The sequence below is a fragment of the Streptomyces apocyni genome, assembly GCF_009739465.1.
Taxonomy (GTDB): Bacteria; Actinomycetota; Actinomycetes; order Streptomycetales; family Streptomycetaceae; genus Streptomyces; species Streptomyces apocyni.
Map to the genome: position 1 here is coordinate 1 of NZ_WHOM01000041.1, position 41021 is coordinate 41021.

Sequence of the window (41021 nt, forward strand, 5' to 3'; positions counted from 1 at the left end):
GGCGCAGGCACCGGCCGCTCCCGCGCCCCAGGCTCCCGCCGCCGGTGGCCTCGACCCGCGCAACCTCTGGCCGAACATCCTGGAGGCGGTCAAGAACCGTCGCCGTTTCACCTGGATTCTGCTCAGCCAGAACGCCCAGGTGGCAGGCTTCGACGGACAGACCCTGCAGCTCGGCTTCATCAACGCCGGGGCCCGGGACAACTTCGCGAGCAGCGGCAGCGAGGACGTACTGCGCCAGGCGCTGTCCGAGCAGTTCAACGTGCAGTGGCGGATCGAGGCGATCGTCGACCCCTCGGGCGGCTCCGCTCCGCCGCCCGCCGCGGCCAACTTCGGCGGCGCCGCGGTCGCCTCGCGCCCCGCAGCCCCGACGCCGACACCGACACCGACACCAGCTCCCACCTCCGCCTCCGCGCCCGAGCCAACCCCGCAGCCGCCCGGGCAGCCCTCGGCGGCCCCGGCGGCAAGCCGGGTCCCCGCCCCAGCTCCGGTTCCGGCTCCCGAGCCGCAGTACCGCGCTCCCGAGCCGCCGCCGCCCGTCGCGCCCGAGGACGACAACCCCGAAGACGACGACCCGGACCTGGACGAGTCCGCCTTGTCCGGCCACGACCTGATCGTCCGCGAACTGGGCGCGACGGTGATCGAGGAGTACACCAACGAATAGACGAACGAGAACGAGTTCCCCGGTTAGGGCGATCGCACAAGTCCCCTCCGCCCCTACCCGTACAAACGCACAGCCGCACGCCAGCTAGGCTGCACCGCGTGAAGGTCCTCGTCATCGGCGGCGGCGCCCGCGAACACGCCCTGTGCCGCTCTCTGTCCCTCGACCCCGACGTCACCGCCCTGCACTGCGCGCCCGGCAACGCCGGTATCGCCCAGGTCGCTGAGCTGCACGCGGTCGACGCCCTCGACGGCTCGGCCGTCGCCGAGCTCGCGACGCGCCTCGGCGTCGGGCTGGTGGTCGTGGGCCCGGAGGCGCCGCTGGTCGCCGGGGTCGCCGACGCCGTACGCGCCGCGGGCATCCCGTGCTTCGGCCCGTCCAAGGAGGCCGCGCAGCTTGAGGGCTCCAAGGCCTTCGCCAAGGACGTGATGGCGGCCGCCGGTGTCCCGACCGCCCGCTCCTACGTCTGCACCACACCGGACGAGGCCGCGGCCGCCCTGGACGCCTTCGGCCCCCCGTACGTGGTCAAGGACGACGGCCTCGCCGCGGGCAAGGGCGTCGTGGTGACCGGAGACCTGGAGGCCGCGAAGGCGCACGCGCTCGCCTGCGAACGCGTCGTCATCGAGGAGTTCCTGGACGGCCCCGAGGTCTCCCTCTTCGCGATCACCGACGGCGAGACCGTACTGCCGCTCACCCCCGCCCAGGACTTCAAGCGCGCCCTGGACGGCGACGAGGGCCCCAACACCGGCGGGATGGGCGCGTACTCGCCGCTCCCGTGGGCCGACCCGAAGCTGGTCGACGAGGTCATGGCGACCGTCCTGCAGCCCACGGTCGACGAGCTGCGCCGCCGCGGGACGCCGTTCTCGGGCCTGCTGTACGCCGGTCTGGCGATCACCAGCCGTGGTGTTCGGGTCATCGAGTTCAACGCCCGCTTCGGCGACCCCGAGACCCAGGTCGTACTGGCCCGGCTGCGCACCCCGCTCGCCAGCGTCCTGCTGAACGCCGCGCAGGGCACGCTCGCCGCCGAGCCCCCGTTGACCTGGCGCGATGAGGCGGCCGTGACGGTGGTCATCGCCTCGCACAACTACCCCGAGACCCCGCGTACCGGTGACCCGATCGAAGGACTGGACGAGGTCGAGGCGCGGGACGCGCCGGACGCGTACGTGCTCCACGCCGGAACCAAGCGGGACGGCGACGCGGTAGTGAGCGCGGGCGGCCGCGTGCTGTCCGTGACGGCCACCGGGCAGGACCTGGCCCAGGCCCGCGAGCGGGCGTACGCGGCTGTCGCCCGGGTCCGCCTCGACGGCTCGCAGCACCGGACCGACATTGCCGCCGCGGCGGCGGAGGCCGCGGCTCAGTAGCCAACGACACCTGACGCGTGGGGCCCGGATCTGACAGCTGATCCGGGCCCCACGCGTCATCAGCTTTACCCAAAGCCATTCCATCGAGTGAGCAGTCCCCCATATGACTGACGGGCCCTGACGCCCCAACTAGGGTGCGGCGCAAGCATTCCGGCACTTGGCCCACCGACATTGCGATGTCAGTGGTGGGTGTCACAGTGGGGGAGTGAGCAAAGCCGTCGCAGGGCAGAGGGGGTGACGTCCGGTCGTGTCCGGAACCAGTCTGGGGGGCGAGGCGGGTGCGCGGGCAGCGCGCTCCCAGGCACTGGCCGTGCTGCGGGTCCGCAGCAGGGCGCTGGCGGTCGCACTGCTGCCCGCCGCGGTCGCCGTGGTGCTGCTGGCCGCCGTCGCGACCGACCGGATCGGTCGCGGGGGAGGCATGGACGTCGCGCTCTGGTCGCTGAGCGTCGGGGCCCTGTTGGTGCTGCTCGCCGCGGCGGGGGTGGCACTCGTGGTCGCCCGCGCGCGCCCCGCCCTCAGCCCCACCGTCCCGATCGTCGAGGCGTCGGCCCCCGATCTGTACCGCCTGGTGCGGGACCTCGCCGACCGCCTGGACGTGCCCGCGCCCTCGGCGATAGCGCTCACCCCGGACTGTGACAGCTGGCTGGAGGACCGTACCCACCCGGCCCAGGGCCCGCCGCGATCCCGCGCGTCACGGTCCCGCCGGGCCCGAACCGGCGACGACGGGCCGCGTACGGCGGCGCCCGTGCTCGTCATTGGCTCGCCCTTCATGTGGTGGATGCGGGTCGGTGAGCTGCGGGCCGTCCTCGCCCCCGTCGTCGCCGGTACGGGCCCGTCGGCGCACCCGGACATAGCCGCGGCCCGGCGCTTCGTGCGGGGGCTGGACGCCGCGGTGGCCGTCGCGTCCCGGCCCGAAAGAGGGCCGTTGTCCCGCGCCGTCCTGTCCGGTGTCGGCTGGATCTCGCGGCTGCTGCTGCGGGCTTGCCGCGGTCATGCGGCGGAGATGGAGCGGGGGGTCGCGGCGTCCGCCGCCGAGCGTGCACAGGCTGTGGACTACGGTCCGCGGATCGTCGCCCAGGAGCAGGTCGGCCTGGCGTACGCGGGCTGGGACCGGCTGTTGACCCGGGTCGCGCTGCCCGCCTGGCGGATGGGCCGCTGGCCCTCGCGGCTGGACGCGGGCGTGGTCTCCGCGCTCACCGAACTCTCCCGGCGCGACCGGCTGGCCGACGGCTTCGCCTCCCGGCTGGGCCAGCGCCCCGCCTGCGACCTCCTGGAGGAGCCAGGCACCGTGGACGAGGCCGCTTCACTGCTGGCCGCCCGGCTGTTCCACGGCGGGCCAGCGGAGCAGACTCCGGACTGGTCCCCGGTGGGCTGGCAGGAGTACCCGGACGAGGTGGTCGACCGCAAGTGGCGGATGGACGCCGCTCGGCTGCACCGGGTCCTGGACACCCTGGGCGTACACGGCGGCCGCACGGGCACCCCGTCGACCGCGCCCGGCCGAGGAACCGACTCCGGAATCGGCCCCGGTACGGAATCCGGCACCGGCCACGGCGGTGACCTCGTAGCCGTAGCCGTAGCCGACCCCGAGGTCCCGACCCTGAACCGGGTCATGGACCACCTGACCGCCACAGAAACGCCGACGCGGGCGTCCGCCCCAGACTCGACGCCCGTACCCGCCCCAGACCCGACGCCCGTACCCACCCCAGACTCGACGCCCGTACCCGCCCCAGACCCGACGGCCGCATTCACGCCAAAGGCCACCGCGGAGTCCGCGCCACATCCGCCCCACCACGCCCCAGCAGACACGGCGGCGGACCACGCGCCCCACGCCCCGACCGGCACGGAGAGTGACCGCAGCGAGATCCTCGCGGCGCGGCTCACCGCCGAGGTGGCCCGCGAAGAGGCGGCCGCGCCCCCGCCGGTCCCGCCCGGCCTGGGCCCTGACGACGGGTTGTGGGACGACGGACAGCTGCCGCTCTTCCCGCTCCAGCCACCCCGTACGGGGCGCGAGCTGCTCGTTGACCATGTCACCGCGATGGTCTGCTGTGCCGCCATCGACACCGCGGGCGCCGCCCCCGGCCTGGACTGGCTGGACGGCCCCGCCCTGCTGATAGCGGGTGAGCGGGCGACGGACCTGGCCCCGCCGGTGCTGAGTCTGGTCGAGGACGGCGACCCCGACCCACTGCGGGACTGGCTCGCCCATCGGGGCGTGCGCCCCGAGAAGCCGGTACGCCTGGTCTGAGCGGAGAGGCCGCCACAGTCGGTCGAGTCTGCCCGGAACCCGGCACCCGGCACCCGGGCCCCGGAACGAGAGGCGAGCAGACGGAGCGGGCAGAGCAGGCGGACCAGGCAGAGCATGCGGAGCAGCGGCTTCCGTTCTCGCCAATTCGCGACGAACGGTGACGGAGTGCGTGCGTAATGTGATGTGCTGGGATCGGTCGCTGATTCAGCCAGTCGGCGTGTGGACCTCGGGGGAGCGAGGGAGGGGAGCGACATGGGAGTGGAGCAGATCCGCCGATGGGAGTCGGGAGCGCTGGCGCATGCCGTCTCGGACCCCTTCGGCCAAGGCCCGCTGCCCTGGCTGCGCGGCAGCGAGCACTACTTCGACGACACGGGCAAGGTCGTCCCCTGGTACGTCGACCACGCCCCCGCCCCCGGCGCGAACATCCCGACGCCCCGCACCAGCGGCCTCTGCGGCGCGGATGACGTACACCGGCAGATCAAGGGCTTCACCGCCACCGGCGCGGCGGCCCCCGGCGAGGCGATCGACTTCCACGTCACGGTGGACCCGCCCCAGCAGTTCGGCGTCGACATCTACCGCATCGGGCACTACGGCGGTGACGGCGCCTCGAAGATCACTACCAGCCCCCGGCTCTCCGGCATCGTCCAGCCGCCCCCGCTCACCGCCGACCGCACGGTCTCGTGCCACCACTGGTGGCTGTCCTGGCGGTTGCAGATCCCCAGCTACTGGAGCAACGGCGCCTACGTCGCGGTCCTCACCACCGCCGACGGCTACCGCTCGCACATCCCGTTCACGGTCCGCGACAGTCATCCGGCCGACCTGCTGCTCCTCATGCCGGACATCACCTGGCAGGCGTACAACCTCTACCCCGAGGACGGCCGCACCGGCGCCAGCCTCTACCACGCCTGGGACGAGCAGGGCCGTCTGCTCGGCGAGCGCGACGCTGCCATCACGGTCTCCTTCGACCGCCCGTACGCGGGCGCGGGCCTGCCGCTGCACGTCGGCCACGCCTACGATTTCATCCGCTGGGCCGAGCGGTACGGCTACGACCTCGCCTACGCCGACACCCGCGACCTGCACGCGGGCCGCATCGACCCGACGCGCTACCGAGGCCTGGTCTTCCCCGGCCACGACGAGTACTGGTCCGTGCCCATGCGCCGCAGCGCCGAACTCGCCAGGGACCACGGCACCTCGCTCGTCTTCCTCTCCGCCAACACCATGTACTGGCAGGTCGAGCTGGGCCCTTCCGCCTCCGGCGTCGCCGACCGCCTGCTCACCTGCCGTAAGCGCCACGGCCCCGGCAAGCCCGCCCTCTGGCGCGAGATCGACCGGCCCGAACAGCAGCTCCTGGGCATCCAGTACGCGGGCCGGGTCCCCGAGCCCAGCCCCATGGTCGTGCGGAACGCCGAGCACTGGCTCTGGGAGGCGACCGGCGCGTACGAGGGCGACGAGCTCGCCGGACTGGTCGCGGGCGAGGCCGACCGGTACTTCCCGCGCACACCCCTCCCCGAGCACCAGGGCCGCATTCTGCTCGCCCACTCCCCGTACGAGGACAGCGAAGGCACCCGCCGCCACCAGGAGACCTCCCTCTACCGCGCCCCGTCCGGCGCCCTGGTCTTCGCGTCCGGGACGTTCGCGTGGTCCCCGGCGCTCGACCGCCCCGGCCATGTGGACGCCCGCATCCAACGGGCGACCGCCAACCTCCTGGACCGCATCTGCAAGCGCGACTGACCGCCACCAGCGCCTGTATCAGCGCCTGCCGACCCACCCCTGGCCATGGTTCCGTCCGACATGCGGGAGAATCGGGACCATGGACGAAACGACGGGGAGGAACCGTGTCCGGATTCGTTGAAAAGCCCGAGCCTGTAGAGGTGCCGGGCCTGGTGCATCTGCACACCGGCAAGGTGCGCGACCTGTACCAGAACGACGCGGGCGACCTCGTCATGGTCGCGAGCGACCGTATCTCCGCCTACGACTGGGTGCTGCCCAGCGAGATCCCCGACAAGGGCCGGGTGCTCACCCAGCTGTCGCTGTGGTGGTTCGAGCGCCTGGCCGACCTGGTCCCGAACCACGTCATCTCCACCGAACTGCCGCCGGGCGCCCCCGACGACTGGGCGGGCCGGACGCTGATCTGCCAGTCCCTGCGGATGATCCCCGTCGAGTGTGTCGCGCGCGGCTATCTCACCGGCTCGGGGCTGGCCGAGTACGAACAGACCCGCACCGTCTGCGGACTCGCCCTGCCCGAGGGCCTGGCCGACGGCTCCGAGCTGCCCGCACCGATCTTCACGCCCGCCACCAAGGCCGAGGTCGGCGAGCACGACGAGAACGTGTCGTACGAGGAGGTCGCCCGCCAGGTCGGCGCCGAGACCGCCGCCCAGCTGCGCCAGGCCACCCTCGCCGTGTACGGCAGGGCCCGGGACATGGCGCGGGACCGCGGGATCATCCTGGCGGACACGAAGTTCGAGTTCGGCTTCGCCAGCGACGGCGCGGGTGACGGCGAAGGCAAGGGCGACGGCAAGGGCGCAGCACCCCGGCTCACCCTCGCCGACGAGGTCCTCACCCCGGACTCCTCGCGTTTCTGGCCCGCGAAGAGCTGGCAGCCGGGCCGCGCTCAGCCGTCGTACGACAAGCAGTTCGTCCGGGACTGGCTGACCTCTCCGGCCTCCGGCTGGGACCGCCGCAGCGAGCAGCCGCCGCCCGCGCTGCCGCAGGAGGTCGTGGACCGTACGCGCGCCAAGTACCTGGAGGCGTACGAGCTGCTGACGGGTACGGCCTGGTCGTAGCGTGCCGAGGCAGGCACGAAGAAGCCCCCGATGTCACTGACATCGGGGGCTTCTTCCTATGGAGCGAACGACGAGGTTCGAACTCGCGACCTCAACCTTGGCAAGGTTGCGCTCTACCAACTGAGCTACGTTCGCCTGCCGCGCCGCTTGGCGCTGCGTGCGACATCCACTATAGCCAACGTCGCTGGCGGGTGAGACACACCGCTGTGTGACGGTTCCTCCTGCCGATCTTCGGCCCGGCCGACCTGGCTGTCCTGGGCGCGCGATCGGCCGCGTATGGCGAGGTGTTGGTGTCCGGACGGCCTGACCGCCAGACAGCCGCGCGCCCCACGGATGTGGCCACCCTCACACGAAGAAGCCCCGATACCTGAGACAGGTATCGGGGCTTCTTTCCCGAGCGGACGACCAGGTTCGAACTGGCGACCTCAACCTTGGCAAGGTTGCGCTCTACCAACTGAGCTACGTCCGCATCGCATCCGATCGGCTCTCACCGGTCGGCGCAGGCACCAGCTTACCTGATCGACTTGCGTGATTGGTAAGCGATGCAGAGCGGGTGACAGGAATTGCACACTGCGCCTCCCCCCTGGAAGGGGGGTGTTCTGCTACTGAACTACACCCGCATGTACTCCGCGTGGCCCGGCCTTTCGGCCCGTGCCCTGCGGCGTGTTCCAGACTCTAGCTGATCAACAGGGGTGCAGCGCAAGTCGGCTGCGTACGGCGGTGCCAGCTGGGTTGGTGCCGAGGCTGGCGCTGAGGCTGGCGCCGAGGTTGGGGCCGGGTCGGTCCGGGTCGGTGCGGACCCACCCGGCCACCCGGCCGCCCGGCCGCCCGCCCAGGCTCAGTTGGCCGCCTCGAACGCCTCGTAGACCCTCTTCGGAATCCGGCCACGCGCCGGTACGTCCATCTTGTGCGACCGCGCCCAGGCGCGAACCGCCGACGGGTCGGCCGTCACCGCGGTGTGCTTGAAGATGACCTTGCCCGGCTTACCCGCTTTACCCGGCTTCCCGGTCTTCTTGCGGCCCGCGTGCAGGTACGGAGCCAGCGCCTTGCGTAGTTTCTTGGCATTGGCTGGATTGAGGTCGATCTCGTACGACTTGCCGTCCAGGCCGAAGGCGATCGTTTCCGACGCTTCTCCGCCGTCGATGTCGTCAGAGAGAGTGACCACGACACGTTGCGCCACGAATATCGGTCCCTTCATGTGGCATCGCCACGATGACCTGCGGTGATGCTCAGCTTTCCAGCTGTTTCGAGTATGCGGTGGTGCCTTTGTGCTTTTCCTTCTGTTTCCTTTGTACAGTGCTCAGCATTGCATTGTGAAGCCCGGTTTAATCTCTCAGCGTGTCTCCGGTGCAATGTCGATCCGGTGGCAGTGTGTGGGCCAGGGGTCAGATTTTCCGCGAGTTTTCCCCGAGGGGCGGGTTTCGATACCCGAACGTGATGGCCGTCACGTAGGTAACTACGAATCTACTCGCGTAGAAATTTTGTCCGGGTAGTCTGAACTGACCAGCTCACGCACCACACACCGGGAGTGCCAGTGGCACGCGTCGTCGTCGACGTCATGCTCAAGCCGGAGATCCTCGACCCCCAGGGGCAGGCGGTGCAGCGTGCACTGCCGCGCCTCGGTTTCGAGGGAATCGCGGACGTCCGCCAAGGGAAGCGCTTCGAGCTCGAGGTGGAGGGACCGGTCGATGACGCCGCCCTCGCCCGCATCCACGAGATGGCCGAAACCTTCCTCGCCAACACCGTTATCGAGGACTTCGAAGTGAAGGTCGAGACGTCCGAGGGGCCGAAGTGACAGCCCGCCCGTCGCCCACCGCCACCCTCAACGGAGGCCCTACGGGCCGCTGGAATGTTCGCATCGGAGTCGTCACCTTCCCCGGCACCCTCGACGACCGCGACACCCAGCGCGCCGTCCGTATCGCCGGTGCCGAAGCAGTGCCGCTGTGGCATCGCGACAAGGACCTCAAGCAGGTCGACGCCGTGGTGCTGCCCGGCGGTTTCTCCTACGGCGACTATCTGCGGGCCGGCGCCATCTCCCGGTTCTCGCCGCTGATGGAGACGATCATCGACCAGGCCAAGGCCGGAATGCCGGTGCTCGGTATCTGCAACGGTTTCCAGGTGCTCACCGAGAGCCACCTGCTGCCCGGCGCGATGCTGCGCAACAACCACCTGCATTTCATCTGCCGCGACCAGAAGCTCCGGGTGGAGTCGACGAGCACCGCCTGGACCGCCGACTACACGGCGGGCCAGGAAATCTCGATCCCGCTCAAGAACATCGATGGCCGGTACGTCGCCGACGAGCGCACCCTGGACCTCCTGGAGGCCGAGGGCCGGGTCGCCTTCCGCTACCTGGACGGCAACCCGAACGGCTCGCTGCGTGACATCGCCGGGATCACCAACGAGGCGGGCAACGTCGTCGGCCTCATGCCACACCCCGAGCACGCGGTCGAGCCGCTGGTCGGCACGGGCCGTACCGACGGCCTCGGTTTCTTCACCTCGATCCTGAAGAAGTTGGTCAACGCATGACGCTCGACACGGTCAAGCACGCGGCCGAGACCCCGGACACCAAGCTGCCCTGGGCCGAACTCGGCCTCAAGGAGGACGAGTACGCGCGCGTACGCGAGATCCTCGGCCGCCGCCCGACCGGCGCCGAACTTGCCATGTACTCGGTGATGTGGTCCGAGCACTGCTCGTACAAGAGCAGCAAGGTCCATCTGCGGCAGTTCGGCGAGAAGGCCCCGCAGTCCGACGCGATGCTCGTCGGCATCGGTGAGAACGCGGGCGTCGTCGACGTCGGCCACGGCTACGCGGTCACCTTCAAGGTCGAGTCGCACAACCACCCCTCGTACGTCGAGCCCTACCAGGGCGCGGCGACCGGCGTCGGCGGCATCGTCCGCGACATCATCGCGATGGGCGCGCGCCCGGTCGCGGTCGTCGACCCGCTGCGGATGGGCGCGGCCGACCACCCCGACACCAAGCGCGTCCTGCCGGGCGTGGTCGCGGGCATCGGCGGCTACGGCAACTGCCTGGGCCTGCCGAACATCGGCGGCGAGCTGGTCTTCGACGCTTGCTACCAGGGCAACCCGCTGGTCAACGCGGGCGCCATCGGCGTCATGCGGCACGAGGACATCCACCTCGCGAAGGCCTCAGGACCCGGCAACAAGGTCATCCTGTACGGCGCCCGCACCGGCGGCGACGGCATCGGCGGCGCCTCGATCCTCGCCTCCGAGACGTTCGACGACGCGAAGCCGTCGAAGCGTCCGGCCGTCCAGGTCGGTGACCCCTTCCAGGAGAAGCTGCTCATCGAGTGCACCCTGGAGGCCTTCGCCGAGAAGCTGGTTGTCGGCATCCAGGACCTCGGCGCGGCCGGACTGTCCTGCGCGACCTCCGAGCTGGCGTCCAACGGCACCGGTGGAATGCGCGTCGAGCTGGACGACGTACCGCTGCGCGACTCCACGCTCACTCCCGAGGAAATCCTCATGAGTGAGTCCCAGGAACGCATGTGCGCGGTCGTCGAGCCGGAGAAGGTCGAGCGCTTCCTCGCGATCTGCGAGAAGTGGGACGTCACCGCGACCGTCGTGGGTGAAGTGACGGACGGCGACCGGCTGGAGATCTTCTGGCACGGCGAGAAGATCGTCGACCTGGACCCGCGCACGGTCGCCCACGACGGCCCGGTCTACGAGCGCCCGTACGCCCGCCCGTCCTGGCAGGACGCCCTCCAGGCGGACGACGCGAACAAGCTCCCGCGCCCGGCCACATCGGCTGAGCTGCGCGAGCAGGTCATCCAGCTGGTCGCCTCGCCGAACCAGGCGTCCAAGTCCTGGGTCACCGACCAGTACGACCGCTTCGTCCAGGGCAATACGGTGCTGGCGCAGCCCGAGGACTCCGGCATGGTCCGGATCGACGAGCAGACCGGCCTCGGCGTCGCCCTCGCCAACGACGGCAACGGCCGGTACAGCAAGCTGGACCCGTATGCGGGCGCGCAGCTGGCGCTGGCCGAGGCGTACCGCAACGTCGCCGCGACCGGCGCGCGGCCGCTCGCGGTCTCCGACTGCCTGAACTTCGGTTCGCCCGAGGACACGGACGTGATGTGGCAGTTCGCTGAGACCACCCGTGGTCTGGCCGACGCCTGTCTGACCCTGGGCACCCCGGTCACCGGCGGCAACGTCTCGCTCTACAATCAGACCGGCGAGGCGGCGATCCACCCCACACCGGTGGTCTCCGTACTCGGCGTGATCGACGACGTGTCCCGCCGCACGCCGATCGCCTTCGCGGAAGAGGGCCAGCTCCTCTACCTGCTGGGCGAGACGCGCGAGGAGTTCGGCGGCTCGGCCTGGTCCCAGGTCGTCCACGACCACCTCGGTGGTCTGCCGCCGCGGGTCGATCTGGAGCGTGAGCGGCTGCTCGCCGAGATCCTGATCTCGGCCTCCCGCGACGGCATGATCGACGCCGCGCACGACCTGTCGGACGGCGGCCTGGTGCAGGCGGTCGCCGAGTCCTGCCTGCGCGGCGGTAAGGGCGCGCGGCTGGTCGTCCCGGATGGCCTGGACGGCTTCACCTTCCTGTTCAGCGAGTCGGCGGGCCGCGCGGTCGTCGCCGTACCGCGCAGCGAGGAGCTCCGCTTCACCGACATGTGCGGCGCGCGCGGGCTGCCGGTGACGCGGATCGGCGTCGTGGACGGCGACGCGGTCGAGCTCCAGGGCGAGTTCAGCATCGAGCTGACCGAGCTCCGGGCGGCATACGAGCAGACCCTGCCGGGCTTGTTCGGCTGATCACCTGCCACTTCGGCCCCGCTCGGATTCACTTCGGGCGGGGCCGCAGTGCGTTCTGGGCCCCTGCGCCTTGCGCCCCCCTGTTGCCAGGAATTACGTAATTACGTATCTTCGACGTGTGGAGTTCGACGATGGAGCTTGAAGAGCGCGTAGCGGAACTGGAACGGCGGCTCGCGGCCCTGGAGGCTGCCGAAGATCGCCCGAGTGGGCGGTTCAGCCCGCTCGGCGAGGAGTTCTGGGCGCTCGAACGCCTCAAGGAGGACCTTCAGGAAGAGCCGGACGGCGGGGTGCTGTTCACCGGGTCCGTACGGCTTCCGACCGAGGAGCAGTACGGGTGGCAGCGGGCCTTCACCACCGACGACCTGATCGAGGGCGAGTGGGCCGAGGCCGCCGAGGCGTTCGCCGCGCTCGGCCATCCCGTACGGATGCGGCTGCTGCGAGAGATCGTCGGCGGCCGCCGCACGGTCGCCGAGCTGACCGACCTCGAAGGGGTCGGCACCAGCGGCCAGATCTACCACCACCTGCGCCAACTGACCAGCGCGGGCTGGCTGCACAGCACCGGCCGCGGCAAGTACGAGGTGCCTGTCACCCGGGTCGTGCCGCTGCTGGTGGCCATCGCCACAACGCGGCCCTGACCAGCGGCCGCCCACGCCAGGAGAAATGGGGGAATCATGTCCCTGCACAAGGTGCTCGGGAGTCTGTACCGGCTGTTCACGCTCGCCTTCGCGGTGTTGGTCGTGGCGAGTATCGCCTTCGATCTCCGCATCGGCTGGTGGGTGTTCCTGCCGCTGGTGCTCGGCGTCGGCTGCGTGATCGCGAACGGTCGACTGGCCGCTCACCATCACAAGGCCGCACCGCGCCAGCCCATCGAGGTGGACCCGCCGGTCACCGGCCGCTGGTCCGCGCTGAACAGTCCGGCCGACCGCACCCCGAGCCATGGCACCCACCAGCTCGGCCAGACCTACGCCATCGACATCGTGAGCGAGCCGGAAGGCGCCCCCCGCCCCGGCTTCGCCTGGCTGTGGCCGCTTGCCCGGAGCCCGCGCGCCTTCCCGGCGTTCGGTGCCCCGCTGTACGCGGCCGCCGATGCCACCGTCGTGGCCGCCACTGACCGGCAGCGCGACCACCTCAGCCGTAACTCCCTGCTCCTGGTGCTGTGGCTGCTGCTCGCCGAGGGCGAGCTGCGCGGTCTCGTCGGCTCGCACCGGGTGCTTGGCAATCACGTCGTACTCGACCTCGGCGACGGCGTGTATGCCGCCTACGCCCACTTGCGGCAGGGTTCGCTCGCCGTACGCCCCGGCGACCGGGTCACGGCCGGTCAGCTCATCGGCCGGTGTGGGAACTCGGGCAACTCCAGCGAACCGCACCTCCACTTCCAGCTCATGGACAGCCCGGACGTGGACACGGCGCGCGGTATTCCCTTCACCTGGCGCGGGGTTGGTGTCCCGGGTGGTGGCGAAAAGTTCACCGTAGGTGACGCATCCGCGGTCATAATGCGCGAATGATCGACTTCCCCGTGTCCCTGCCGCCCGAGCACATACCGGCGGGCACTCCGGCCTGGCAGTCCGCCGACGCTCGTCGTTGGGCCGCCACCGTGCCCGGTCGCTGGACCCATCCGCTGTGGGCGAGCCTGGCGCTGCTGGCCACCACGCTCTGGGCGGTGCTGGTCGTGGACACGACGCCGGTCTGCACCCAGGCCGCGCCCTGCGGTCCCGAGTGGTGGGGGATGACGCTCGCCGGGCTGGCACTGCTCGAGCTGTACTGGATCTGGCGCCAGCCCGCCCTGGCCCTCCTGGTCATCGGGCCGCTCACCGGTACGGTCCTGCTGTCCGCCGAGGCGCTGGGGACGACGCCCGGAACGGCGCGGATCGCCGTACTCGTGGCCGCCGTCTTCGCTGCCCTCACCCTCCTGGAGCGAGTCGCGGCACGGCAGCGGCAGCGGACGCTCGCCGAGCGGGCGGCGGGTCCCGGCAGACACCCCGCACCCGCGTCCGCCATCCGTTTCAAGCGGGGCCGGGCCTCGATGATCATGGCTGCTCCGCTGCTGGCCGTCGCCGTCTTCGCGGCCTGGCAGGGTGTCGACGCCGTCGCGCGAGATCAGGCGCGGGCGGCGCGCGCGACCCTCGTACGCGCCCAGGTCACCGAGCAGGGCGAGGAGAGCCTCACGGTCCGGCTGCCCGACGGCGGGAAGCTGACCCTCGACGCGCTCTCCCCCGAGAACCACCCCGTCGGCACCGAGACCGCCGTCCTGGTCGAGGAATACGACGGCGGCGGCGAAGACACAGTCGGCGCCATCAGCGGCGCCCCCTGGGCACGGCTGGTCGCCGAGCCGTACGACGCGTCCGGCTGGCAACTGCTTCTGCTCGGGGCGGCGTTGCCGGGGCTCGCGTTCCTCAGCAACGGCATCGACGGCCGACGCCGCCGCACGCGCCTGAACGCGGGGCCGCTGCCCGTACTGAGGGTCCTGGTGCGCGAGGGCGATACGGCGGACACCTACGTCTACGCGGCGGACGACCTCGCCGGGGAGCACCCCATATTCCGCGTCTACACCGCGCGCGTCGACGACCCCACGGACGACGAGCACGGCGAGCACGGCGAGCACGGCGACAGTGAAGGCGGCCGGGCCGACCACGCGGCCACGGAGGCGGTGGCCGCCTTCGCCGCCGCCTTCCGGAACTTGGAGTCCAGCGAACCGCTGCGCGAAGCCGTGCTCTACGGATCTCCGCACACCGGCGGCGAGCTGACCCTCGTGGCCACCGACGACGACGAGGTGGTCGTCGAGTGCTCCGCCGCACCGGTCCGCACCCCCCGCGCGTTCGCCGGACTCCTCCCGAGCGGAACCGGCGCCAAGCTCCCCACCGGGCCCGGTCCCGGAGACGACCACCGCGACCGCGACCCCGCTCCCGAAGCTCCCGGACGCGAGCGCACCCGGATGCGGTCCCCCGAGGAGACCGCCGCCTCGATCACTCCCACCGAGCGGCCACAGCGCTGGTCGGCAGGCCCGGTCGGGCGGGCGGGTGGCGTCCTGATGCTGGTCGTCGAGACCGCCGTGATCTGGGGACTGCTGAACGACCCCGATGGTTTCCGGCTGAGCTGGGTTTTCGCGCTGGCCTTCCTGCCCACGGCTGTCAACGCGATCGCCGTCGCCCTCAACTGGCGTATCACCGCCGACCGATCCGGCCTGTGGGTCGCCGGTGCCTGGCGGGTCCGGCACATCACCTGGGCCGACCTCGACCGGGCCGAGCACACGGGCGACGGCATCGTCCTGCACGCCCGCGCGCCCCAACCAGGCAAGGACGCCGTACGCGTCTCCCTGATCTGTGCGGGCTGGCCCTGGCTGGAGCGGAGACTCGGCGCCGACACCGTCTCCCTCCGGGCCGTGGAGGAGATCCGCGCGCTGCACACCTACCCGGCCCTGCGCCCCACCGAGGACAGTGCGCCGGGTGACCAGGGGATGCCGCTCGGCCCGCTGGCGGTCGTGGCGACCGTGGTCTGGGCGGCGGTCGTCCTGCTCCTGCTGTGACACAGGTCCCGCTGTGACCCAGGCTCTCAGAGTGTCCCCTCTTCGGCCGGACCGCCCTGTCAGTGCCCGCAGTTACTCTCGCCCTATGCCACCCGCCAAGCGCCGCGCCCGTACCTACGACCCCGCCAAGATCCGTACCGCCGTCATCGCGCAGTTCACGCGGGTGCGCGAAGCCGTACGCACGCTGACGGACGAGCAGCTCGCGCGCCCCACGCACCTGGGGGACTGGACGGTCCGCGCGCTGGTGGTGCACATCGCCATCACGGTCGACTCGGTGAACCACTTCCTGGACAGGGACGAGCCCGCGCGCCAGGAGATCGACGCGCACGGCCTGCTGTTCGCCTCGGCCGCCTTCGCCGAGCGGATCGGCGACGGCATGATGCGGGCCGCCGAGGCGGAGCCCAGCCTGGACGACCTGTACGCGCGGACGGCGGACCGGCTCGACAGCCACCTCGACGCCGCCCCCGGCGAGCGCCTGCTGGCCACCCCCGCGGGGGCCATCACACTCGCCGACTACCTGGTCACCCGCACCGTCGAGCTGATCGTCCACACCGACGACCTGAACCGCGCCGCCGGGCTCGACATCCCGTACGACCGCCAGGCGCTGGCCGCCTGCACCCGGCTGCTTGCCGATGCGCTGGCCGTCAAGGCACCGGGCGCCTCGACGGAGGTACGGGTCCCGCCGTACGCGGTGGTGCAGTGCGTCGAGGGCCCCCGGCACACCCGGGGCACGCCGCCGAACGTGGTGGAGACGGACCCGCTGACCTGGATCAGGCTCGCCACCGGGCGTACGGAGTGGAAGTCCGCGCTGGACGAGGCGAAGGTCGCCGCGAGCGGAGAGCGGGCGGACCTGTCCGCCCTCTTGCCCCTGATGGGCTAGAGCACCCACCCGCCCGGGAACCAGAAACCGCCCCCGTTCCGTCAGAGCGGCATGACCAACCAGCGATCCGCCCTCCGCACCTCCTCCAGGGCCGTGACCCTCGCGGCCGTCGCGGCCCTGGGACTGCTCACCGCCTGCGGCACCGAGTCGGGCAGCGGCGGTGGCAGCGGCAGCGGCTCGTCCGGCGCGGGCGACGGCCGCAGCGTCGACTCCGACGTCCCCGACGTCCCGGTGACCGGAGTCCACTGGAGCGTCACGAGCCTGACCGTCGACGGCGAGAAGCTGGACGCGCCGGACCGCGCCTACGTCCAGTTCGACGCCAAAGGCCAAGCCGGAGGCAACTACGGCTGCAACCTCTTCGGCGCCGAGTACACGGCCAAGGGCAAGACGCTGACCGTACGGCCGATCAGCACGACCGAGATGCACTGCGGCAAGAAGATCCAGAAGTTCGAGGACGCCTTCGCCAGCACCTTCAAGGGCGACCTCACCGCCAAGGTCACCGACGGCCGCCTGACCCTCACCACGGAGGACGGCGACACGGTGGAGCTGGCCGAAGAGAAGCCCGCCCCGCTGAAGGGCACCAAGTGGACGGTCACCGCCTTCGCCGAGGACGACGGTGAGAGCTTCGTCTCCCTCCCCCCGGCGGCGGAAGGCAAAGCGCACTTCCGCATCGCCAAGGACGGCACCGTCGGCGGCAACCTCGGCTGCAACGACTTCACCAGCAAGGCCGAGATCACCGACACCGAGCTCACCTTCGAACTGCCCGTCACCACCACCCGCAAGATGTGCGAGAAAGGCCAGATGACCGCCGAGGACCGGCTGCGGAAGGTGTTCGACGGCACGGTCCAGTACGAGGTGAAGCACCACGCCATCGTCCTCACCAAGGACGGCGAGGGCCTGCACGCGACCGCGCCCGGACCACAGGACAAGCAGCAGAGGTAGAGGTCACGCTGCGTGTAGCGGTGGTATCACCAATTCGGACCAGTGGTCGATCTCGCCTACACTCGGAACTGTGCCTCGTGGTGATGGACGACTCAACCACGACCTGCTCCCCGGTGAGAAGGGCCCCCAGGACGCTTGCGGCGTCTTCGGTGTCTGGGCTCCGGGTGAAGAGGTCGCCAAGCTCACCTATTTCGGACTGTATGCCCTGCAGCACCGCGGACAGGAATCCGCGGGCATCGCAGTGAGCAACGGGTCCCAGATCCTGGTCTTCAAGGACATGGGTCTGGTCTCGCAGGTCTTCGACGAAACCTCCCTCGGCTCCCTCCAGGGCCATATCGCGGTGGGCCATGCCCGCTACTCCACCACCGGAGCCTCGGTGTGGGAGAACGCGCAGCCGACGTTCCGTGCCACCGCGCACGGCTCGATCGCGCTCGGCCACAACGGCAACCTGGTGAACACCGCGCAGCTCGCCGAGATGGTCGCGGACCTCCCCCGGGAGAACGGCCGCGCCACCCAGGTGGCCGCCACCAACGACACCGACCTCGTCACGGCGCTGCTCGCGGGCCAGACTGACGACGACGGCAAGCCGTTGACCATCGAAGAGGCCGCGACGAAGATCCTCCCGGATGTCATGGGCGCCTTCTCGCTGGTCTTCATGGACGAGCAGACGCTGTACGCGGCCCGTGACCCGCAGGGCATCCGCCCGCTGGTACTGGGCCGACTCGAGCGCGGCTGGGTCGTCGCGTCCGAGTCGGCGGCGCTGGACATCTGCGGCGCCACCTTCGTCCGCGAGGTCGAGCCCGGCGAGCTGATCGCCATCGACGAGAACGGCCTGCGAAGCTCCCGATTCGCTGAAGCAAAGCCCAAGGGCTGTGTCTTCGAGTACGTGTACCTCGCCCGCCCCGACACCGATATCGCCGGGCGGAATGTCTACCTGTCGCGGGTCGAGATGGGCCGGAAGCTGGCCAAGGAAGCCCCGGCCGACGCCGACCTGGTGATAGCCACCCCGGAGTCCGGCACCCCCGCCGCGGTCGGCTACGCGGAGGCCAGCGGCATCCCGTTCGGCGTGGGCCTGGTGAAGAACGCCTATGTCGGCCGTACGTTCATCCAGCCCTCGCAGACCATCCGCCAGCTCGGCATCCGCCTGAAGCTGAACCCGCTCAAGGACGTCATCCAGGGCAAGCGCCTGGTCGTCGTGGACGACTCGATCGTGCGCGGCAACACCCAGCGCGCCCTGGTCAAGATGCTCCGCGAGGCCGGGGCCGCCGAGGTGCACATCCGGATCTCCTCGCCGCCCGTGAAGTGGCCGTGCTTCTTCGGCATCGACTTCGCCACCCGCGCCGAGCTGATCGCCAACGGCATGTCGATCGAGGAGATCGGCAAGTCGCTGGGTGCCGACTCCCTCTCGTACATCTCCATCGACGGCATGATCGAGGCGACCACCATCGCCAAGCCGAACCTCTGCCGCGCCTGCTTCGACGGCGAGTACCCGATGGATCTCCCGGACCCGGAGCTGCTCGGCAAGCAGCTCCTGGAGACCGAGCTGGCGAGCGGCCACGCGGCCGCCGACGCGCTCCGTCGCCCGTAAGACCCGTCTCTTCCCCCTCTGTCTCCTGTCGCACCCGACACGAAAGCTCTGAAGCCATGTCTCAGTCCCTGAGTGCCGAAGGCGGCGCCAGCTACGCAAGCGCGGGCGTCGACATCGAAGCGGGCGACCGCGCCGTCGAGCTGATGAAGGAGTGGGTGCGGAAGACCCAGCGCCCCGAGGTCGCGGGCCTGGGCGGCCTCGGCGGCTTCGCCGGGCTCTTCGACGCCTCCGCCCTCAAGCGCTACGAGCGCCCGCTGCTGGCCTCCGCGACCGACGGCGTCGGTACGAAGGTCGACCTCGCCCGCAAGATGGGTGTGTACGACACGATCGGCCATGACCTGGTCGGCATGGTCGTCGACGACCTGGTCGTGTGCGGCGCCGAGCCGCTCTTCATGACCGACTACATCTGTGTCGGCAAGGTCCACCCGGAGCGGGTCGCCGCCATCGTGAAGGGCATCGCCGAAGGCTGCGTCCTGGCGGGCTGTTCCCTGGTCGGCGGCGAGACGGCCGAGCACCCCGGACTGCTGGGCGTGGACGACTTCGACGTCGCCGGTGCCGGTACGGGCGTGGTCGAGGCCGACCAGCTGCTCGGCCCGGATCGTATCCGTAAGGGCGACGCGGTCATCGCGATGGCGTCGTCCGGGCTTCACTCGAACGGGTACTCGCTCGTCCGTCACGTCGTCTTCGACCGCGCGGGCTGGACCCTGGAGAGGGAGATCCCGGAGCTGGGCCGGACCCTCGGCGAAGAGCTCCTGGAGCCCACCAAGATCTACTCCCTGGACTGCCTGGCCCTCACTCGCACCACCGAGGTGCACGCCTTCAGCCACATCACCGGCGGCGGCCTGGCCAACAACCTGGCCCGGGTCATCCCGGACGGCCTGCACGCCACGATCGACCGTTCGACCTGGACGCCTGGCGTGATCTTCGATCTGGTCGGCAAGGCCGGTCAGGTCGAGCGGCTTGAGCTGGAGAAGACGCTGAACATGGGCGTCGGGATGGTGGCGGTCGTCCCGCAGGAGTCGGTGGACGTCGCCCTGACGACGCTGGCCGACCGCGGTGTCGACGCGTGGGTCGCCGGAACGATCACCGAGCGCGGCGGAGCGCACACCACGGGCGCCGAGCTGACCGGCGACTACGCCAACTGAGCTAGCTGAGGCAAAACTGCCAGCTGAGCTAGCTGAAGCAAAACGGCAGCACAGAACCCGGTCCGGCGCTGAGGCCCCGGACCGGGTTCGGTGACTGCTTAACTAGCTCACTAGCACTGCTAGCTGTGTGCAGCTGCTGCTGGCTGATCAGCGAGCTGGTGCTTCTGCAACGAGGTCAAGCGCCGCGGCGCCGCGACGACGACCCGGACTCATCATGAGAGTCCTCGTCCTCGTCGTTATACCGATCCGCGTACTGGGCGTACGGGTCTTCGTCCTCGTCGTCTTCGAACGGCTCGCCATTCGGCGGCTGGCTCGAAGTCGATGCGCCCAGCTCATTGGCCAGACGCGACAGGTCAGTCCCGCCGCTGCTGTACTTCAGCTGGCGGGCGACCTTGGTCTGCTTGGCCTTTGCCCGGCCGCGCCCCATGGCTCGACCCCCTTGGATATGAGGCTCGATGGCCCCAGAGTCTTGACACGCGTTCATGGTTCAGAACGGGCTCTCCTCGGAGAGACCGGTCCGTAGGGCTTCAACGGTACCTGCTTCAGCGGCCATACGGTACGCCGCTCACAGGACGCGCCTCGTCCCGAGACCCTCAGAAACCCCTGTCCCCGCTGGTCAACACCGATTTTAACCTCTTATTGGCGGGCGACCCGCCGACGAGCGTGAGTCTCGTCTCTCTGAGACACCCCACACCGCGTCAGCGGGCCCCACCGCACCCGGGCGGGCTCAGCCGCGGCGGGCCTCCGCCATCCGCTGCTCGGCCAGCCGGTCGGCCGCCGCCGCCGGAGGAATGCCATCGCGCTTCGCACGTGCGAATATGGCGAGAGTGGTGTCGTAGATCTTCGACGCCTTGGCCTTGCAGCGGTCGAAGTCAAAGCCGTGCAGCTCGTCGGCGACTTGGATCACGCCGCCCGCGTTCACCACGTAGTCGGGCGCGTAGAGGATGCCCCGGTCGGCGAGGTCCTTCTCGACGCCCGGGTGCTCCAGCTGGTTGTTGGCCGCGCCGCACACCACCTTCGCGGTGAGTACCGGCACCGTGGCGTCGTTCAGCGCGCCGCCGAGCGCGCACGGGGCGTAGACATCGAGGCCCTCGACCCGGATCAGCGCCTCGGTGTCAGCGACCGCGGTGACCTCGCCCCCGGGGTGCTTGTCGAGAATCCGGCGTACGGACTCCTCGCGGACATCGGTGATCACGACCTGGGCGCCGTCCTCGACCAGGTGCTCCACCAGGTGGTGGCCGACCTTCCCGACTCCGGCGACGCCGACCTTGCGGCCGCGCAGCGACGCCTCGCCCCACAGGTGCTGGGCCGAGGCGCGCATGCCCTGGAAGACACCGAAGGCGGTCAGAACGGAGGAGTCACCCGCACCGCCCTGCTCCGGGGAGCGCCCGGTGGTCCAGCGGCACTCGCGGGCCACGATGTCCATGTCGGCGACATACGTGCCGACGTCGCACGCGGTCACGTAGCGCCCGCCGAGCGAGGCCACGAACCGGCCGTAGGCGAGCAGCAGCTCCTCGCTCTTGATCTTGTCCGGGTCGCCGATGATGACGGCCTTGCCGCCACCGTGGTCGAGCCCGGCGAGCGCGTTCTTGTACGACATCCCGCGGGCGAGGTTCAGCGCGTCGGCGACGGCCGCCTCCTCGCTCTCGTACGGGTAGAAGCGGGTGCCGCCGAGGGCGGGGCCCAGGGCGGTGGAGTGGATGGCGATCACGGCCTTGAGGCCGCTGGCCCGGTCCTGACAGAGCACGACCTGCTCGTGTCCCCCCTGGTCCGAGCGGAACAAGGTGTGCAGTACGTCGGCAGGGGCGCCGGTCACTTCGGTCACTGTGGTGACTCCCATGTGTCTTGCGGCGGATGTGGCGGCGCTCGTACGGGTGGCGAGTGCCGTGGGCAAGAGAGTAAGACCTCCGGGCCCCCGCGTTCCGTGCAGTGCTCAGGATCACCTTCTCCCGAGGGAAGGGGGTGGGACGATTCGCGGAGTTCACAGACTTATCCGGGCGGTTTGCCGCAAGGGCTACAGGGGAGGGAGCAGTCGTGCCCAAGGTGTCCTTGCCAGCTGTCCCGTACGCGTCCTATCTGCGGGTGTACGAGCCGCTCGCGGCCTTCCCCGAACCCGAGCGCGGCCACTGGGAGCGCTATGCGCGGCGGCCCGCCCATCCCTCGTACCAGGATGAACTGCGGCGCTCGCTGCGGGACTTGCTGCCGACGCCGCCCGTCGCGGTGCCGGTGCACGAGAGCGCCGACGCGTTTGTGGCCGTGATCGACGGGGTGCTGTGCGTGTGTCCCTGGCGGACCCGGCTGCGCGGCTGGCAGGCGCTGGGCGCGCTCGCCGAGCAGTTGCCGGTGCCGGTGCTGGACGCGGTGCTGCCGCCGGTGGTCCGTCGGCAGGCGGCGGCGGACTACGAACGGTGGCGCGAGCGCAATCCGGATGCCCGCCCCTGGATTCGCACCTCGGTCTGGCAGATTCCGTTGAGCTGGTTCGTCCTGGTCTCGGACGAGGAGCGGCAGTACGGGGACAAGGGGGCCCCGGACGAGGCGGCGTCGGACACGGCGGCGGAGGGCGAGGCGGTGTCGGACGCGGCGGGGGAGCAGGCTCCGGTGCTGCGGTACCGCACCCCGATGGTGCAGGCCAGGCGGCGGGTGGCGCGTGGCCTCAAGGTGCTGCGGGAGACCATCGAGGAGGGGCCGTTGGTCGACGGCCTGGTAGATGTGGGGCGGTGGCTGGAGGAGTTCCACCCCCGGTCGCTGGTCGAGCTGGACTACGGCGGCTTGGTGCACGCTCTCACGGCGGACCAGCTCGACGCGGACCACTCGGCGGCGGATGTCGCCGAGGGCATCGAGGCGCTGCGGGCCGGGGACGCCACCGGGGCCGCCGAGGCCTACGCGCGGCTGGTCGAGCGGTGGCGTGCGGTACGCGAGCGACAGTTCGCAAGCTGACGCGAGCGTGACATACCCGACACCTCAGGCCTTTTGCCGCGGCCGCCTCGGGTCTACTGTCAGAGGCGGTCGGGGACGTAGGTCCCGATCCAGGCTTTTGCCTCAAGCGTGACAGACCGCACTTACGGTGCCCTTGCCATGATCCCCCGCCCTCATGCCAAAATAGGACAAGGAGTCCGGGGAGGGCTCCTTCCGTCCCGATAGGGACGGATTGCTCGGTATGCGCTCTTTGGGGGGCCTGATGACCTCTGATCACACTGTGACTGATCGTCACAGTGGCGTGACTGTCCGCTATGGCACGGTCCATCGGGTTCCGTCGTTGATGGACACCTGAGAGGGCAATTCCATCGGTTTGGCCGACGCGGCTGGACAGATGGTGTAGTTGTAGTGCCGAGGACAAGCCGTTCGTCCTATAACCGACTCGACCCGCGTCTGCCATTTCGGGCAACGCGGGCCAAGGTGCAGAATTTAGAGGAAAGAACCGAGAGAGATTCGGTTCTCCCGAGGAGGCCGCTCATGACCGCTCGCACCCCTGATGCCGAGCCGCTGCTGACCCCGGCTGAGGTCGCCACGATGTTCCGCGTGGACCCGAAGACGGTCACGCGCTGGGCCAAGGCCGGCAAGCTGACGTCCATCCGCACGCTGGGTGGGCATCGTCGTTACCGCGAGGCTGAGGTCCGCGCACTGCTGGCGGGCATTCCGCAGCAGCGCAGCGAGGCCTGATCCGTACAGCCTCAACAACTTCATAGCAGTACAAGCAACGCACAACACGCAGTTCGCAGTACCCCTTCGGGCAGGTCCGAGTCCCCCAACTCGGGCGCGCCCGCCTATAGCTCCACACGACACAGGGCCCTGCCCCAACAGGTCCCACCCTCACATAGTGGCGGGTTACGTCGTTGATCGCGCTGGACTCCGCCGGGTCCAGCGCGATTTTTTTTATTCGCCCTGGCCTCTGGGGGTGGTTGTGCCGGACTGCGGTGCGCGCTGTCCGCTCAGCGCGACGGTCGCGCTAGCCGTCGTGTGAGCCGTCCCGCGGGTTGTCTTGCGGGCGCCAGCATGATCGTGCAATTGCACATATTAAATCGACCCGTTGTAGGCGCGGTGTAAGCGCGGCAGTTCCAAAAACTTGTTCTGTGATGCCAGTCACAGGGTGGGTGCGGGTCGGGCGGGGGCCAGGCGCGGGCGATCGCGGGCTCGTTGGGGTGTGGCTGGGGCGTGGCTGGGGGGCGCTTGGGCCCGGGGGGAGTGCCCACCGATGGGGTGAACCACCCGTCAGCCGCGTTCACGCGTCAGCGGGACTTTCCTCCCGGATCGCCTTCCCGGGCGCCTCCCGGCGCGGCGCGGACTCCATGGCGAGCCGCAGGAGCTGATGACAGATCGGGCAGTGGCGCGTCAGGTGGCGGAAGCCGGACGCGGCCGACAGATGGGCCCGTAGCAAGGCGCGTGTCTCGTGCCGTCCAGCGTGTGCCGTCCCTGCCGTGCCTGCCATGCGCAGCCCCCTCCGGGTCACCCATCCCTTGATGTGTGAGTACCGGCGGCAGTTGACTCCGTCAAGACGCACGGAAGCCCGGATCTGACGATCCGGGCTTCCGTGACTGACGCTATCTCTTGCGGTCCTGACGGGATTTGAACCCGCGGCCTCCACCTTGACAGGGTGGCGAGCACTCCAAACTGCTCCACAGGACCAGGTTTCGCAGCAACCGATTGGTGCGCTGTGCTGCGAAAAGAGACTCTACAGCAGCGCATGCCCGACGGTCGAACTCGCCCTGCGTGACGGCGTGACTACGGTCATCGCCGGATAGTCCCTACGGAGCCGCCGCGTCGATCGCCTTCACGATCCGCTTGTCCGAGACCGGGTACGCCGTGCCCAGCGCATGCGCGAAGTAGCTGACCCGGAGCTCCTCCAGCATCCAGCGGATGTCCAGGACCTCCCGCGGCACCGGACGCCCCTGTGGCAGCTGCTCCAGCAGCCAGGCGTATTCATCCGCCATCTCGTGGACCTTCGCCATCCGGGTGGTGTCCCGCTGGACGTTGGTCGGCATCTGCTGGAGCCGCCGGTCGGCCGCGATCAGATAGCGCATCAGGTCCGGCAGCCGCCGCAGTCCGGTCGCCGTGACAAACCCCGGCTTGACGAGCGCGTCCAGCTGGCCGCGTACGTCCGCGAGGTTGGGCAGCAGCGCGGGGCTCCGCGCCGCCTTCAGACGGCGCTCACAGGCAGACCAGGCGGCCAGCACCTGCTGTACCTGGCCGACCGCCTTCACGGTCACGTCGACGATGTCGGCGCGCACCCGGTCGAAGAGCTTGCGGTACGACTCCTCGTCCCAGGCGGGTCCGCCGTGGTCGGCGATCAGCCGGTCCGCCGCGGCCGTCGCGCAGTCCTCGAAGAGCGCCTGCACCGAGCCGTGCGGGTTCGCGGACAGGCTGATCTTCTGCTGGTTGCTGAGCTTCTCGGACGCGAACTTCGCCGGGTTCACCGGGATGTTCAGCAGGATCAGCTTCCGGGTGCCCCGCCACATCGCCTGCGCCTGCTCGGCCTCGGTGTCGAAGAGCCGTACGGAGACCGAGGCCCCGTCATCCACCAGCGCCGGGTACGCCTTCACCGGCTGCCCCGCCCGGCGCGTCTCGAACACCCGGCTGAGTGTGCCGATCGTCCAGTCCGTCAGCCCCGTACGCTCGATGGCCTCCCCGCCCGAGCGCTCGGCGGTGGCCGCGGCCGCCTGCGAGAGCGCCTGACGGGCCTTCGGCCTCAACTGGAGCCGTAGCGCCTCCAGATCCTTGTCCTCGGCGACCTTACGGCGACGCTCGTCGACGACCCGGAAGGTGATCTTGAGGTGATCCGGCACCCGGTCCAGGTCGAAGTCGTCGGCCGTCACCGCGACGCCGACCATCCCCTTCAACTCCCGGGCCAGCGTGACCGGCAGCGGCTCCCGCAGCGGCGTCGCCCGCTCCAGGAACGCCTTCGCGTAGTTCGGGGCCGGGACGTAGTGGCGCCGGATCGGCTTGGGCAGCGAGCGGATCAGCTCGGTGACCACGTCCTCACGCAGCCCCGGGATCTGCCAGTCGAAGCCCTCGTCCGTGACCTGGTTGAGCACCTGTAGCGGAATGTGGACGGTGACGCCGTCGGCGTCCGTGCCCGGCTCGAACTGGTAGGTGACCCGGAACTTCAGCGCGCCCTGCCGCCAGGAGTCCGGATAGTCCGCCTTCGTGACGGCCTCCGCGGACTCCCGGATGAGCATCGAGCGCTCGAAGTCCAGGAGTTCGGGCTCCTCCTTGCGTTTGTGCTTCCACCAGGAGTCGAAGTGCGCGCCGGACACGACATGGTCCGGGACCCGCTCGTCGTAGAAGTCGAAGAGCGTGTCGTCGTCGACCAGGATGTCCCGGCGGCGCGCCCGGTGCTCCAGCTCCTCAACCTCGGTCAGCAGCCTTCGGTTGTCCGCGAAGAACTTGTGGTGGGTACGCCAGTCGCCCTCCACCAGGGCGTTGCGAATGAACAGCTCGCGGGAGACCTCGGCGTCGATCCGGCCGTAGTTCACCTTCCGCTGGGCGACGATCGGGACGCCGTACAGCGTCACCTTCTCGTACGCCATCACGGCCGCCATGTCCTTTTCCCAGTGAGGTTCGGAGTACGTCCGCTTGATCAGGTGCTCTGCGAGCGGCTCGACCCACTCCGGCTCGATCTTCGCGTTCACCCGGGCCCACAGGCGGGACGTCTCGACCAGCTCGGCGGACATCAGGAAGCGCGGCGGCTTCTTGAAGAGCGCGGAACCCGGGAAGACGGCGAACTTGGCGCCACGGGCGCCCAGATAGTCGTTCCTGGCGCTGTCCTTCCGGCCGCCGCCGTCCTTCTTCGCGCCGTCGCTCTTCGCGCTCTCCTTCACGTCCTTCATGCCGATGTGGGAGAGCAGGCCGGACAGGAGGGAGATGTGGATCTGCTGCTCGGCGGCATCGTCCTCGTTCAGATGGATGCCCATCTGCTTGGCGACCGTACGCAACTGCGAGTAGATGTCCTGCCATTCGCGAATGCGCAGGAAATTCAGGTACTCGGCCTTGCACATCCGGCGGAACGACGACGAGCCGCGCTCCTTCTGCTGCTCGCGGACATACCGCCACAGATTCAGATAGGCCAGGAAGTCGGACGTCTCGTCCTTGAAGCGGGCGTGCTGCTGGTCGGCCTGGGCCTGCTTCTCGGACGGGCGCTCGCGCGGGTCCTGGATGGACAGCGCGGCGGCGATCACCATCACCTCGCGTACGCAGCCGTTCTTGTCGGCCTCGATGACCATGCGGGCCAGCCGGGGGTCGACCGGCAGCTGGGCGAGCTTGCGGCCCAGTTCGGTGAGGCGCTTGCGTACGTCCTTCTGGCTGGGGTCGAGCGCGCCCAGTTCCTGGAGGAGCTGGACACCGTCGCGGATGTTGCGGTGGTCCGGCGGATCGATGAAGGGGAACTTCTCGATATCGCCGAGCCCGGCCGCGGTCATCTGGAGGATGACACTCGCCAGGTTCGTACGGAGGATCTCGGCGTCCGTGAACTCCGGGCGGGCCTCGAAGTCGTCCTCCGAGTACAGCCGGATACAGATGCCGTCCGACGTACGGCCGCAGCGGCCCTTGCGCTGGTTGGCGCTGGCCTGGCTGACCGGCTCGATCGGCAGCCGCTGGACCTTGGTGCGGTGGCTGTAGCGGGAGATGCGGGCGGTGCCCGGATCGATGACGTACTTGATGCCGGGGACCGTCAGCGACGTCTCGGCGACGTTCGTCGCCAGAACGATCCTGCGGCCGCTGTGGCGCTGGAAGACACGGTGCTGCTCGGCGTGCGAGAGCCGGGCGTACAGCGGGAGGATCTCGGTGCTCTTGAGTCTTCGCTTGGTGAGGGCGTCCGCGGTGTCCCGGATCTCCCGCTCGCCGGACAGGAAGACCAGGATGTCGCCGGGGCCCTCGCCCTGGAGCTCGTCGACGGCCTCGCAGATCGCGGTGATCTGGTCGCGGTCCGACTCGTCGCTGTCCTCTTCGAGGAGCGGGCGGTAGCGCACCTCCACGGGGTACGTACGGCCGCTGACCTCCACGATCGGGGCGTCCCCGAAATGCCGCGAGAAGCGCTCCGGGTCGATGGTCGCCGAGGTGATGACGACCTTCAGGTCCGGGCGCTTGGGCAGCAGCTGGGCGAGATAGCCGAGCAGGAAGTCGATGTTCAGGGACCGCTCGTGCGCTTCGTCGATGATGATCGTGTCGTACGCGCGCAGCTCGCGGTCCGTCTGGATCTCGGCGAGCAGGATGCCGTCCGTCATCAGCTTGATGAACGTCGACTCCGCCTTTACCTGATCGGTGAAACGCACCTTCCAGCCGACCGCGTCACCGAGCGGGGTGTCCAGCTCCTCCGCGACGCGTTCGGCGACCGTACGGGCGGCGATCCGCCTCGGCTGCGTATGGCCGATCATGCCGCGGACGCCACGGCCCAGCTCCAGGCAGATCTTGGGGATCTGGGTGGTCTTGCCGGAGCCGGTCTCACCGGCGACGATCACGACCTGGTGGTCGCGGATTGCCGCCAGGATGTCGTCGCGCTTCTGGCTGACGGGGAGCTGCTCGGGATACGTGATGGCGGGCACCGCGGTGCGCCGGTCCCGTATCCGGGCAGCGGACTTCCCGGCCTCGGCCGCGATCTCGTCGAGCACGGCCTGGCGCGCCTCGGGCTTGCGGATGCGGCGGGCGCCCTCGAGGCGGCGACCCAGCCGGTGCGCGTCGCGGAGCGAGGCTTCGTCGATGAGGGCGAGCAGCTGCTGGAGGTCGGCGAAGGAAGTAGACATACGAATCCCAGGATCTCACCCGGTCCTGAGCCCTGGCGAACGCATTACCGTCCCCAGCACCCCCGTGGTGCACTATGGACGCATGCCCCGCCCCTGCCCCCGCCGCCGCGCCGCGCTGAACGCGCTGCTCAGCGTGCTGTTGGTGGCGCTTACGGCGGGGGCGTTCTGCGGGGTCGCGGGCGCGGGTTCTGGTGCGGGTTCTGGTCGGGCGGGCGCCGGTGGCACGGTGCGTGCCGCCCCTGCTGGGGCCGGTGAGGCCGAGACCTCGCGCGTCGCCGCTGCCAGGTCCGTAGGCGGCGACGTCGACGTCGTACGGGTTCTGGCTTCGGACCAGGGGCCAGGCTGCGGCCAGCGGGACGCGTACGAGCGGGACGGGCAGCCGGCCGCCCCGCCGCGCGGGGGCGCCGCGTACGAGTTGCTCACAGCGCTCGCCCACGCCCACGGCGCGTCGCCCACTTCCTCCAACGCCGACGTCGAGGCCCGGCTGGCCGACGGCGGCCGCCTTGGCGCGGCACCTGACCGCGGGCCGCCGCCACGCGACCCGCCCACCCCCGTCCAGCTCTCCGTCCTGCGCGTGTAGGCCGCCGCTCCAGGCCCGCCCACACCACGCCCAGGACAGGAGAACCCCGACGTGACCACCACCACCCCGCGCCGCCCACGCCGCGCGGGCCCCCTGCTGCGCGCCTGCGGCACGCGGCTACGGCTCGCGCCCCGCGCCCTCGCGGGCTGGCCGCCCGCCCGCTGGGCCATCGCGCTCGGCTCCGCCGTGGGCTGCGCGCTGCTGATCGGGTTGCCGACGGCGGTCGTCCCGAACCCCGTGTTCGGCCGCGAGATCCCACCCGAGCCGTGGAGCTACCCCGTACTGGCGGCCTCCGCGCTCCTCGCCGGGCTGCTCCTGGCCACGTACGTCAGGACCGGTACCCGTACGGGTCGTGCGGGCGGTACCGGTCGTACGGGCCGTGCGGGCGGTACCGGTCGTACGGGCCGTACGGGGGAGCGCGCGGCGGGCGTGTCCCGGCTCGGCTCGGTCGGCGGGGTGCTGTCCTTCCTCGCCGTGGGCTGCCCGGTCTGCAACAAGCTGGTGCTGCTCGCGCTCGGCACCTCGGGCGCGCTGAGCGTCTGGGCACCGCTGCAACCCGCGCTGGCCGCGGCCTCGCTGGCGCTGCTCGCGGTGGCGACCGTACAGCGGCTCGCGGGTGAGGTGGCGTGCCCGGCGGACGGGGTTGGCGCGGCCGTCGCGGCCCGCTGAGCCTCTTTCCTTTCTCTTCTTCGTTCTGTCTTCTCTTCTCGTTCTTCTCGTTCTTCTCGCATGACTTCCTTGGAGCACTGAACCGCTGTGTCCGTCACCCCTGCAAAGAACTCCGTCAAGAACTCCCGGCGCCGCGGCATCGCCATCGGCGCGGGCGTCCTCACCGCCGCCGTACTGCTCGGCGTCTTCTCGTACACCGCGACCAAGCCGGACGCCGCCTCGTCCGGCGCATCCGCCTCGTCCGGCGACAAGCCCGCCGCCGAGGTCTCGTCCGACCCGCGGAACAGCGGTGTCCACGAGCAGCTGCTGAAGCTGGCCAGGCGCGACACCAAGGACCCGCTCGCGCAGGGCCGGGCCGACGCGCCCGTCGTACTGATTGAGTACGCCGACTTCAAGTGCGGCTACTGCGGCAAGTTCGCCCGGGACACCGAACCCGCGCTGGTCAAGAAGTACGTCGACGACGGCACCCTGCGCATCGAGTGGCGCAACTTCCCGATCTTCGGCGCGGAGTCCGAGGGCGCGGCACGGGCCGCCTGGGCGGCCGGGCAGCAGGGCCGGTTCTGGGAGTTCCATGAGGCGGCGTTCGCGACGGGCGCCAAGGAGAAGGGCTTCGGCCCCGGACAGCTCGACGAACTGGCCCGTACGGCAGGAGTCAAGGACCTCGACCGGTTCCGGGCGGACCGGGAGTCCGACGCGGCGAAGAAGTCCGTCAACCAGGACCGCGAGGAGGCGTACCGACTCGGCGCCACCTCGACCCCGTCCTTCCTGGTCAACGGAAAGCCCCTGGCGGGCGCCCAGCCCGAGGAGACGTTCACGCAGGCCATCGAGGCGGCGAAGGACGCGGCGAAGGACGCGGCCAAGTGAGCGACATCGGCTACTTCGCCGCGTTCCTCGGCGGGTTGCTGGCGCTGCTCAGTCCGTGCAGCGCGCTGCTGCTCCCGGCGTTCTTCGCGTACTCGATCGACACCTCGTCGCGGCTGCTCGCCCGTACCGGCATCTTCTATCTGGGCCTTGCTACGACGCTGGTGCCGCTGGGCGCGGCAGGGTCGTACGCGAGTCGTTTCTTCTACGGCAACCGGGAGCTGCTGGTGCTCGCCGGGGGCTGGCTGATCATCGCGCTCGGGGTGCTGCAGATCCTCGGGATGGGCTTCGCCTCGCGCCGGATGGCCGAGCTGTCAGGCCGCATCCGCCCGACGACGGCGCTGTCCGTCTACGCGCTGGGCGCGGTGTACGGGCTGGCCGGGTTCTGTGCGGGGCCGATCCTCGGCAGCGTGCTGACGGTGGCCGCGATGGGTGGCAATCCGGGGTATGGCGGGGCGCTGCTCGCGGTGTACGCACTGGGGATGGCGGTGCCGCTGTTCGTGCTGGCGCTGGTGTGGGAGCGCTTCGATCTGGGGCGGCGGCGGTGGCTGCGGGGGCGGTCGCTGCGTCTGGGCGGCGGCCGTCTCACCCTGCATACGACATCGCTGTTGTCGGGGCTCTTCTTCGTGCTGCTGGGGGCGCTGTTCCTGGCGTACGACGGGACGACGGCGCTGCCGGGGCTGCTGGACGTGGACAACTCGTTCGCGGTCGAGCGCTGGGCGCGCGAGGTCGGGGACCGGGTCCCGGACGTGGTGCTGCTGGTGGGTGTGGTGGCGGCGGTGGGCCTGGGCTGGCTCGTACGCGCCCGCCGCGCCGCGAGGCTCGTACGCGCCCGTCGCGCCGAGAGCGCCGAGAGCCAGGGCTGAGAAACCGGAAAAGGCCCCGATCTCAGATCGGGGCCTTAGAGGGTGGTGGCTGGGGCCGGGATCGAACCGGCGACCTATCGCTTTTCAGGCGATCGCTCGTACCAACTGAGCTACCCAGCCACGCGATCCGGCGAGAGATCGCAGCGGTCCTGACGGGATTTGAACCCGCGGCCTCCACCTTGACAGGGTGGCGAGCACTCCAAACTGCTCCACAGGACCTTGCGCGTGTGCGGGACTAGTCTCGCACACGATGTAGCGTGCCCCCAACGGGATTCGAACCCGTGCTACCGCCTTGAAAGGGCGGCGTCCTGGGCCACTAGACGATGAGGGCTAAGGGCCCGCCTGGGCGCTTTGCAGCGCGTCGGGGACGTGAGAAGCATACGGGGTGCGGGGAGCGATCGCCAAAACGGTTTACGGCGGGTTCGGCGAGGACGCATCCAGCGGGCTTGATGGCGGGCTCGGGGATGGGCTTGGGGATGGGCTTGGGGATGGGCTCGGTGACGGGGTCGACGACGGGCTCGGGGATGGACTCGGGGATGGGGTCGCGCCGGGCTGGTTCTCCTTCGGTAGATGGCGGCTGACCTCGGCCGTCGTCAGCCCGAGACCGCCCAACTTGATCTCGTCCCAGGCCTGTAGCCGCTTGCTGTCCCGGTCTAGATAGAGCACGGACGCCGTGATCGGCGCGGGGCTATCGCCCTCGATCGCGCGCAGCCCGCCGCCGCCCGTCGAGCCCTCCATCCGGAGCCGGGTGCCGTTCTCCAGCACCTCCATCTTCTGGTGGTGCAGATGGCCGGTCAGGGCCAGCGGCACCGCGCCGTCCGTGCCGCGCGCCGCCACTGGGTTGTGGGCGGCGGCGATGTCGACCGGGGTGCCCTTCTCGCGCTCGGCCCTGAGCGATGCGGCCAGCCGCATCCCGGCCAGCTCCTGGACCGCCTTGCCCCGGTCGATGGCCGTACGGTCCGGGGTGAACGCGGGGTCGCCGATTCCGGCGAAGCGCAGCCCCGCGACGTTCACCGGGCGCCCGTCGTCCAGGACGTGGACGTTCTCCATCTTCTGGAGGTAGCGCTGGGTGGTCACCGAGTCGTGGTTGCCACGCACCCAGACGTACGGGGCGCCGAGGTGCTGGATCGGGTCGAGGAAGCTGTTCTCGGCCCCGCTGCCGTGGTCCATGGTGTCGCCGGTGTCGATGATGACGTCGATCTCGTACTGCTCGACCAGCGAGTCGATGATGTGCCAGCTCGCCGGGTTGAGGTGGATGTCGGAGACGTGCAGGACCCGGACGGTGGAGGGGTCGGGTTCGTAGATGGGGAGGGTGGAGGCGGCGTCGTACAGCTTGGTCACGTTGGTGACCAGGCGGGCCAGCTCCTTCTGGTAGACGTCGAACTCGCTGACGATGCTGCGGGCGTCGCCCACCAGGGACGGCGCGGAGGAGAGCAGGCCGGAGAACCTGGGCTCCAGTACGGACTTGGGGTTCCAGGTGGCGTACGCGCTGATGCCGGACGCGGTGAGCAGGGCGAGGGCCAGGCCGCCCGCGGCGAGCGCGCGGCGCGGGCGGCGGTAGACGGCCAGGCCCAGCGCGGTGGCGCCGCTGACGACGGCGACGCAGGAGCGCAGCGCCACGTCGAGGGTGCCGTCCTGGACGTCGGACGCGACCTCCTCCTGGAGGCCGGTGAGCCGCGCGGGATCGTCGACGAGGTACTGGGAGCGCTCGGGGTCGAGTCGGTCCACGTCCACGTCGAGCCGGATGGGTGCGAGGTGGCTGTCCAGCCGCAGGTCGCCGAGCGGGGCGACGTTGATCTTCGTACCGCCGGAGAGTGACGGGCGGAGCGTCATCGTGGTGTCCATCGGGCCGACGGGGGCGCGCACGCTGCCCACGATCAGCAGGCCGAGCCAGGCGCCGAGCACGACGACGGCGACCAGGCCGAAGGAGCGTGCCCAGGGGTGCGGGGGGTGCACGAGGGCGCTGACAGGGTGTGCGCGCCGCGCGCCGTAGCGGTGGCGGAGCCTGTCCACGATCTGCTGCGCGGCGGCAGCGGGGCCTCGTGTCATTGGTTCCGGTATGCCCGTACGGGGGTGTGGCTATGCCGCGCGTGCCCCCCGGGGGGCTGGGGTCAGCCCCAGCCCAGTTCGTGCAGCCGCTCGTCCTCGATGCCGAAGTGGTGGGCGATTTCGTGGACGACGGTCACGGCCACTTCGTGGACGACGTCCTGCGCGGTGGCGCAGTAGCGCAGGGTGGGGCCCATGTAGATCGAGATCCGGTCCGGCAGTACGCCGGCGTACCACTCGCCGCGTTCGGTGAGTGGAGTCCCTTCGTACAGGCCGAGTAGTTCGGGGTCGGACGGGTCCGGTTCGTCCTCCACGAACACGGCCACGTTGTCCATGACCCGCGCCAGTTCGGGCGGGATCTGGTCGAGGGCCTCGCTCACCAGCTCTTCGAACGCATCGCGTGTCATTTCCAGCACCTGGCCATTGTCCGTGACGATCGTCCGTTTGCCTTCCGTGTCTTTAGCCGGGCGGCGGGAGTTGGGCAGGGGGACCCGTCGCCGCACCCCGGAGGTGCCCGCCCGTGCGCCCCTTGTCCGTACCACCGCTGAGACCGTACGCCGCTGTCCGGCTGGCCGCCGGGCTGCTCGCGGTCGCCGCGACCGCTGGCTGTATGAGCGTGGGCGCCGAGGAGGGCGCGCCATCGCCGAAGCGCTCTACCGGGGGTGGTGGCGAGGCGACGCCGGAGGGCGATACGGCGGTGGGCGGCGGCGACGGCTCGCCGCGCTGGGCCGGGGTGCAGGGCCCGGCGTGGCCCGGGAAGCGGGGATCTGGCGACTCGGAGGATGAGGCGGCGGACGGCTCGGAGGGGAAGGCGGGTTCGAAGAAGGGAGCGGGGGCGAAGGACGGGAAGGGGAAGGGCCCTGAGGACGGGGGGGATTCGGGTTCGAGTTCGAGTTCGGGTTCTGGCAAGGGTTCGGGGTCGGGGTCGGAGTCCGGTGCGCCGGAGCCGTCGGCTTCGGGCAAGGAGCCGCCCGCGCCGGGGGACGACCCGAAGCCGGGCGAGCCGTCGCCGGACCCGAGCGCCACGCGCGAGTCCCCGACGCCCCGGCCGTCCTCCTCGCCGACGCCCGACCCGGAGCCGACCCCGAGCGACACGCCGGAGCCGACGCCGGCCGAGCCTTCCGATTCGGCGGCGCGGGCAGTGCGGGCGCAGTCGGCCCAGGAGCCACAGGGGGAGTGGGAGGACGGGCCGCAGCCGTCACCGCAGGCGGAGCCGTCGTGAGGGGGGCGTCCCGAATCGTCGCAGGTCAGAGGCGAATTCGGGAGTTGGTTTGCCAGGCGAGGTGAAGGGTGCGTACAGTAGTAGATCGTTTGATCCCATTTGCCCGGCGCCGTCAGTGACAACTGAGGCGGTTGCCGCGTGGCGCGTACTCTCCCTTGCCGTGGCTGGACCGCATTGAGGCGGTCGATTTGCGAACTTCACGGAGTTATGGGCGCGTGCCGAGACTCCGGAAGGTTTCGCATTTCGCATGTCCAATTTCAGCTCTGACCACGCCGTCATGCCCGAGAACGACTCGGCTATCGAGGCCGTAGCGACGCTCGAGACGGTTGCCGTCACCGAGGAGACCACCAAGGTCTCCGAGTCCACCACCCCCGAGGCTGACGCGGCCCCCGAGGCCGACGCCTCCGACGCCTCCGAGGCCGCCCCCAAGACCCCCGAGCTCACCTTCACCGACCTCGGCCTGCCCGAGGGTGTCGTCCGCAAGCTCACCCAGAACGGCGTCACCGCCCCCTTCCCGATCCAGGCCGCGACCATCCCGGACGCCCTGGCCGGCAAGGACATCCTGGGCCGTGGCCGTACCGGCTCCGGCAAGACCCTTTCCTTCGGTCTGCCGACCCTGGCCTCGCTGGCCGGCGGCCACACCGAGAAGAAGAAGCCCCGCGCCGTCATCCTCACCCCGACCCGTGAACTCGCGATGCAGGTCGCGGACGCGCTCCAGCCGTACGGTGACGTACTCGGCCTGAAGATGAAGGTCGTCTGCGGCGGTACGTCGATGGGCAACCAGATCTACGCCCTCGAGCGCGGCGTCGACGTCCTCGTCGCCACCCCCGGCCGCCTGCGGGACATCATCAACCGCGGCGCCTGCTCGCTGGAGAACGTCCAGATCGCGGTCCTCGACGAGGCCGACCAGATGTCCGACCTGGGCTTCCTGCCCGAGGTCACCGAGCTGCTCGACCAGATCCCCGGCGGCGGCCAGCGGATGCTGTTCTCCGCCACGATGGAGAACGAGATCTCCACGCTGGTCAAGCGCTACCTGAACAAGCCGGTGACGCACGAGGTGGACGCCGCCCAGGGCGCCGTCACCACGATGACCCACCACATCCTGATCGTGAAGCCGCGCGACAAGGCGCCGGTCACGGCCGCCATCGCCGCCCGTAAGGGCCGCACGATCATCTTCGTCCGCACCCAGCTGGGCGCCGACCGCATCGCCGAGCAGCTGCGCGAGTCCGGCGTCCGCGCCGACGCGCTGCACGGCGGCATGACGCAGGGCGCGCGTACCCGCACCCTCGCGGACTTCAAGGACGGCTACGTCAACGCGCTGGTCGCCACCGACGTCGCCGCCCGCGGTATCCACGTCGACGGCATCGACCTGGTCCTGAACGTGGACCCGGCCGGTGACCACAAGGACTACCTGCACCGCTCGGGCCGTACGGCGCGCGCGGGCCGCTCCGGCACGGTCGTCTCCCTCTCCCTGCCGCACCAGCGCCGTCAGATCTTCCGCCTCATGGAGGACGCGGGCGTGGACGCCACCCGCCACATGGTGGGCGGCGGTGGCGCCTTCGACCCCGAGGTCGCCGAGATCACCGGCGCCCGGTCGCTGACCGAGGTCCAGGCCGACTCCGCGGACAACGCCGCGAAGCAGGCCGAGCGCGATGTCGCGGGCCTGACCAAGGAGCTGGAGCGCGCGCAGCGCCGCGCGACCGAACTCCGCGAGGAGGCCGACCGGCTGACGGCGCGTGCGGCGCGTGAGCGTGGCGAGGACCCGGAGGCGGCCATCGCGGCCGCCGCGGCGACCGCCGCCGAGCCGGTGGCCGGCGCCGAGGCCGAGGCCCCGGTGTCCGTACCGGACCAGCCGCGCGAGTCCCGTGACGCCCGTGACTCCCGTGACGAGCGCCCGTCGTACGAGCGCCGCGAGCGCCGTGACGACCGCGGCAACTTCGCCCCCCGCCGTGATGACCGCCGTGACAACGACCGTGGCGGCTTCCGCCGCGACGACCGTGACGACCGTGGCGGCTTCCGTGGCGGCCGCGACAACGACCGTGGTGGCTTCCGCCGTGACGACCGTGGCGGCAGCGACCGTGGCGGCTTCCGTGGCAGCCGTGACAACGACCGTGGTGGCTTCCGCCGCGACGACCGCCCCGCCCGCGACAACGACCGCGGCGGCTTCCGTGGCGCCCGTGACGAGCGCGGCGGCGGTGACCGTGGCGGCTTCCGCCGTGACGACCGTGGCGGGAACGACCGTGGCGGCTTCAACCGCGGTGGCGGCGGCGACCGCCCCTTCAACCGCCCCGCCCGCGACAACGACCGCGGCGGCTTCCGTGGCGGCCGTGACGAGCGTGGCGGCAGCGCCGGTGGCGGCTTCCGTCGCGACGACCGTGGCGGGAACGACCGTGGCGGCTTCAACCGCGAGCACCGTGGCGCGGGCGACCGCCCCGTCAACCGCGACCACCGCGGCGCAGGCGACCGCCCCTTCGGTCGCCGTGACGACCGTCGCGACGACCGCAGCGGCAGCGCCTTCGGCCGCCGCGACGAGAAGCCGCGCTGGAAGCGCAACGGCTGACACATAGCCAGCACCGGCTGACACCCAGCCAGCTGACCTGCACAAGCGGGCCCGTCCTGATGGACGGGCCCGCTTGTCGTTTCTCGCTAACCGGCCACCGCCTGGAACTCGACGAGGCCACGGACGGCGTCAACCCGGAACACGGCGGTGGCCAGGACCTCACACTGGGCGGCGATGCCTCGATCTCCGATGACTGGCCGCTGATCGGTCGTGGCCACCTGCGGCTCGACGGTGACGGGGACCACGCCTCCACCCAGAATCCGGTCACCGCTACTGACGGCAGCTTCTCGTTGACGGCCCGCGTACGGCTGGACGAAGACTCACCCACCCGGGACATGGCGGTCCTCACGCTGCCTGGCGAGCATCGCAACGCCGTTTTCGTCCGCTACTCGGCCGAGACGTACAGCTGGGAACTGGCCATGTCCCACGGGGACACCGAAGAAGCGGAGCTGACCACCGTCCCGCTTCAGCGCCGGATACCCCATGGATACGGGCCAGCACCTCGCGGTCGTCTACGACGCGGCCAAGGGTTGGCAGGGCGCTCACCACGGACGGCTGGGGCGAGTACCTGAAGGGCGCCGTCGATGAGATCGGCGTCTACACCGGAGCGCTCACCGAAGCGGAGATCGCCCAGCTGGCCGCGGACTGGTGGCCGGACTTCTAGCCGCGATCACTGGCGTCCGCCATATGCCTTCGAAGCCTGGCCCTTATGGGGGCTATGCTTCAGGGCGCGGGCCGTTAGCTCAATTGGCAGAGCAGTGGACTTTTAATCCATTGGTTGTGGGTTCGAGTCCCACACGGCCTACCGTGAGCAGGGAGGGTAAACCCCCTTTGACCTGCTACACAGCGTCCGGGTCCGCTTGGCGGGCTCGGACGCTGTCGCGTTTTGGGCCCGTGCGTGAGCGGACGACCCCACAGGCGGCCGTGCGTGAGCGGACTGGCCACCATGAAGCAGCACGACAGCCCGAGCCCGAAGCTGTCGCCCGCATGCGATAGAACAGCTGAGTGGACACGGTGGCCCTGCAGCAGTCGCTGGACGAGATCTTCGACCAGGCCCTCGTGTACCACGGCTACACGGACTACATGCGCGATTACGAGCTCATCGTCTGCGCGACTGCCGACCCCCGCACCGGCGTTGAGTCGGCCTTTCTGCGCGGCCTCTTCCAGTGCTGTGTCGAAGCCCGGTGCACGTCATCTGTTTCGGCTGAGACCTGGCGGGCATCCTTGGACGACCGCCTCATCGACCACGAGACGGGCAAGGATCTCGAAGGGTTCCTCTGGGGCGTCAAGTGGCATAGCCTCTACCCGGGCGCGAAGCTTCTCCCCGAGTCGGAAGCCGCCCGACGCTGGCAGCGAGCGATCGGCATCGATGTTCACGACGTCACGATCGAGACCAAGGCACACCACTTCCGGCTGATCTTCTCCGACCTCCAGGTCGCCGGGGTCCCCGCCGGATACACACCCGTCAGAGCACATTGCTGAGGACATGGAGCGCTGCACACTGCCCCGAGGGGCGACCGGCTTCTTCCGGCCGAAGGACGGTCCGCTTCCCGAGACCGATCTGCGGGTGTTCCGCGCCGCGTTGTACGCCGCCGCCAGAGCCGCTGGCGGCCGGGTGGAGGTGGTGCGTGAGCGGGCGTATCCCCGCACGTTCCACACGGCGGTGGTTTCGGACGCTACAGGCGAGCACGTCATCCTCTGCCATGCTCACCACCCCTGGATCGCGTTCGCCGATGAGCTCCGGGACTGGTACCGCGACGAGTTCGCCGAGCCGACGGCCTGGGCGGAGGCATTCGGCGACGCGGGCTTCACGGTGCTCAGCCGGGAACGTCTGATGACGCCTCTCCGCGGAGTGGACACCACGACGCTCACCAGAGGCGAATGGCGAGAAGTCCGCTTCTACGACGTCGACGTGCTGGGAGGTGTGCTCTTCAACGCCTGGGACTGAGAGCCGTCGCCGTGACGGGACTCAACCCGCGAGGTCGAATTGGCGAAGCCATTCTGGGTCCCCGTTGCCGACTGTGGCGACCAAGGCACCAGCGAGCATGAGCATGTAGAGGACGAAGGTGACGGGGTTTTCCCCGTAGTGCTCGGTGGCCTCGCTGACGGTCACAGAGGGGGCGCCTGGGTGTCCGATGACGGATGCGGCGTAGAGGAGGTCGCCATGCTGAATGTCGAGCGTGTCGGAGATCCACTGCACGGCGTCCCGCGCCTGCTCCTCGGTGATCTGCTCACGAGCCGCGACCAGCCAGCCCATGAGGGTGCCCCAGACCGCCACAGGATCGGGCGCACTCTCACCCTTGAGGAATGAGCCTCCGGGCCCCTTGCTCGGGTTTTCCATCCACGTCGCGATGTCGGAGCGCAGAAGCTTGGCGGTGCGCGCACGGGAGATCTCGGACAGGTCTGGTGCGGCCTGACGGTTCCCAGGTCCGGAACGGGCTCGACGGCGTTGGCTGTTTCGTCCCACAGGCAGAGCCTCCCACGCCGCCTGGTGTTGCGGGGCGGTTCCGAACAATCCCAGCACACTATGCCTGGCCTTCTTCGCCTCAGGGGCGGGGAAGGCCAGGCATCAGCTCGCCGCTAGGCCGTTTCTGATGGTTGTTGGTGGGCTGGGTGGATCTCGTAGTTGTCCGGGCAGGACGCCCGTATGGTGCGGCGACACGAGCTCACGGACGCGCAGTGGCGGAAGATCGAACCTCTCCTGCCCGGTAACGGCAAGCCGGGCGGGCAGTGGGCGGATCACCGCAAGGTGATCAACGGGGTGTTGTTCCGGGCCCGGACCGGGGTGCCCTGGCCTGACCTGCCAGAACGGTACGGCCCCTGGCAGACCGTCTATGAGCGTCATCGTCGCTGGTCGGCCGACGGCACCTGGAAGGCTGTCCTGCGCGAGTTACAGATCGAGGCGGACGCCGCAGACCCGGACGGGGCGCTTGCCCGCAAGGCGGACCGGCGGGAATGGGCCGTGAACATCGACTCGACGTCCTGCCGGGCGCATCAGCACGCGGCCGGGGCGCCTCGCAAGCCCCCGGCCGACTACCCGCAAAAGGGGGCGGGACCCGTGAGGAAGCGGATGGGCGCGAGGCGTTGGGGCGCTCACGGGGCGGGCTGACCAGCAAGGTTCATCTGCTGTCCGACGACCGGGCCCGCCCGCTGCACTGGCTGACCTCGCCCGGTCAGCGAGGTGACAGCCCGATGTTCGCCCCGGTGCTGGACGGCTTGCGCATCCGGCGCCGCGGCACGGGCCGACCACGCAGCCGACCGGACCGGGTGCGCGGCGACAAGGCGTACTCCAGCCGGGACAACCGCGCCTACCTGCGGCGGCGCGGGATCAAGGCCACCATCGCTCAGCCCGATGACCAGCGGGCCCACCGCAAGCACCGGGGACAGGCCGGTGGCCGGCCCCCGGCCTTCGACAAAGCCCAGTACCGCCGTCGCAACGCGGTCGAGCGGTGCGTGAACAAGTGGAAGCAGTTCCGCGCGGTGGCCACCCGCTACGACAAACGCGACTACATCTTCAACGGCACCCTGACCGTCACCGCCATCGTCATCTGGCTCCGCGACACCGTCCAAGAGCCACCAGAAGCCCCCTAG

At 70.2% G+C, this 41021-nt stretch carries 34 protein-coding genes, 8 tRNA genes and 1 pseudogene; 27 read left to right on the forward strand and 16 right to left on the reverse strand.

The window, feature by feature from the left end:
- From GCN81_RS31785 to GCN81_RS08925, 5 genes and pseudogenes are all read left to right on the forward strand, one after another.
- Positions 1-661 (forward strand): annotated as a pseudogene (locus tag GCN81_RS31785) (DNA polymerase III subunit gamma and tau); the annotation flags it as partial.
- A gap of 98 nt (positions 662-759) precedes the next feature.
- Positions 760-2019: a phosphoribosylamine--glycine ligase gene (gene purD, locus GCN81_RS08910; protein WP_156723461.1), complete on the forward strand. Its 1260-nt coding sequence runs from the start codon at positions 760-762 to the stop codon at positions 2017-2019.
- 247 nt (positions 2020-2266) lie between these two features.
- The gene (locus GCN81_RS08915; protein ID WP_231626548.1) at positions 2267-4261 is read left to right on the forward strand and encodes a M48 family metalloprotease; all 1995 of its coding nucleotides are present in this window, start codon (positions 2267-2269) and stop codon (positions 4259-4261) included.
- 252 nt (positions 4262-4513) lie between these two features.
- On the forward strand, positions 4514-5992 hold the full coding sequence (locus GCN81_RS08920; protein ID WP_156723463.1) for a N,N-dimethylformamidase beta subunit family domain-containing protein: 1479 nt from the start codon (positions 4514-4516) through the stop codon (positions 5990-5992).
- 104 nt (positions 5993-6096) lie between these two features.
- The gene (locus GCN81_RS08925; protein WP_156723465.1) at positions 6097-7044 is read left to right on the forward strand and encodes a phosphoribosylaminoimidazolesuccinocarboxamide synthase; all 948 of its coding nucleotides are present in this window, start codon (positions 6097-6099) and stop codon (positions 7042-7044) included.
- 59 nt (positions 7045-7103) lie between these two features.
- Here the strand turns inward: GCN81_RS08925 and GCN81_RS08930 are convergent.
- The 4 genes from GCN81_RS08930 to GCN81_RS08945 form a co-directional block, all read right to left on the reverse strand.
- Positions 7104-7179 (reverse strand) — tRNA-Gly (locus tag GCN81_RS08930).
- Positions 7180-7440: 261 nt separating this feature from the next.
- Positions 7441-7513, reverse strand: a tRNA-Gly gene (locus GCN81_RS08935).
- 79 nt (positions 7514-7592) lie between these two features.
- Positions 7593-7664: transfer RNA gene (locus GCN81_RS08940), tRNA-Gly, on the reverse strand.
- Positions 7665-7882: 218 nt separating this feature from the next.
- The gene (locus GCN81_RS08945; protein WP_156723467.1) at positions 7883-8224 is read right to left on the reverse strand and encodes a histone-like nucleoid-structuring protein Lsr2; all 342 of its coding nucleotides are present in this window, start codon (positions 8222-8224) and stop codon (positions 7883-7885) included.
- Between the two features lie 354 nt (positions 8225-8578).
- On the opposite strand from GCN81_RS08945, the gene purS reads away from it, so the two are divergent.
- The 10 genes from purS to purM all read left to right on the forward strand — a co-directional run bounded on the left by purS (position 8579) and on the right by purM (position 19894).
- Positions 8579-8839 (forward strand): phosphoribosylformylglycinamidine synthase subunit PurS, encoded by a 261-nt coding sequence (purS, locus tag GCN81_RS08950; RefSeq protein ID WP_156723469.1) that lies wholly within the window; start codon positions 8579-8581, stop codon positions 8837-8839.
- 62 nt (positions 8840-8901) lie between these two features.
- Entirely contained in the window at positions 8902-9570 is a 669-nt protein-coding gene (gene purQ / locus GCN81_RS08955; protein WP_156723519.1) for a phosphoribosylformylglycinamidine synthase subunit PurQ, read from the forward strand.
- Positions 9567-11816, forward strand: coding sequence for a phosphoribosylformylglycinamidine synthase subunit PurL (purL, locus tag GCN81_RS08960; RefSeq protein WP_156723472.1), 2250 nt, complete (start codon positions 9567-9569; stop codon positions 11814-11816). Before purQ ends, purL begins: the two co-directional genes overlap by 4 nt.
- A gap of 131 nt (positions 11817-11947) precedes the next feature.
- Positions 11948-12451, forward strand: coding sequence for an ArsR/SmtB family transcription factor (locus GCN81_RS08965; protein ID WP_156723473.1), 504 nt, complete (start codon positions 11948-11950; stop codon positions 12449-12451).
- 36 nt (positions 12452-12487) lie between these two features.
- Positions 12488-13321, forward strand: a complete 834-nt coding sequence (locus GCN81_RS08970; RefSeq protein WP_156723475.1) for a M23 family metallopeptidase — start codon at positions 12488-12490, stop codon at positions 13319-13321.
- Positions 13318-15339, forward strand: coding sequence for a hypothetical protein (locus GCN81_RS08975; RefSeq protein WP_156723477.1), 2022 nt, complete (start codon positions 13318-13320; stop codon positions 15337-15339). The genes GCN81_RS08970 and GCN81_RS08975 overlap by 4 nt, the downstream gene beginning before the upstream one ends.
- An 85-nt stretch (positions 15340-15424) precedes the next feature.
- Complete coding sequence (locus GCN81_RS08980) at positions 15425-16219, forward strand: maleylpyruvate isomerase family mycothiol-dependent enzyme (RefSeq protein ID WP_156723478.1); 795 nt, start codon at positions 15425-15427, stop codon at positions 16217-16219.
- A 51-nt stretch (positions 16220-16270) separates the two neighbouring features.
- Complete coding sequence (locus GCN81_RS08985; protein WP_156723481.1) at positions 16271-17161, forward strand: META domain-containing protein; 891 nt, start codon at positions 16271-16273, stop codon at positions 17159-17161.
- 70 nt (positions 17162-17231) lie between these two features.
- Positions 17232-18749, forward strand: a complete 1518-nt coding sequence (gene purF / locus GCN81_RS08990; protein ID WP_156723483.1) for an amidophosphoribosyltransferase — start codon at positions 17232-17234, stop codon at positions 18747-18749.
- A 68-nt stretch (positions 18750-18817) separates the two neighbouring features.
- The gene (purM, locus tag GCN81_RS08995; RefSeq protein WP_156723521.1) at positions 18818-19894 is read left to right on the forward strand and encodes a phosphoribosylformylglycinamidine cyclo-ligase; all 1077 of its coding nucleotides are present in this window, start codon (positions 18818-18820) and stop codon (positions 19892-19894) included.
- 175 nt (positions 19895-20069) lie between these two features.
- Here the strand turns inward: purM and GCN81_RS09000 are convergent, their stop codons facing one another.
- Entirely contained in the window at positions 20070-20321 is a 252-nt protein-coding gene (locus GCN81_RS09000; RefSeq protein WP_156723485.1) for a DUF3073 domain-containing protein, read from the reverse strand.
- Positions 20322-20621: 300 nt separating this feature from the next.
- Positions 20622-21719: a Leu/Phe/Val dehydrogenase gene (locus GCN81_RS09005; protein WP_156723487.1), complete on the reverse strand. Its 1098-nt coding sequence runs from the start codon at positions 21717-21719 to the stop codon at positions 20622-20624.
- 209 nt (positions 21720-21928) lie between these two features.
- Here GCN81_RS09005 and GCN81_RS09010 point away from each other — a divergent pair, with 209 nt between their 5' ends.
- Both GCN81_RS09010 and bldC read left to right on the forward strand, forming a co-directional pair.
- Entirely contained in the window at positions 21929-22831 is a 903-nt protein-coding gene (locus GCN81_RS09010; RefSeq protein WP_156723489.1) for a hypothetical protein, read from the forward strand.
- 516 nt (positions 22832-23347) lie between these two features.
- Entirely contained in the window at positions 23348-23554 is a 207-nt protein-coding gene (bldC, locus tag GCN81_RS09015; RefSeq protein ID WP_003949541.1) for a developmental transcriptional regulator BldC, read from the forward strand.
- 559 nt (positions 23555-24113) lie between these two features.
- Here bldC and GCN81_RS09020 read toward each other — a convergent pair.
- From GCN81_RS09020 to hrpA, 3 genes are all read right to left on the reverse strand, one after another.
- On the reverse strand, positions 24114-24320 hold the full coding sequence (locus GCN81_RS09020; RefSeq protein WP_156723492.1) for a DUF6274 family protein: 207 nt from the start codon (positions 24318-24320) through the stop codon (positions 24114-24116).
- A gap of 122 nt (positions 24321-24442) precedes the next feature.
- Positions 24443-24517, reverse strand: a tRNA-Asp gene (locus GCN81_RS09025).
- 119 nt (positions 24518-24636) lie between these two features.
- Positions 24637-28626, reverse strand: a complete 3990-nt coding sequence (hrpA, locus tag GCN81_RS09030) for an ATP-dependent RNA helicase HrpA (protein WP_156723494.1) — start codon at positions 28624-28626, stop codon at positions 24637-24639.
- 82 nt (positions 28627-28708) lie between these two features.
- Between hrpA and GCN81_RS09035 the strand changes: the two genes are divergently transcribed.
- The 4 genes from GCN81_RS09035 to GCN81_RS09050 all read left to right on the forward strand — a co-directional run bounded on the left by GCN81_RS09035 (position 28709) and on the right by GCN81_RS09050 (position 31602).
- Positions 28709-29206, forward strand: a complete 498-nt coding sequence (locus GCN81_RS09035) for a hypothetical protein (protein WP_156723496.1) — start codon at positions 28709-28711, stop codon at positions 29204-29206.
- Positions 29207-29257: 51 nt separating this feature from the next.
- The gene (locus GCN81_RS09040) at positions 29258-29875 is read left to right on the forward strand and encodes a hypothetical protein (protein ID WP_231626549.1); all 618 of its coding nucleotides are present in this window, start codon (positions 29258-29260) and stop codon (positions 29873-29875) included.
- Positions 29876-29962: 87 nt separating this feature from the next.
- Positions 29963-30739 carry a DsbA family protein gene (locus GCN81_RS09045; RefSeq protein WP_156723498.1) on the forward strand — a complete coding sequence of 259 codons (777 nt, stop codon included), beginning with the start codon at positions 29963-29965 and terminating at the stop codon, positions 30737-30739.
- The gene (locus GCN81_RS09050; RefSeq protein WP_156723500.1) at positions 30736-31602 is read left to right on the forward strand and encodes a cytochrome c biogenesis CcdA family protein; all 867 of its coding nucleotides are present in this window, start codon (positions 30736-30738) and stop codon (positions 31600-31602) included. The genes GCN81_RS09045 and GCN81_RS09050 overlap by 4 nt, the downstream gene beginning before the upstream one ends.
- Before the next feature lie 43 nt (positions 31603-31645).
- Here the strand turns inward: GCN81_RS09050 and GCN81_RS09055 are convergent.
- From GCN81_RS09055 to GCN81_RS09080, 6 genes are all read right to left on the reverse strand, one after another.
- Positions 31646-31722 (reverse strand) — tRNA-Phe (locus GCN81_RS09055).
- Positions 31723-31746: 24 nt separating this feature from the next.
- Positions 31747-31821: transfer RNA gene (locus tag GCN81_RS09060), tRNA-Asp, on the reverse strand.
- A gap of 39 nt (positions 31822-31860) precedes the next feature.
- A tRNA-Glu gene (locus GCN81_RS09065) sits at positions 31861-31933 on the reverse strand.
- An 80-nt stretch (positions 31934-32013) separates the two neighbouring features.
- Complete coding sequence (locus GCN81_RS09070; RefSeq protein WP_156723502.1) at positions 32014-33651, reverse strand: metallophosphoesterase family protein; 1638 nt, start codon at positions 33649-33651, stop codon at positions 32014-32016.
- 62 nt (positions 33652-33713) lie between these two features.
- Positions 33714-34064 carry a metallopeptidase family protein gene (locus tag GCN81_RS09075; protein ID WP_156723504.1) on the reverse strand — a complete coding sequence of 117 codons (351 nt, stop codon included), beginning with the start codon at positions 34062-34064 and terminating at the stop codon, positions 33714-33716.
- A 43-nt stretch (positions 34065-34107) separates the two neighbouring features.
- The gene (locus tag GCN81_RS09080) at positions 34108-34743 is read right to left on the reverse strand and encodes a hypothetical protein (protein WP_156723506.1); all 636 of its coding nucleotides are present in this window, start codon (positions 34741-34743) and stop codon (positions 34108-34110) included.
- A 374-nt stretch (positions 34744-35117) separates the two neighbouring features.
- Here GCN81_RS09080 and GCN81_RS09085 point away from each other — a divergent pair, with 374 nt between their 5' ends.
- The 5 genes from GCN81_RS09085 (at position 35118) to GCN81_RS09105 (ending at position 39378) form a co-directional block, all read left to right on the forward strand.
- Positions 35118-37430, forward strand: a complete 2313-nt coding sequence (locus GCN81_RS09085; protein WP_156723508.1) for a DEAD/DEAH box helicase — start codon at positions 35118-35120, stop codon at positions 37428-37430.
- A 59-nt stretch (positions 37431-37489) separates the two neighbouring features.
- A complete protein-coding gene (locus tag GCN81_RS09090) occupies positions 37490-38002 on the forward strand; it encodes a hypothetical protein (protein WP_156723510.1) in 513 nt (170 codons plus the stop codon).
- 160 nt (positions 38003-38162) lie between these two features.
- Positions 38163-38235 (forward strand) — tRNA-Lys (locus tag GCN81_RS09095).
- A gap of 200 nt (positions 38236-38435) precedes the next feature.
- Entirely contained in the window at positions 38436-38912 is a 477-nt protein-coding gene (locus GCN81_RS09100; RefSeq protein ID WP_156723512.1) for a YxiG-like protein, read from the forward strand.
- A 4-nt stretch (positions 38913-38916) separates the two neighbouring features.
- Positions 38917-39378, forward strand: a complete 462-nt coding sequence (locus GCN81_RS09105; protein ID WP_156723514.1) for a hypothetical protein — start codon at positions 38917-38919, stop codon at positions 39376-39378.
- A 21-nt stretch (positions 39379-39399) separates the two neighbouring features.
- Here the strand turns inward: GCN81_RS09105 and GCN81_RS09110 are convergent, their stop codons facing one another.
- Positions 39400-39771 carry a hypothetical protein gene (locus tag GCN81_RS09110; protein WP_156723515.1) on the reverse strand — a complete coding sequence of 124 codons (372 nt, stop codon included), beginning with the start codon at positions 39769-39771 and terminating at the stop codon, positions 39400-39402.
- Between the two features lie 306 nt (positions 39772-40077).
- On the opposite strand from GCN81_RS09110, the gene GCN81_RS09115 reads away from it, so the two are divergent.
- A protein-coding gene (locus tag GCN81_RS09115) for an IS5 family transposase (protein WP_407697943.1) occupies positions 40078-41021 on the forward strand; the annotation gives its coding sequence in 2 pieces (ribosomal slippage) (positions 40078-40506 and positions 40509-41021; 942 coding nt in all).

Excerpts from the sequence above, each read along its gene's own strand:
- GCN81_RS08920 (WP_156723463.1), top strand. The coding sequence starts at position 4,514 with ATGGGAGTGGAGCAGATCCGCCGATGGGAGTCGGGAGCGCTGGCGCAT.
- purL (WP_156723472.1), top strand. The coding sequence starts at position 9,567 with ATGACGCTCGACACGGTCAAGCACGCGGCCGAGACCCCGGACACCAAG.
- GCN81_RS08965 (WP_156723473.1), top strand. The coding sequence starts at position 11,948 with ATGGAGCTTGAAGAGCGCGTAGCGGAACTGGAACGGCGGCTCGCGGCC.
- GCN81_RS08970 (WP_156723475.1), top strand. The coding sequence starts at position 12,488 with ATGTCCCTGCACAAGGTGCTCGGGAGTCTGTACCGGCTGTTCACGCTC.
- GCN81_RS08975 (WP_156723477.1), top strand. The coding sequence starts at position 13,318 with ATGATCGACTTCCCCGTGTCCCTGCCGCCCGAGCACATACCGGCGGGC.
- GCN81_RS08980 (WP_156723478.1), top strand. The coding sequence starts at position 15,425 with ATGCCACCCGCCAAGCGCCGCGCCCGTACCTACGACCCCGCCAAGATC.
- GCN81_RS08985 (WP_156723481.1), top strand. The coding sequence starts at position 16,271 with ATGACCAACCAGCGATCCGCCCTCCGCACCTCCTCCAGGGCCGTGACC.
- GCN81_RS09000 (WP_156723485.1), bottom strand. The coding sequence starts at position 20,321 with ATGGGGCGCGGCCGGGCAAAGGCCAAGCAGACCAAGGTCGCCCGCCAG.
- bldC (WP_003949541.1), top strand. The coding sequence starts at position 23,348 with ATGACCGCTCGCACCCCTGATGCCGAGCCGCTGCTGACCCCGGCTGAG.
- GCN81_RS09020 (WP_156723492.1), bottom strand. The coding sequence starts at position 24,320 with ATGGCAGGCACGGCAGGGACGGCACACGCTGGACGGCACGAGACACGC.
- hrpA (WP_156723494.1), bottom strand. The coding sequence starts at position 28,626 with ATGTCTACTTCCTTCGCCGACCTCCAGCAGCTGCTCGCCCTCATCGAC.
- GCN81_RS09035 (WP_156723496.1), top strand. The coding sequence starts at position 28,709 with ATGCCCCGCCCCTGCCCCCGCCGCCGCGCCGCGCTGAACGCGCTGCTC.
- GCN81_RS09070 (WP_156723502.1), bottom strand. The coding sequence starts at position 33,651 with ATGACACGAGGCCCCGCTGCCGCCGCGCAGCAGATCGTGGACAGGCTC.
- GCN81_RS09085 (WP_156723508.1), top strand. The coding sequence starts at position 35,118 with ATGTCCAATTTCAGCTCTGACCACGCCGTCATGCCCGAGAACGACTCG.
- GCN81_RS09090 (WP_156723510.1), top strand. The coding sequence starts at position 37,490 with ATGGACGGGCCCGCTTGTCGTTTCTCGCTAACCGGCCACCGCCTGGAA.
- GCN81_RS09105 (WP_156723514.1), top strand. The coding sequence starts at position 38,917 with ATGGAGCGCTGCACACTGCCCCGAGGGGCGACCGGCTTCTTCCGGCCG.
- GCN81_RS09110 (WP_156723515.1), bottom strand. The coding sequence starts at position 39,771 with ATGGAAAACCCGAGCAAGGGGCCCGGAGGCTCATTCCTCAAGGGTGAG.